Annotated in this window: 50 protein-coding genes and 1 pseudogene (1 of these 51 only partly in view); 12 read left to right on the top strand and 39 right to left on the bottom strand. The window is 63.5% G+C overall.

The genetic code is table 11. The annotated features are described in order from the left end of the window. Nucleotides 1-512, bottom strand: partial view of an RraA family protein gene (locus P353_RS00245; protein ID WP_034364119.1) — the 5' portion only. The gene continues 184 nt to the left of window position 1, outside the view; 512 of the gene's 696 nt are visible here — the first part of the coding sequence; its start codon is at nucleotides 510-512; its stop codon lies off the left edge, out of view. Continuing rightward, the gene (locus P353_RS00240) at nucleotides 509-1,516 is read right to left on the bottom strand and encodes a hydroxyacid dehydrogenase (RefSeq protein WP_034364117.1); all 1,008 of its coding nucleotides are present in this window, start codon (nucleotides 1,514-1,516) and stop codon (nucleotides 509-511) included. The genes P353_RS00245 and P353_RS00240 overlap by 4 nt, the downstream gene beginning before the upstream one ends. Before the next feature lie 87 nt (nucleotides 1,517-1,603). On the opposite strand from P353_RS00240, the gene P353_RS00235 reads away from it, so the two are divergent. Both P353_RS00235 and P353_RS30225 read left to right on the top strand, forming a co-directional pair. Then, nucleotides 1,604-2,533, top strand: a complete 930-nt coding sequence (locus P353_RS00235; protein WP_034364115.1) for a LysR substrate-binding domain-containing protein — start codon at nucleotides 1,604-1,606, stop codon at nucleotides 2,531-2,533. A gap of 22 nt (nucleotides 2,534-2,555) precedes the next feature. Further along, nucleotides 2,556-2,790, top strand: a pseudogene (locus tag P353_RS30225) (TRAP transporter large permease subunit); the annotation flags it as partial. 198 nt (nucleotides 2,791-2,988) lie between these two features. Here P353_RS30225 and P353_RS00230 read toward each other — a convergent pair. The 5 genes from P353_RS00230 to P353_RS00215 all read right to left on the bottom strand — a co-directional run bounded on the left by P353_RS00230 (nucleotide 2,989) and on the right by P353_RS00215 (nucleotide 13,167). Further along, nucleotides 2,989-3,750 (bottom strand): hypothetical protein, encoded by a 762-nt coding sequence (locus P353_RS00230; protein WP_034364113.1) that lies wholly within the window; start codon nucleotides 3,748-3,750, stop codon nucleotides 2,989-2,991. A 15-nt stretch (nucleotides 3,751-3,765) separates the two neighbouring features. Further along, nucleotides 3,766-9,702 carry an excinuclease ABC subunit UvrA gene (gene uvrA / locus P353_RS00225; RefSeq protein ID WP_034364111.1) on the bottom strand — a complete coding sequence of 1,979 codons (5,937 nt, stop codon included), beginning with the start codon at nucleotides 9,700-9,702 and terminating at the stop codon, nucleotides 3,766-3,768. Between the two features lie 150 nt (nucleotides 9,703-9,852). Continuing rightward, nucleotides 9,853-9,990 (bottom strand): hypothetical protein, encoded by a 138-nt coding sequence (locus P353_RS29420; RefSeq protein ID WP_196354110.1) that lies wholly within the window; start codon nucleotides 9,988-9,990, stop codon nucleotides 9,853-9,855. A 220-nt stretch (nucleotides 9,991-10,210) separates the two neighbouring features. Further along, nucleotides 10,211-11,224: a porin gene (locus tag P353_RS00220; RefSeq protein WP_034364109.1), complete on the bottom strand. Its 1,014-nt coding sequence runs from the start codon at nucleotides 11,222-11,224 to the stop codon at nucleotides 10,211-10,213. A gap of 260 nt (nucleotides 11,225-11,484) precedes the next feature. After that, nucleotides 11,485-13,167: an MFS transporter gene (locus tag P353_RS00215; RefSeq protein WP_034364107.1), complete on the bottom strand. Its 1,683-nt coding sequence runs from the start codon at nucleotides 13,165-13,167 to the stop codon at nucleotides 11,485-11,487. A gap of 292 nt (nucleotides 13,168-13,459) precedes the next feature. Between P353_RS00215 and P353_RS00210 the strand changes: the two genes are divergently transcribed. Then, the gene (locus P353_RS00210; protein WP_003059047.1) at nucleotides 13,460-13,768 is read left to right on the top strand and encodes a DUF485 domain-containing protein; all 309 of its coding nucleotides are present in this window, start codon (nucleotides 13,460-13,462) and stop codon (nucleotides 13,766-13,768) included. Continuing rightward, complete coding sequence (locus P353_RS00205; RefSeq protein WP_034364105.1) at nucleotides 13,765-15,498, top strand: cation acetate symporter; 1,734 nt, start codon at nucleotides 13,765-13,767, stop codon at nucleotides 15,496-15,498. Before P353_RS00210 ends, P353_RS00205 begins: the two co-directional genes overlap by 4 nt. Before the next feature lie 92 nt (nucleotides 15,499-15,590). Here the strand turns inward: P353_RS00205 and P353_RS00200 are convergent, their stop codons facing one another. Beyond that, a complete protein-coding gene (locus P353_RS00200; protein WP_034364103.1) occupies nucleotides 15,591-16,511 on the bottom strand; it encodes a LysR family transcriptional regulator in 921 nt (306 codons plus the stop codon). Between the two features lie 355 nt (nucleotides 16,512-16,866). Here P353_RS00200 and P353_RS00195 point away from each other — a divergent pair, with 355 nt between their 5' ends. Further along, nucleotides 16,867-17,985: an NADH:flavin oxidoreductase/NADH oxidase gene (locus P353_RS00195; RefSeq protein ID WP_034364100.1), complete on the top strand. Its 1,119-nt coding sequence runs from the start codon at nucleotides 16,867-16,869 to the stop codon at nucleotides 17,983-17,985. Nucleotides 17,986-18,249: 264 nt separating this feature from the next. Here P353_RS00195 and P353_RS00190 read toward each other — a convergent pair whose 3' ends face one another. The 3 genes from P353_RS00190 to P353_RS00180 form a co-directional block, all read right to left on the bottom strand. Then, complete coding sequence (locus P353_RS00190; protein ID WP_034364098.1) at nucleotides 18,250-19,173, bottom strand: NAD(P)-dependent oxidoreductase; 924 nt, start codon at nucleotides 19,171-19,173, stop codon at nucleotides 18,250-18,252. Beyond that, nucleotides 19,170-19,856, bottom strand: a complete 687-nt coding sequence (locus tag P353_RS00185) for a diguanylate cyclase (protein WP_034364095.1) — start codon at nucleotides 19,854-19,856, stop codon at nucleotides 19,170-19,172. The genes P353_RS00190 and P353_RS00185 overlap by 4 nt, the downstream gene beginning before the upstream one ends. Before the next feature lie 206 nt (nucleotides 19,857-20,062). Next, nucleotides 20,063-21,055 (bottom strand): Bug family tripartite tricarboxylate transporter substrate binding protein, encoded by a 993-nt coding sequence (locus P353_RS00180; protein WP_034364093.1) that lies wholly within the window; start codon nucleotides 21,053-21,055, stop codon nucleotides 20,063-20,065. Between the two features lie 132 nt (nucleotides 21,056-21,187). On the opposite strand from P353_RS00180, the gene P353_RS00175 reads away from it, so the two are divergent. Next, nucleotides 21,188-21,946 (top strand): IclR family transcriptional regulator, encoded by a 759-nt coding sequence (locus P353_RS00175; RefSeq protein WP_034364090.1) that lies wholly within the window; start codon nucleotides 21,188-21,190, stop codon nucleotides 21,944-21,946. A 168-nt stretch (nucleotides 21,947-22,114) separates the two neighbouring features. On the opposite strand, the gene P353_RS00170 is transcribed toward P353_RS00175, so the two are convergent. The 12 genes from P353_RS00170 to P353_RS00115 all read right to left on the bottom strand — a co-directional run bounded on the left by P353_RS00170 (nucleotide 22,115) and on the right by P353_RS00115 (nucleotide 33,509). Then, the gene (locus tag P353_RS00170) at nucleotides 22,115-22,888 is read right to left on the bottom strand and encodes a glucose 1-dehydrogenase (RefSeq protein ID WP_034364088.1); all 774 of its coding nucleotides are present in this window, start codon (nucleotides 22,886-22,888) and stop codon (nucleotides 22,115-22,117) included. A 146-nt stretch (nucleotides 22,889-23,034) separates the two neighbouring features. After that, nucleotides 23,035-23,670 (bottom strand): 2-hydroxychromene-2-carboxylate isomerase, encoded by a 636-nt coding sequence (locus P353_RS00165; RefSeq protein WP_034364086.1) that lies wholly within the window; start codon nucleotides 23,668-23,670, stop codon nucleotides 23,035-23,037. A gap of 22 nt (nucleotides 23,671-23,692) precedes the next feature. After that, on the bottom strand, nucleotides 23,693-23,974 hold the full coding sequence (locus P353_RS00160) for a DUF1289 domain-containing protein (protein WP_034364085.1): 282 nt from the start codon (nucleotides 23,972-23,974) through the stop codon (nucleotides 23,693-23,695). Beyond that, nucleotides 23,971-24,468, bottom strand: a complete 498-nt coding sequence (locus P353_RS00155) for a YbaK/EbsC family protein (protein WP_034364083.1) — start codon at nucleotides 24,466-24,468, stop codon at nucleotides 23,971-23,973. The genes P353_RS00160 and P353_RS00155 overlap by 4 nt, the downstream gene beginning before the upstream one ends. 46 nt (nucleotides 24,469-24,514) lie before the next feature. After that, a complete protein-coding gene (locus tag P353_RS00150) occupies nucleotides 24,515-25,057 on the bottom strand; it encodes a DUF2799 domain-containing protein (protein WP_232776185.1) in 543 nt (180 codons plus the stop codon). Between the two features lie 47 nt (nucleotides 25,058-25,104). Beyond that, on the bottom strand, nucleotides 25,105-26,013 hold the full coding sequence (locus tag P353_RS00145; RefSeq protein WP_034364080.1) for a hydroxymethylglutaryl-CoA lyase: 909 nt from the start codon (nucleotides 26,011-26,013) through the stop codon (nucleotides 25,105-25,107). A gap of 139 nt (nucleotides 26,014-26,152) precedes the next feature. Then, nucleotides 26,153-27,076 (bottom strand): 2-hydroxyacid dehydrogenase, encoded by a 924-nt coding sequence (locus P353_RS00140; protein WP_034364078.1) that lies wholly within the window; start codon nucleotides 27,074-27,076, stop codon nucleotides 26,153-26,155. Nucleotides 27,077-27,254: 178 nt separating this feature from the next. Continuing rightward, nucleotides 27,255-29,291 carry an acetyl/propionyl/methylcrotonyl-CoA carboxylase subunit alpha gene (locus tag P353_RS00135; protein ID WP_034364075.1) on the bottom strand — a complete coding sequence of 679 codons (2,037 nt, stop codon included), beginning with the start codon at nucleotides 29,289-29,291 and terminating at the stop codon, nucleotides 27,255-27,257. Nucleotides 29,292-29,349: 58 nt separating this feature from the next. Then, the gene (locus P353_RS00130) at nucleotides 29,350-30,102 is read right to left on the bottom strand and encodes a DUF4126 domain-containing protein (protein ID WP_034364073.1); all 753 of its coding nucleotides are present in this window, start codon (nucleotides 30,100-30,102) and stop codon (nucleotides 29,350-29,352) included. Nucleotides 30,103-30,163: 61 nt separating this feature from the next. Further along, nucleotides 30,164-30,946 (bottom strand): enoyl-CoA hydratase/isomerase family protein, encoded by a 783-nt coding sequence (locus P353_RS00125; protein WP_034364070.1) that lies wholly within the window; start codon nucleotides 30,944-30,946, stop codon nucleotides 30,164-30,166. Beyond that, entirely contained in the window at nucleotides 30,943-31,881 is a 939-nt protein-coding gene (locus P353_RS00120; RefSeq protein ID WP_034364068.1) for an alpha/beta hydrolase family protein, read from the bottom strand. Before P353_RS00120 ends, P353_RS00125 begins: the two co-directional genes overlap by 4 nt. A gap of 20 nt (nucleotides 31,882-31,901) precedes the next feature. Next, nucleotides 31,902-33,509 (bottom strand): carboxyl transferase domain-containing protein, encoded by a 1,608-nt coding sequence (locus P353_RS00115; RefSeq protein ID WP_034364065.1) that lies wholly within the window; start codon nucleotides 33,507-33,509, stop codon nucleotides 31,902-31,904. Between the two features lie 221 nt (nucleotides 33,510-33,730). Between P353_RS00115 and P353_RS00110 the strand changes: the two genes are divergently transcribed. Then, complete coding sequence (locus P353_RS00110) at nucleotides 33,731-35,461, top strand: Na+/H+ antiporter (protein ID WP_034364063.1); 1,731 nt, start codon at nucleotides 33,731-33,733, stop codon at nucleotides 35,459-35,461. A 104-nt stretch (nucleotides 35,462-35,565) separates the two neighbouring features. Here P353_RS00110 and P353_RS00105 read toward each other — a convergent pair whose 3' ends face one another. After that, nucleotides 35,566-37,329, bottom strand: a complete 1,764-nt coding sequence (locus tag P353_RS00105; protein WP_034364060.1) for an AMP-binding protein — start codon at nucleotides 37,327-37,329, stop codon at nucleotides 35,566-35,568. Nucleotides 37,330-37,464: 135 nt separating this feature from the next. On the opposite strand from P353_RS00105, the gene P353_RS00100 reads away from it, so the two are divergent. After that, entirely contained in the window at nucleotides 37,465-38,541 is a 1,077-nt protein-coding gene (locus P353_RS00100) for an AraC family transcriptional regulator (RefSeq protein WP_034364058.1), read from the top strand. A 15-nt stretch (nucleotides 38,542-38,556) separates the two neighbouring features. Beyond that, nucleotides 38,557-39,252, top strand: a complete 696-nt coding sequence (locus P353_RS00095; protein WP_034364055.1) for a DUF4336 domain-containing protein — start codon at nucleotides 38,557-38,559, stop codon at nucleotides 39,250-39,252. Nucleotides 39,253-39,255: 3 nt separating this feature from the next. Here the strand turns inward: P353_RS00095 and P353_RS00090 are convergent, their stop codons facing one another. Beyond that, a complete protein-coding gene (locus tag P353_RS00090; RefSeq protein ID WP_034364053.1) occupies nucleotides 39,256-39,981 on the bottom strand; it encodes an HAD family hydrolase in 726 nt (241 codons plus the stop codon). Between the two features lie 101 nt (nucleotides 39,982-40,082). Continuing rightward, nucleotides 40,083-41,147 carry a hypothetical protein gene (locus P353_RS00085; protein ID WP_232776184.1) on the bottom strand — a complete coding sequence of 355 codons (1,065 nt, stop codon included), beginning with the start codon at nucleotides 41,145-41,147 and terminating at the stop codon, nucleotides 40,083-40,085. A 166-nt stretch (nucleotides 41,148-41,313) separates the two neighbouring features. Between P353_RS00085 and P353_RS00080 the strand changes: the two genes are divergently transcribed. Then, entirely contained in the window at nucleotides 41,314-42,009 is a 696-nt protein-coding gene (locus P353_RS00080; protein ID WP_034364047.1) for a response regulator transcription factor, read from the top strand. On the opposite strand, the gene P353_RS00075 is transcribed toward P353_RS00080, so the two are convergent. Then, nucleotides 42,006-43,835, bottom strand: a complete 1,830-nt coding sequence (locus P353_RS00075) for a hybrid sensor histidine kinase/response regulator (protein ID WP_034364045.1) — start codon at nucleotides 43,833-43,835, stop codon at nucleotides 42,006-42,008. The genes P353_RS00080 and P353_RS00075 overlap by 4 nt on opposite strands. After that, nucleotides 43,819-44,232: a YchJ family protein gene (locus P353_RS00070; protein WP_034365329.1), complete on the bottom strand. Its 414-nt coding sequence runs from the start codon at nucleotides 44,230-44,232 to the stop codon at nucleotides 43,819-43,821. Before P353_RS00070 ends, P353_RS00075 begins: the two co-directional genes overlap by 17 nt. 130 nt (nucleotides 44,233-44,362) lie before the next feature. On the opposite strand from P353_RS00070, the gene P353_RS00065 reads away from it, so the two are divergent. Beyond that, a complete protein-coding gene (locus P353_RS00065; RefSeq protein ID WP_003073147.1) occupies nucleotides 44,363-44,854 on the top strand; it encodes a DUF421 domain-containing protein in 492 nt (163 codons plus the stop codon). A gap of 24 nt (nucleotides 44,855-44,878) precedes the next feature. Here the strand turns inward: P353_RS00065 and P353_RS00060 are convergent, their stop codons facing one another. The 11 genes from P353_RS00060 to P353_RS00010 form a co-directional block, all read right to left on the bottom strand. Beyond that, entirely contained in the window at nucleotides 44,879-45,670 is a 792-nt protein-coding gene (locus P353_RS00060; protein WP_034364042.1) for an alpha/beta fold hydrolase, read from the bottom strand. A 164-nt stretch (nucleotides 45,671-45,834) separates the two neighbouring features. Beyond that, the gene (locus P353_RS00055) at nucleotides 45,835-46,965 is read right to left on the bottom strand and encodes an acyl-CoA dehydrogenase family protein (protein WP_034364040.1); all 1,131 of its coding nucleotides are present in this window, start codon (nucleotides 46,963-46,965) and stop codon (nucleotides 45,835-45,837) included. A gap of 44 nt (nucleotides 46,966-47,009) precedes the next feature. Next, a complete protein-coding gene (locus P353_RS00050) occupies nucleotides 47,010-47,681 on the bottom strand; it encodes an SDR family oxidoreductase (protein ID WP_034364038.1) in 672 nt (223 codons plus the stop codon). A gap of 77 nt (nucleotides 47,682-47,758) precedes the next feature. Further along, nucleotides 47,759-48,388 (bottom strand): MSMEG_1061 family FMN-dependent PPOX-type flavoprotein, encoded by a 630-nt coding sequence (locus tag P353_RS00045; protein WP_034364036.1) that lies wholly within the window; start codon nucleotides 48,386-48,388, stop codon nucleotides 47,759-47,761. Beyond that, nucleotides 48,385-49,497, bottom strand: a complete 1,113-nt coding sequence (locus P353_RS00040; RefSeq protein WP_034364034.1) for a hypothetical protein — start codon at nucleotides 49,495-49,497, stop codon at nucleotides 48,385-48,387. Before P353_RS00040 ends, P353_RS00045 begins: the two co-directional genes overlap by 4 nt. Before the next feature lie 107 nt (nucleotides 49,498-49,604). Beyond that, a complete protein-coding gene (locus P353_RS00035; protein ID WP_034364033.1) occupies nucleotides 49,605-50,789 on the bottom strand; it encodes an acetyl-CoA C-acyltransferase in 1,185 nt (394 codons plus the stop codon). A 41-nt stretch (nucleotides 50,790-50,830) separates the two neighbouring features. Then, nucleotides 50,831-52,678 carry a bifunctional isocitrate dehydrogenase kinase/phosphatase gene (aceK, locus tag P353_RS00030; protein WP_034364032.1) on the bottom strand — a complete coding sequence of 616 codons (1,848 nt, stop codon included), beginning with the start codon at nucleotides 52,676-52,678 and terminating at the stop codon, nucleotides 50,831-50,833. Nucleotides 52,679-52,781: 103 nt separating this feature from the next. Beyond that, on the bottom strand, nucleotides 52,782-53,444 hold the full coding sequence (can, locus tag P353_RS00025) for a carbonate dehydratase (RefSeq protein WP_034364029.1): 663 nt from the start codon (nucleotides 53,442-53,444) through the stop codon (nucleotides 52,782-52,784). Nucleotides 53,445-53,494: 50 nt separating this feature from the next. Further along, nucleotides 53,495-54,682: an isovaleryl-CoA dehydrogenase gene (locus P353_RS00020; RefSeq protein WP_034364028.1), complete on the bottom strand. Its 1,188-nt coding sequence runs from the start codon at nucleotides 54,680-54,682 to the stop codon at nucleotides 53,495-53,497. A 39-nt stretch (nucleotides 54,683-54,721) separates the two neighbouring features. Next, nucleotides 54,722-55,183: a PaaI family thioesterase gene (locus tag P353_RS00015; protein WP_034364024.1), complete on the bottom strand. Its 462-nt coding sequence runs from the start codon at nucleotides 55,181-55,183 to the stop codon at nucleotides 54,722-54,724. A 48-nt stretch (nucleotides 55,184-55,231) separates the two neighbouring features. Beyond that, nucleotides 55,232-55,633: a MerR family transcriptional regulator gene (locus P353_RS00010; protein WP_003061601.1), complete on the bottom strand. Its 402-nt coding sequence runs from the start codon at nucleotides 55,631-55,633 to the stop codon at nucleotides 55,232-55,234. 121 nt (nucleotides 55,634-55,754) lie between these two features. On the opposite strand from P353_RS00010, the gene P353_RS00005 reads away from it, so the two are divergent. Then, a complete protein-coding gene (locus tag P353_RS00005; protein WP_034364022.1) occupies nucleotides 55,755-56,834 on the top strand; it encodes an MBL fold metallo-hydrolase in 1,080 nt (359 codons plus the stop codon). The last annotated feature ends 49 nt before the right edge of the window (nucleotides 56,835-56,883 follow it).

The following is a 56,883-nucleotide window of genomic DNA, read 5'->3' as shown; positions in this document are numbered from 1 at the left end:
CCGGGCAGCACCGCCATGCCGGCGCAGGAAACCGGCACATTGATCTCGCCCGGACCATCCTTGCTGGGGCCTCTATGGGTGTGGCCGCGCGCAAAGATCGGCATGCCCTCCTCGGCCCATTCGCAGAGGTCGCGGATGGCTCCGTCTATCACCAGGCCGGCGAGCTTGCGCGCCACGCAGGTGGTGCGCATCAGGCCGCCGACCAGGGCCTGGGAGACATCGCCCCCGCCGTCGATGACCAGCACATCGCCGGGCTGCACCATCATCAGCGCCTTGTGAATCATGAGGTTGTCGCCGGGACGCACACGCACGGTGACGGCCGGCCCGCAGAGCACGGTGTCAAGCCTGGCGTGGTATTGGCGCAGGCCCATGGTGCCCACGTTGCGGCTCATGGAGTCGCCGATGGCCGCCACGGGAATGGACTTGAATGCCTCGACGACCTGGGCCTCGGGGCCAGGGACGCGCGGATTGATGCAATAGCCCGCTGGCCATTGTTTTGCACTATTGCTCATGCAGCTTCTCCGGATAAAAAGGAATGGGATTCAAGGACCTCGGGGTTCACGCAGCGGCTGGCGGCCATGGGCCGGCCTTGCAGCCAGCCCAGCACATTCGCGGCAGCGCCGGCGGCCATGGCGGCCAGCGCTGCGGGCGTGGAGCCGCCCACATGCGGCGTCAGAACCACGTTGGGCAGGCCCGCCAGCGCGGAGTCCACGGGCAGGGGCTCCACGGCCATGGTGTCCAGGCCGGCCGCATGCAGAAGGCCGCTGCGCAGGGCCTCGACGAGTGCGGGCTCGTCCACCACTTCGCCGCGTGCCGTATTGATCAGGATGGCGCCCTGCGGCAGGCGGGCCAGTTGCGCTGCGCCCAGCATGCCGCGGGTGTGCCGGTTGAGCGGCACATGCAGGCTGAGCACATCGGCCAGCGGCAGCAGCTCGTCCAGCGAGGCCAGCAGCTTCACGCCCGCCACGGGACTGGAGCGCAATGCCGGATCGAAGGCCGCCACCTGCATGCCCAGGGCCTGGCAAACCTGTGCCACACGCTGCCCGACCTGACCGAAGCCGACCAGACCCAGCGTCTTGCCGGACAGCTCGATGCCGTCCTGCGCGCGCGACCAGCGGCCGCCGCGCAGTTCCGCATCCATCCAGGCGATGCGGCGTGCCGCGGCAAACAGCAGGCCCAGGGTCATCTCGGCCACGGACTGCGCATTCGCCCCGGGCGTCACATAGACGGGGATGCCGCGCGCGCCGGCTGCGGCCACATCGATATTGCTCACGCCCACGCCATGCTTGGAGATGACCTTGAGCGTGGGGCACGAGGCGATGGCGCGAGCCGAGAGCTCCAGGGTGCGCGAGATCACGGCATCGACGGGCTCGGTGGCCATGATGCGCTCCACCGCCTGGGCATCATCGCCGCTCGCCAGATAGATCACCCGCGCGCCGGCCCTGGCAAGAAGATCCGCTCCGCTGGAAGCCAGCTCGGTAGCGGTAACGAAAACGGTAAAGGCTTGTGTTGACATAAGGACTCCGATGAGCCCGGATTCTTGTCAGCATCAATCATTCCGTCTATTCGATAATATTCATTCAATCATCACTTTTATTCATTGATGGATCTGCATCTGCGCGATCTGCGCTTCTTCGAGATCGTGGCCGAGCTGGGCCACCTTGGACGAGCTGCCGAACAACTGGGCCGCACCCAGCCGGCGCTGACCAAATGCATGCAGCGACTGGAGCAGGCCGTGGGCGGGGCATTGTTCGAGCGCGCCGGGCGCGGCATACAGCTCACGCCTGCGGGGCAGGTGCTGCTGGCCCGCGCGCGCATGCTGCGCAACGCCAGCCAGGAGGCGCTGCGCGAGGTGCGCGACTTCAACGAGGGGATTTCGGGCCATGTGCGCATAGGCAGCGGCCCGGTTGCCGCCGACCACCTGCTGCCCGAGCTGTGCAGCAAGGCGCTTGCCGGCGGGCGCAAGATCACCATCAGCATCGTGATCGGCCCGAGCTGGGAGCTGCGTGACCGCCTGCGCGAAGGCCAGCTCGACCTGCTGATCGGTCTGACGGCCGAGGGCGATGCGGAACTGGTCTCCTACCCCATCGTCGAGGATGTGGTCGTGGTGGCTGCCAGCCGCACGCATCCCATCTTCGAAAAAACCCGCATCACGCCGGCTGCGCTGCTGCAGCACTCCTGGGCCCTGCCCAGCGCCAACATTCCGAGTCGCCAATGGCTGGATCAGGCCTTCACGTCGCGCGGCATGTCACCGCCCACGGTGCAGGTCGAAGCGGGCTCCATCCCGCTGTTGCCGCGCATGGTGGCGAAGACCGATCTGCTGACCTTTGTCTCGCGCCACACGCTGCGGCTGGAGCGCAGCCGCACGCTCAAGGAGGTGCGCCTTGCCGCCACCACGCTGCGCCGTCACCTGGGCGTGACCTGCCGCAGGGACGGCTACCTGTCGCCCGCTGCCCAGCAGATTCTCAAGCTGCTGCGCGACGACGGGCCCATGCTGTTCGGCAGCGACGAGGCGTCCTTTGACGATATGTGAGCATGGCTGAAACCGCCCAGGCCTAGGCATCAATCCCACGCTCTTGGTCATGGCGGTGATCGTCAACCTCACGCCGGGCATGATCACGCCGCCCGGTCGGCGGCCTGCTGTGCGTGACCGCCGTGTCCACGCGCGTGTCCATCACCGAGCTGACGCGCGAGATGCCGCTTCTCCTGCCGGCCCACTTCGTCGTGCTGTGTCTGCTGACCTTCATCCCGGCGCTGTCCACCTGGCTGCATACGCCGGGCTTCCAGTAAAGCGGGCTGTGCTGGATCACCAGGCCTGCGTGCATCACGCGGGCCTTTTTTCGATCAAGAATCGGTGCCGCTGACCCAGGAACACCATGAACCTGCCTTTGCAGAAATGGCGCGTGTGATGCGTGATGCGTGATGATGGTGAGGTGTGTTGTGGAAGGACGCGCTGCATGCGCCGTATCGGCCGCCCTTTCGTGCGTGCTACAAGCTACGTTCACTCACTTCCACGCGAGCGCCCAGACCCTCGAAATGCTGCACCAGGCGGTCCTTTTGCAAGGCGCTGACGCTATCGTCGAGCAGCGTCAGCGGCAGCCGGCTCTTGAGTTTCAGCAGCTCCTGCACGGACATCGTCGTGAAGATCTTCCTGAGCGCCAGCATGACCCTGGCCGGATCGGGCCCCAGCTCCAGCAGGTGCACGGTGTAGAAGATGATGGAAGAACGCGTTTCAAGCGGCACCAGTGGCGCTTTGGCTGCCGTGGGCTGCACGTGCGCCATCAACTCCTCGAGCGAGGCAAACAATGGCCTGGCCGCGCGGTGCGGCTCGTCATGCCACTTCCACAGCACAGGCACTTCGGGCCGGCTCATGTCACCGATCAGCGGGTCGCCATCCAGGCCATGGGTCAGCACCAGCCAGTGCGGGCTCCAGCCATCCGCCACCGCACCATCGATCCAGCGCAGATCACCGGGCGTGCTGGCCTTGAGGTCCAGGCCGAGGCGGTACTCACCAGTCTGAGACCACAGCCCGGCCGTATCGATGGCACGCTGCATCGCGAGCCAGTTGCCCGCGCCTTCACGCCATGCAGGAAGCTGCAACCACGGCAGCGCATCCTTCCAGCCACGCGCCCAGGTCATCCAGGCCTGCACCGCCGGCGGCTGCGGTGGGCGCGCGATCTGCGCCATCCACGCGACACGCGAGGCTGCCAGCTCCACCGGTGCAGGAAAGCTGCTGCGCGAGAAGGACATGGTGCGCGCCGCCTCTTACCGCGCCAGCACAGGCGCCAGTGCCTTGCCGGTGTGGGTGCCGATTCTGACCTGCTCCTCGGGAGTTCCCGTGGCCACGATGCGCCCGCCCTCCTTGCCGCCTTCGGGGCCCAGATCGATGATCCAGTCCGCCTCGGCAATCACGTCGAGGTCATGCTCGATGACCACCACGCTGTGGCCGCCATCGACAAGGCGGTGCAGCACATGGATGAGCTTGTCCACATCGGCCATGTGCAGGCCCACGGTGGGCTCGTCCAGCACGTACAGCGTGTGCGGGGCCTTCTGTCCGCGCCGGCCGATATCATCGCGCACCTTGGTCAGCTCGGTCACCAGCTTGATGCGCTGGGCCTCGCCGCCCGACAGCGTGGGCGATGGCTGGCCCAGGGTGAGATAGCCCAGGCCCACGTCTTTGAGCAACTGCAGCGGATGGGCAATCGAGGGCATGGAGGCGAAGAACTCCACGGCCTCGTCGACCTCCATCTTCAGCACATCGCCAATGCTCTTGCCGCGCCAGCTCACGGCCAGCGTCTCGGGGTTGAAGCGCGCACCGTGGCAGACCTCGCAAGGCACTTTCACATCAGGCAGAAAGCTCATCTCGATGGTGCGCACGCCCTGGCCTTCGCAGGCCGGGCAGCGGCCTTCGCCGGTGTTGAACGAGAAGCGACCCGCCGCATAGCCGCGGGCCTTGGCCTCCAGCGTCTCGGCAAACAGCTTGCGAATCGTGTCCCAGAAGCCGATATAGGTCGCGGGGCAGGAGCGCGGCGTCTTGCCGATCGGCGTCTGGTCGACTTCGAGCACGCGATCGATGGTCTCGAAACCCTTGATCCCCTTGCAGCCCACAAGCGCCGGCGACTTGCCAGCATCCATGGCATCGCGCCCGGCCTTGGTCGAGCGCTGCTGCACCCAGGCCGCCACATTGCTCAGCAGCACATCGCGCGCCAGCGTGGACTTGCCCGAGCCGGAAACCCCGGTCACGGCCACCAGCCGCTTGAGCGGAACCCGGGCCTCCACATTCTGCAGATTGTGCAGATTCGCACCCAGCACCGTCAGCCAGTGCAATGCGTCGCTGTCTTGCTGCACCACATTTTCAGTAGCAGCTATCGCTTTCTTTTTCTTGGTTTTGGATGGTTTCTTATCTGAAACCTCCATATCACCAGCGCTGGAAGCTTCTGCATTGATAGCAGCCGGCTGCACCGGTGGCTCGCCCTCCCCCACCCACAGACGTGGCTTGAAGGGGTGGCGCATGGCGTGCAGCAGATAGCGCCCGGTGACCGAGTCCTTGGCCGCCATGATGTCATCCACCGTGCCCTCGGCCACCAGACGGCCGCCGCGAATGCCGGCGCTGGGGCCGATGTCGATCACATGGTCGGCGCGGCGAATCGTGTCTTCGTCGTGCTCCACCACCACCAGCGTGTTGCCCTTGTCGCCGAGCTTGTGCAGGGCATTGAGCAGGATCTGGTTGTCGCGCGCATGCAGGCCGATGGTGGGCTCGTCCAGCACATAGCAGACGCCTTGCAGATTGCTGCCCAGCTGCGCGGCCAGACGGATGCGCTGGGCTTCGCCCCCGCTCAGCGTGGGCGCGCCCCGGTCCAGCGTCAGATAGTTGAGACCGACTTCCTCCAGGAATTCGAGACGGCTCTGGATCTCGGGAATCAGATCGCGTGCAATATCGGCTTCGCGGCCCGTGAGCTTCAGGCTCTGTATCCAGTGGCGCACATCGCTGACTGACAGCTGGGCAATATCGGTAATCGCCTCGTCGTGAAACTTCACGGCTCGCGCCACAGGATTCAGACGTGTGCCATGGCATTTGGGACAAACGACTTCAGCCAGGTCTTCCACTTCCTGGCCTTCGAACTTCACCTCACGGCCCCGGTTGTCGTCGGCCAGCAAGGTGTCGTCGTAGACCTTGCGCTGGTCCTTGGTCAGCTTCACGCCCGTGCCCACGCAATCGGGGCACCAGCCATGCTTGCTGTTGTAGGAGAACAGACGCGGGTCCAGCTCCGCATAGCTGGTGGCGCAGACCGGGCAGGCACGCTGGGTGGAGAACACCTGCAGCGCTCCGATGCCGGCCGTGCTCTGCCCGCCCTGCATGGCGTCGGCCAGATTCTCGATGCCCGAGAGCACATGCAGCACGCCCTTGCCGATTTCCAGCGCCTGGCGCAGATGGCCGCGCAACTCCTTCTCGTTGGCCGCGGTCACCGTCACGCTGGCCACGGGCAGCTCGATGGTGTGTTCCTTGAAGCGGTCAATGCGCGGAAAGCCCGTGGTCGGCAGAAACTCGCCGTCCACGCGCAGATGCGTGTAGCCCTTGGGTCTGGCCCAGTCGGCCAGCTCGGTATAGACGCCCTTGCGGTTGACGACCAGCGGACTCAAGAGACCGATGGTCTGGCCACGGAAATTCGTCATCAGCTGCGCGGCAATGCTTTCCTCGGTCTGCGGCTGCACGACGGCATCGTCGTGGATGCAATGCTGCACGCCCAGCTTCACATAGAGCAGGCGCAGAAAGTGCCAGACCTCGGTGGTCGTGCCCACCGTGGACTTGCGACCGCCGCGCGACAGGCGCTGCTCGATCGCCACCGTGGGCGGTATGCCGTAGACCGCATCGACCTCGGGACGGCCCGCAGGCTGCACGATGGAGCGTGCATAGGCATTGAGCGATTCGAGATAGCGGCGCTGGCCTTCGTTGAACAGAATGTCGAAAGCCAGCGTGGACTTGCCCGAACCCGACACCCCGGTCACCACATTGAACTTGCCGCGAGGAACTTGAACGCTCAGGGACTTGAGGTTGTGCTCCCTGGCATTGACGATCTCGATAGCGTTCTTGGCCTGAGGCGCCTTTTCGGCCTGGGCCTTGCGCTGGGGCTTGTAGAGCATGGGAGCGACTTCGCGCACCGCCTCGCCGCCCACGCCCATGGCCAGGTCGTATTCGCGCAAGGCCTGGGCCGTGTGCGACTCCTTCACATGGCGCACCTCCTCGGGCGTGCCCTGGGCCACGATCAGACCGCCGCCATCACCGCCTTCGGGGCCCAGGTCGATCAGCCAGTCGCTGGCGCGAATCACGTCCAGATTGTGTTCGATGACGATCAGCGAGTGGCCAGCCTCCAGCAGCTTGCGCAGTGCGCGCATGAGCTTGGCAATGTCTTCGAAATGCAGGCCTGTCGTGGGCTCATCGAACAGGAACAACGTGCCTTTCTTGGCCAGCGACTGCTTGGACTTGCTTTGCGCGCGAGCCGCTTCCGCGAGGAAGCCTGCCAGTTTCAAGCGCTGGGCCTCGCCGCCCGACAGCGTGGGCACGGGCTGGCCCAGCTTCACGTATTCCAGGCCCACATCGACGATGGGCTGCAGCGCGCGGATCACATCGCGGTCCTGCGCAAACAGCAGCGCGGCCTCGGCCACCGTGAGCCCCAGCACATCGGCCACATTCAGCGGCTGGCCGTTGCGCTCGATCTTCACTTCCAGGATCTCGGGGCGATAGCGCGTGCCGTTGCAGTCCGGGCAGCGCAGATAGACGTCCGAGAGGAACTGCATCTCCACATGCTCGAAGCCCGAGCCGCCGCAGGTCGGGCAGCGGCCGTCGCCGCTGTTGAAGCTGAACTTGGCGGCCGTGTAGCCGCGCTGGCGCGACAGAGGCGCGATGGCGAACAGCTCGCGGATCGCATCCCAGGCACCCACATAACTGACCGGGTTGGAACGTGCCGTCTTGCCAATCGGCGACTGGTCCACGAACATCACATCGGCCAGATGGTCTGCGCCCAGCAGGCGCTCGAACGCGCCCGCCGCATCGGTGGGCTTGCCGAAGTGACGCATCAGCGCAGGCACCAGCACATCCTGGATCAGCGTGGATTTGCCGGAGCCCGAAACACCGGTGATGGTGACCAGGCGCTGCAGCGGAAAGTCCACGCTGATGTCCTGCAGATTGTGCTCGCGCGCGCCTTCGAGAATCAGGCGCGGCGTGCTCTCGGTCACCATGCGCTTGAGCCCGAACCCCACCTGCTTGCGCCCGCCCAGATAGGCGCCGGTCAGGGTATCGGCCTTGCGCAGATCCTCGGGCGTGCCGTCGAACACGATCTGGCCGCCACGCTCGCCGGGGCCGGGGCCCATGTCGATCATGCGGTCGGCGGCGAACATCACGGCGGGGTCATGCTCCACCACCACCAGCGTATTGCCCGCATCGCGCAGGCGCTGCATGGCTTCGGTGATGCGCTCCATATCGCGCGGGTGCAGACCGATCGATGGCTCGTCGAGCACAAACAAGGTGTTGACCAGCGAAGTGCCCAAAGCGGTGGTCAGATTGATGCGCTGCACCTCGCCGCCGCTCAGCGTGCGGCTCTGGCGGTCCAGCGTGAGGTAGCCTATGCCCACATCGCACAGGTACTGCAGCCGCGTCATGACTTCTGCATGCAGCATCTTCAATGCCTGGGCTTCGCCATCATTTTTAACGGCAGCGTTGTCTGGCGCCAGCTGCACAAAGAAGTCGCGCAGGCGCGTGATCGGCAGACGCATCAGGTCATGCAGGCACAGACCCGGCAGGCTGTCGAGCTGCTCGCGGCTCCAGCCCACCGCCTGCGGCATGAAGCGCTGGTATCGGCCGCCTTCATCGCCGGGCGGCAGCACGGCATCCGCTGCCTGCTTGCCGCCAATGCGCCAGAGCAGGCTTTCGGTCTTGAGGCGCGCGCCGCCACATGTCGGGCATTCGGTATAGCTGCGGTACTTGGACAGCAGCACCCGGATATGCATCTTGTAGGCCTTGCTTTCGAGGTACTCGAAAAAGCGGCGAATGCCATACCAGGTCTGGCTCCACTTGCCGTTCCAGTTGGGCGAGCCTTCGATCACCCAGTCCTTCTGCTCCCGGGTCAGCTTGGACCAGGCCGTATCGCGTGGAATGCCCTCGGCCTCGGAATGGCGCATCAGGTCGTCCTGAATCTCCTTCCAGGCCGGCGTCTGGATCGGCTTGATGACACCGGTGCGCAAGGTGAGCTTTTCATTGGGAATCACCAGGCCCCAGTCGACCCCGATGACGCGACCGAAACCACGGCAGGCATCGCAGGCGCCCACCGCGGAGTTGAAGGAGAACAGCGAGGGAATCGGCTCCTGATAAGTCAGATTGCTCTCGGGGCAATGCAGACCTAGCGAGAACTTCCACAGCTCGGGCTCGGCCGCCTCGGCAGCGCTCTCTGGCAACACATAGACCGTGAGCCTGCCGCTGCCGCGCTTGAGGCCCACTTCAATCGCCTCCATGACGCGCGACCGCTCGGCCTTGCCGAGGCGAAAGCGGTCGGCAATCACATCCAGCACCTTGATCTTCTCGGGGGCTGGCCTGGATTTTTTCTTGCCCTTGGCGACCTCATCGGCGGCGGCGTGAGCGCGCTCCACTTCGCGCTCGGCCTGCACCTTGGTGAAACCGCTGGCAGACAGCCATTGTTCCACCTCTTCGGCCGAGGTATTGGCCGGCAGCTCCACCGGGAAGGTGATGGCAATACGCGGGTCGCCCGCGGCCTCGCAGCGCTGGGCCAGTTCGGCATAAATGCTGTCCGCCGTGTCGTGGCGCACCGGCAGGGCCGTCCTGCTGTCGAACAACTGGGCCGCGCGCGCAAACAGCAGCTTGAGGTGATCGTTGATCTCCGTCATCGTGCCCACGGTGGAGCGCGAGTTGCGCACCGGGTTGGTCTGATCGATGGCAATCGCGGGTGGCACACCCTCGACCTTGTCCACGGCCGGCTTGTCCATGCGATCGAGGAACTGGCGCGCATAGGCGGAGAAGGTCTCGACATAGCGGCGCTGACCTTCGGCGTACAGCGTGTCGAACACCAGACTGGACTTTCCCGAGCCGCTGGGGCCGGTGACCACGGTCAGCTCACCGGTACGGATATCGATGTCCAGATTGCGAAGATTGTGCTGGCGAGCACCACGGATACGGATCAGGCCCTGCGTCATGTTCTGCGGTCTTTTCTATGGAGGCCAAACATTCTAGGCAGTCCTGGCAAGAGCCTGGGTTGCGCATGTGCATTCAGGCTGTGCAGCAGCATTGAAAAGTGCAATAAAAAAAGCCCCGACCGACGGGGCTTTGATCGCTTGCTGCAGTCTTTATTTGGATTCCGCCGGTGCATGGATCGCTTCGGCACCATGCTTTTCTCCACTCATATCCACCTTGTCACCGGCCTTCATGATGACAAACAGCGCCACAGCGGCAAACACCACAAAACCAATCGCCAGCTTCCACATATCAGTCTCCAGAGTGTTATGAACAAGCAGCTGGTGCAGCCGCTCGTGCCACACCAGTCAGCACGACCATTGAGCCTGAGCGAGTTTGCGCGTGGCTTACTGCCAGACAGGCTGCACATAAGAAAAAACCCCATGCCTTGCGACATGGGGTGTGAACTTGGAGTAATGGTCTGCATTATCAGCTGCAGCTGCTGGAGACACCGCTTGCGCGGTGCACAAATTAGAAGTTGTGACGCACGCCCAGAGCGAAGGAGCTGAAGTCCGCGCCGGCAGCACCGGTCACATAGTTCGCACCCTTGCTGTTGTTCACCTTGGTGTAGTAGCCATACACCTTGGTGCGCTTGCTCAGGTTGTAGTTGTAGCCCAGAGTCCACTGAGTGGCGGCGGAGTCAGCAATATGGCTCCACTTGTTGGCGTGACCCACGTTGGCATGGAATTCCGAAGCGCCCATGGTGTACATGGCCGACAGACGGAAGTTGTTGCGCGAACCAGCGCCAGTGCCGGTGATCTGGTTGTCGTCCTTGTTACGCTGGTAGTAGGCACCCAGAGTCACTTGACCGAATGAGTACAGGCCGCGCAGAGCAGCTTGCCAGTTGTCGCCCACCTTGCTGAAGCCGGCGCCCAGGTGCAGAGGACCGGTGGCGTAGTTGGCGGCCAGATCGTAGCCGTTCTTGCGAGGACCGACTGTGGGATCCTTCTCGTGCAGCGACACGGAGGCATCCACCGTCAGGCCGCCCATGTTGGGGGTGCGATAGCCGATCTTGTTCTTGGTGCTCAGACCGCCGAACCAGACGGGATCGTAGTACAGCGCATCGGAAGAAGAACCGGTGTCGTGGTTGTGCATGCTGATGTAGTCAGCAGTTGCGTAGTAGGACTCGGGAACGAAGTTGCCCAGACGGATCATGCCGAAGCCGCCAGACAGGTTCACTTCGCTCTGACGCGCAAAGGACATGCCGGTGGTGGGGTGGGTCCAGGCGGAGCCGGTACCGGTGTCGGAGTTGAAGCCGGACTCCAGGGTGAAGCCTGCCTTCAGGCCGCCACCCAGATCTTCGGTGCCGCGAATGCCCCAGCGGGAAGCATTGTTGTAGAGGCCGGACACCGATTCACCGCCCGCCTTCTGGCGTTCGACGGTGGTGTTGATACGGCCGTACAGCGTCACGCTGCTCTGTGCCATTGCGGTGGTTGCGCCCATCACAGCCAGTGCGGCCAGTGCGATGCGAGTCATCTTGGTCATTCAGTGCTCCTATGTCCTGGGATAGTGTTTTTTGCACCGCATTGGCTTGTAGGTTATTGGCCCTCTCGCGGCTAGGTGTGATTCTAGGTTGGCCCCTCTCAAAAGCATGATTTCCATCGCAAAAAAGTAACGCAATGATGCTTTGTTGCCACACTGCTGAAACCCATTAGTGCTGAGACAAACAAAAAAAGATCTGCAAAGCAAAAGCCTTGCAGATCTTTGATGCGATGCTGCATAAATTGCAGCACCAGCGCTTGGCATCAGTCTTCGGCGTAGATGTCGCGATCCTTGGTTTCGGGCACGAACAGCGTACCGATCACGGCCGTCACACCAGCGATGATGATGGGGTACCAGAGGCCGTTGTACATATTGCCGGTCTGCGCCACGATGGCGAAGGACATGGTGGGCAGCAGACCGCCAAACCAGCCATTGCCGATGTGATAAGGCAGGCTCATCGAGGTGTAGCGGATGCGTGTCGGGAACAGCTCCACCAGCATGGCCGCGATGGGGCCGTAGACCATGGTCACCAGCAGCACCAGATAGGTCAGGATCACGACCATCATGACCTTGTTCATCTTGGCGGGGTCAGCCTTGGTGGGATAGCCATCCTTGGCCAGTTCTGCCGCCACTGCCTTCTTGAATGCACCGTCCTTGGCCTTGGCATCTTCAGGGCTCAGACCCTTGAGCGAGAACGAAGGAATCTCGGTCGCGCCGATACGGATCATGGCCTGCGTGCCTGCAGGCGCAACTTCGTTTTCATAGCTCACGGAACCCGCAGCCAGCACCTGCTTGGCCACGTCGCAGGAGCTGGTGAACTTGCTCGTACCTGTGGGGTTGAACTGGAAGGAGCACTCCGCAGGATCGGCCACGATGACCACCTTGTTCTTGGCTTGAGCCGCAGCCAGATCGGGGTTGGCAGCTTCGGTCAGCGCCTTGAAGGCGGGGAAGTAGGTCAATACGGCCAGAATGCAGCCCAGCATGATGATGGGCTTGCGGCCGATCTTGTCGGACAGCGTGCCGAAGATCACAAAGAAAGGCGTGCCGATCAGCAGTGCGGCGGCAATCATCAGATTGGCCGTCACGGCATCGACCTTGAGCTGCTGCGTCAGAAAGAACAGCGCATAGAACTGGCCGGTATACCAGACCACCGCCTGGCCGGCGGTCAGGCCGACCAGCGCCAGAATCACGATCTTGAGGTTCTTCCACTGACCGAACGACTCAGTCAGAGGCGCCTTGGACACCTTGCCTTCGGCCTTCATCTTCTGGAAGGCAGGAGACTCGGACAGCGTCATGCGAATCCAGACCGAGATGGCCAGCAGCAAAATGGAGACCAGGAATGGAATGCGCCAGCCCCAGTCGGCGAACTTCTCTTCGCCCATCGAGGTACGCACGCCCAGAATCACCAGCAGCGACAGGAACAGGCCCAGCGTGGCCGTGGTCTGGATCCACGAGGTGTAAGCACCGCGCTTGCCGTGCGGCGCGTGCTCGGCCACATAGGTGGCAGCGCCGCCGTACTCACCGCCCAGGGCCAGACCTTGCAGCATGCGCAGCGCGATCAGGATGACGGGGGCGGCCACGCCAATGCTGGCGTAGTTGGGCAAGATGCCGACGATGAAGGTGGACAGGCCCATGATCAGAATCGTCACCAGGAAGGTGTACTTGCGCCCGATCATGTCGCCCAGACGGCCGAACACCAGCGCGCCGAAAGGGCGCACGATGAAGCCTGCCGCAAAGGCCAGCAACGCGAAGATGAAGGCCGATCCTGCATCCAGACCGCTGAAGAACTGCTTGGCGATGATGGCTGCCAGAGATCCGTACAGATAGAAGTCATACCACTCGAAAACGGTTCCGAGTGAAGACGCAAAGATGACTTTGCGCTCTTCCGGGCTCATCGGCCTTGGGGCCGATTTACCTCCCATATTTGCTGTCGCATTGATGGCCATGTTTGTCTCCTAGGTTTTGGAATGTCAGGCGCTGCCAACTCACCTGTTTGCCCAATATCAAAGCGACAACTGACCGCTAACTTACAAAAAAAAGCTTCTCCAAAATTCAAGACTGGGCATTACCCGACCCTCTCCGCACTTACCCGGATTCGTTTTTTTTTGATGTGAAAAACCGGGGGCAAACACCGATATCGTAAGTAAGGAGGCGGTCAGACGGGCTTCTCAGAATGCGTTGCAAGCAAGCCACCGTGTACCGGATGGCAGGCTGGAAAACTTCAAAGGAGACAACGCTGTGCGAGACCCGGTGATAGAGACAATCCAAAGCAACCCCGCCTACCAGCAGCTGCGCCGCAAGCGCAATCGCCTGGGCCTGGCGCTGACCGTTCTGATGCTGATCGTGTATTACGGCTATGTCGCGCTGATCGCGTTCGACAAGGAGTTCCTGGCGCAGCCCATCGGCGCGGGAGTGACCACGCTGGGCATTCCCATCGGCATGGGCGTCATCATTTTTTCCGTGATCATTACCGGCCTCTATGTGCGCCGCGCCAACAACGAGTTTGATCAGCTCACCCGCGACATTCTCAAAGGCATCAAGCAATGAAGCAGCGCATCTCTTCCCAATGGCTGGCGGGCGCTGCGGCGCTGGTCGCGACAGCTCCCGTGCTGGCCGCCGGCGGTGACGTCGGCAACGCCGCCAAGCAGGCCACCAACTGGACGGCCATCATCATGTTCACCGCCTTTGTGGTGGCAACCCTGTGGATCACCAAATGGGCTGCCGGCCGCACCAAGTCGGCGTCCGACTTCTATACCGCAGGCGGCGGCATCACCGGCTTTCAGAACGGTCTGGCGATTGCGGGCGACTATATGTCCGCCGCCTCCTTCCTCGGCATCTCGGCCTCCGTCATGGCCAGCGGCTATGACGGCCTGATCTACTCCATCGGTTTTCTGGTGGGCTGGCCGATTCTGACTTTTCTGCTGGCGGAACGCCTGCGCAATCTGGGCCGCTTCACCTTTGCCGACGTGGCCGGCTACCGTTTCGAGCAAAAGCCCTTCCGGATTTTTGCCTCCTGCGGCACGCTGGTGGTGGTGGCCTTCTACCTGATTGCCCAGATGGTGGGCGCAGGCCAGCTGATCAAGCTGCTGTTTGGCCTGGACTACTGGATTGCCGTGGTGCTGGTCGGCGGTCTGATGATGATCTATGTGCTGTTTGGCGGCATGACGGCCACTACCTGGGTGCAGATCATCAAGGCCTGCCTGCTGCTGGCCGGCGTCACCTTCATGGGCTTCATGGTGTTGTCCAAATACGGCTTCAGCCCCGAAGCATTGTTTGCCGAAGGCGTGAAGGTACGCACCCAGATCGCCGCCAATGGCGGTGCCGAGCCATCCGTCGCAGAGAAACTGGGCCTGGCCATCATGGGCCCGGGCGGCTTCATCAAGGACCCGATCTCCGCCATCAGCTTCGGCATGGCGCTGATGTTCGGCACGCTGGGCCTGCCCCACATCCTGATGCGCTTCTTCACCGTGCCTGATGCCAAGGAAGCACGCAAAAGCGTGTTCTGGGCCACGACCTGGATTGGCTACTTCTACGTGCTGATCTTCATCATCGGTTTTGGTGCCATCACCCTGGTACTGACCAATCCTGAAATGGCCGATACCGCCAAGGGCGTGATCCATGGCGGCGCGGGCACGGCCAATATGGCGGCCGTTCTGGTGGCCAAGAGCGTGGGCGGCGATGTGTTCTACGGCTTCATCTCGGCCGTGGCCTTTGCCACCATTCTGGCTGTGGTCGCTGGTTTGACGCTGTCTGGCGCCTCGGCCGTCTCGCACGATCTGTACGCCACCGTCATCAAGAAGGGCAAGGCCGACAGCGCCTCGGAACTGCGGGTTTCGCGCATCACCACGCTGTGCCTGGGCTTTGTCGCCGTGCTGCTGGGCATTGTGTTCGAGAAGCAGAACATTGCCTTCATGGTCTCGCTGGCCTTTGCCGTGGCGGCTTCGGCCAACTTCCCGCCCCTGCTGCTGTCCGTGCTGTGGAAAGACTGCACCACCAAGGGCGCCGTGATCGGCGGCTTCCTGGGTCTGGTCTCCTCCGTGGGCCTGACCATTGTGTCGCCCTCGGTCTGGGAAGGCACCTTGGGCAACCCGGCCGGCTCGGCATGGTTCCCATACGCCTCGCCTGCACTGTTCTCCATGGCGATCGGCTTCTTTGGCGTGTGGCTGTTCTCCGTGCTCGACAAGAGCGCTCAGGCTGCCAAGGAGCGCGCCGTGTTCCCTGCGCAGCAAGTGCGTTCGGAAACCGGTCTGGGTGCCGCAGGCGCATCCGGCCACTGATGATGTGAATGGCCTGGCACCATGCCGGGCCCCGGCAGGAATCTGCCCTCACCCCGGCCCGCAGAGACCGCCACGGTTTCTGCGGGCCGCGCTCATTCCACGTCCAGCCCGCCGGACTGCGCCAGCTCGAACAGCAGCTCCCGTGCCCATTGGTGCCCAGGAGAGCGATGGGTGCGCGCATGCCAGGCGGCCGTCTTGGTGAAGCCTGGAATCTCCAGCGGCGGCTCCAGCACCACCAGGCCCGGGTCGGGCTTGACCAGACGCCGCGGCACGACGGCAATCAGATCGCTGCTGCGCAGGATTTCGGGCAGCACCAGAAAGCTGGTCACGGACAGCGCCACACGCCGCCTCCGTCCCAGGCGCTCCAGCGCCTCGTCCGTCACACCATGAAAACTGCCTCCGTCATAGGACACCAGCGCATGGTCCAGAGCGCAGAAGCGCTCTAGCGACAGGCCGCGCCGGCGCGCATCGGGATGGCCGCGACGCATCACGCAGACATAGCGTTCGTCGAACAGTCGGCGCGCATGCAGATCGGGGGCCGTGCGCTCCGGCGTAACCAGCGCCAGATCGATGTCGCCGCGCTCCAGCCGCTCGTGCAGCGGCAGATGCTGGGCCGGCACCACGGCCACGCACAGACCGGGCGCGCGCTGGCGCAACACGGCCAGAAACGGCAGCACCACCGCCTGCAGCGCGTAATCCGTGGCGGCAATGCGCAGCGTCATATGTGCCGTAGCCGGATCAAAGGCCTGGGGGCGCAGCAGCGCTTCGGCATTGCACAGCAACTCCTTGAGCGGCCCTGCCAGTGCCAGCGCGCGCAGCGTGGGGGCGATGCCGCGCTGCGTGCGCACGAACAAGGGGTCGTCGAAGCTCTCGCGCAGCCGCGTCAGCATGCCGCTGACCGCCGGCTGGGTCAGCGCCAGACGCTCGGCAGCGCGCGTCACGCTGCGCTCGTCCAGCAGCGCATCCAGGGCCTTGAGCAGATTCAGGTCCAGACTCTTGATATCAGTCGGCATGATTTCACAAATCAGAAATATCGATTGGATTTATTTCACCACAGACCCCATCATTTCCACATTCCCTTCGACAGAAGCCCTGCATGCACAGCATTCACTGGCCCGCCAACCTCATGCCGGGCAACACCAAAAACTTCGTCTCCAGGCAGATCATTGCCCGGGGCCTTTATCCGCAGTTTTCCGAATCTCGCTGTCCTTGATTTTTTGATAGCTGTCAGAACCTTCATTCATTGAATTTCAGATTAATTTCATTCTGAAAACAAGCAATGAAAGGCGATAGGCGCTATCAAACCTTTTGCATCCTGCTTTGCCGCGGGACTGCCGGCTCACTCCGTTCGCACCACCAATACTCCGCATGTCTGCACTCTTTACCCCCTTCACTCTCAAAAGCCTGACCCTGCGCAACCGCATCGCCGTTCCGCCGATGTGCCAGTACAGCGCCGTGGACGGCCTCACCAATGACTGGCACCAGGTCCACTACGCCTCCATGGCGCGCGGCGGCGCGGGGCTGGTGATCGTCGAAGCCACGGGCGTGTCGCCCGAGGGCCGCATCTCGCCCGACTGCACCGGTCTGTGGAACGACGGCCAGATCGAAGGCATGTCGCGCATTGCCGCCGGCATCAAGGCCGCAGGCGCCGTGCCCGGCATCCAGATCGGCCATGCCGGACGCAAGGCCAGCGCCAACAATCCCTGGGAAGGCGACGACCATATTGCCGAAGGCGATGCCCGCGGCTGGCAGCCGATTGCGCCATCGGCCATCGCCTTTGGCGGCGGTCTGCCGCGTGTTCCCCGCGCCATGACGCTTGCGGACATCGCCCGCGTGCAGGACGACTTTGTCGCGGCAGCCCGCCGCGCCCTTGCAGCCGGCTTCGAATGGCTGGAGCTGCACTTTGCCCACGGCTATCTGGCCCAGAGCTTTTTCTCGCCCCACAGCAACCAGCGCGACGACGCCTATGGCGGCAGCTTCAGCAACCGTGCCCGCTTTCTGCTGGAGACCGTGGCCAAGGTGCGCGAGGTCTGGCCCGAGCATCTGCCGCTGACAGCGCGTTTCGGCGTCATCGAGTACGACGGCCGCGACGAAGAAACCCTGGAGGAATCCATCGCCGTCACGCGCCAGATGCGCGAGCGCGGCCTGGACCTGCTCAATGTCAGCGTCAACTTCGTGATTCCCGATGTGAAGATCCCCTGGGGCACGCCTGCCTTCCTGGCGCCTATCGCCCAGCGTGTGGGCCGCAGCGCCGGCCTGCCCGTGGCATCGAGCTGGGGCATGGATGATCCACAGGTTGCCGAGCGCATCGTGGCCGACGGTCAGGTCGATCTGGTGATGATCGGCCGCGCCCATCTGGCCAATCCGCACTACGCCTACCAGCTGGCACAAAGCCTGGGCGTTGCCCGTCCCGACTGGACCCTGCCCGCTCCCTATGCGCACTGGCTGGAGCGCTATCGCGGCGCCGCCAAGCAGGCCGCTGCCTGAGTGGGCCGTCGCCCCTCAACGCACCAAAGATCCCGACCGCAAGGAGGCCCGGCTGCCTGCGCTCCTGCGTCATGCAGTCGGCCAAGGTTGCCACGGCCTGTACGGCCCAAATGGTGTTGACCCCGGGCCCCACTTGTCGACGATGAAGAACTGGCCCGGCAGCCAGCAGGCATGGCCGGCAAAGGCACAAGCCGCCAAGTCGGTGGGCCCGCCTGCGGCAAAGCCCACCACCAGTCTTATCTACCTTGCGAGATAGGCGCCGGCTCAGGAGACGCTGACGCGCTCCAGCGCCACCAGCACGTTGCGCGCCGCTCCCACGCCCATGTTCACATAGGCATCCGAGGTCACGCCGCCGATGTGCGGGCTGAGGATGAAACCCGGCTGGTGCAGGAACGGGTGGCCAGCCGCCATGGGCTCGACGGCAAAGCTGTCCAGGCCCGCGGCGCTGACCTGGCCTTGCTGCACGGCGGCCAGCAGCGCGGCCTCGTCGATGAGACCGCCGCGCGCGGTGTTGACCACAATCACGCCGCGCCTGCAGCACGCCAGGGTTGTGGCGTTGAGCAGGTTGCGGTTGTCGTCGGTCAGCGGGCAGTGCAGCGAGATCGCATCGCTTTCGCGCCACAGCGTATCCAGGTCCACGGCCTGCACGTAGCCGGGCAGCTGGCCCGCAAAGGGATCGAAGCCGATCACGCGCATGCCCAGTGCATCGGCCATCTTCGCAAAACGCAGGCCTATGGCGCCCAGGCCGACCAGGCCCACGGTGCGCCCGGCCAGCTCCAGGCTTTTGTGCGTGGCCTTGTCCCAATGGCCGCAGTGCATGCGCGAGTCCAGCTGCACCACCGACTTGGCGCAGGCCAGCAGCAGAGCCAGGGCCTGTTCGGCCACGGCCGCCGCGTTGGCGCCGACCGCCGCCACGACCTCGATGCCGCGCTGCGCGGCCGCGTCCTTGTCAATGGTGTCCGTGCCACTGCCGTGCTTGGAAATCACCTTCAGCGAAGGTCCGGCGTCCATGACCGCGGCCCCCACCTTGCCGTAGCGCACGATGATGGCGACGGGATCATGCCGACGGCACAGGGCCACCAGGTCTTGCTCGGTGGGCGTCTTGCCCGCGTAGACTATGTCGTGGCCTTGCAGCAGATCCAGTGCCTGCTGCGCCAGGTCAGCGCCCGTGACGATGATGGTGCTCACAGCGTCTCTCCTTCCTTGAGCACGCCGGCCGCGCGCAGCGCCGCGGGCAGCCACTTCGAGGCCGTGTCGCCGCGGGCGATGGCCTCGATGCGCGCGGCCTCGTCGGCCACTTTCCTGTCGGCCAGCGCCAGCATGGCGGGCGCCTTGGCGCGCTCGATCACGACCACGCCGTCGGCGTCGCCCACCACCAAGTCACCCGGGTTCACCATCGCACCGCCGCAGGAGATGGGGTGATTGATGCGACCGGGCACGAACTTGGTCGGACCTGCAGGATTGAAGCCAGCGCTGAACACCGCAAAGCCCAGCTCCAGCAGCTCAAGCTTGTCGCGGATCGCGCCATCGACGATCACGCCGCCAAGGCCTGTCTTCTTGCAGGCGCTGAGCATCAGCGTCCCCATCAGGGCCGCAGTCTGGTCTCCCTTGCCGTCGATGACCAGGATATCGCCGGGCTTGGCCAGGGCGATGGCGGCGTGGATCATCAGGTTGTCTCCGGGGCGCACCTCGACGGTGAAGGCCGGGCCGGCGAGCTTCATGTCCTGGTGCACGGGCGCCACACGTGCGTTCATGGTGCCGCGGCGGCCTGCCACGTCGGCAAGGATGGCGGCCTGAAAGCCCGAGGCCTTCTGGACGACCTCGGCGCTGACGCGCTCGAAGTCACGGATGATTTCTGGAAGTTGGCTCATGATGGTTAGGTCCGCGGTTCGGGACGGTTGCAGAGGTGAAAGTGAAGAAGGAGCAGGAGCGGCCGGGCGCACCGCGCCCTGCCCGCGAGGGCATGTGCACCAGGCATGTGCGCCAGGCATGGCGCGGCAGGTGTGCTGGGTGGGTGGTTTGTTGGCGCGACAGCGCGGTGGCGCGGTGGCGTGGTGGCGTGGTGGCGCGATCGGCCTCAGTCCAGGCTGGCGCCCGAGTCCTTGACGATGCGGCCCCAGCGCGGCACCTCGGTGCGCAGCAGCTGGGCAAAGGCCTGGGGCGTGCCGCCCAGCACGTCGCCGCCCTCGGAGCGCAGCTTCTCGGCCACATCGGGCTGCTTCAGAGCCAGGTTGATGGCCTTGTTGAGCTGCTGCACGATGGCCTCGGGCGTGCCTGCGGGCGCCAGCACGCCGTACCAGGAGCTGGCCTCGAAGTCCTTGTAGCCGAGCTCGGCCAGCGTGGGCGTGTCGGGCAGCTGGCTGGAGCGCGCCAGCGAGGTCACGACAATGGGCCGCAGCTTGCCGTTGCGCACCTGGCCCAGCAACGTGGGAATGGCGGACATGTACAGGTCGATCTGTCCGCCCACCAGATCCGTCATGGCCTGGCCTGCTCCCTTGTAGGGCACATGGCGCAGGCTCATGCCCGAGATCTTCTGGGCCTGCTCGCCCGCCAGATGGGCCACGGTGCCGTTGCCCGAATAGCCCAGAGTGATGCCATCGGGCCTGGCCTTGGCCGCCGTCACCAGCTCGGCAAAGGTCTTGTAGGGCGTGTTGGCGGGAGCGGCCATGACGATGGGCGCCGAGGACACCAGGGCCACGGGCGCCAGGCTCTTGATCGGGTCGTAGGGCAGCTTGGCGTAGAGCCAGGGGTTGATGGCGAGATTGCTGGTCTGGCCCATGACCAGGGTGTAGCCATCGGGCGCGGCCTTGGCCGCAGCGTCCACGCCCAGGTTGCCGCCCGCGCCGGGGCGGTTGTCCACCACCACGCTCCACTTGTTCTGCTCGGCCATCTTCTGAGCCACGGTGCGCGCAATCATGTCCGTGCCGCCGCCGGGCGGGAACGGCACGATCAGGCGGATCGGCTTGGCCGGATAGGCGGGCTGCGCCAGCGCGCCGTCGAAGGGAGTGACTACAGCCACGAAGCCGAGCACAGCGGCATGCAGGGCGCGCGAAAGCGGGCGAAAGTTCATCTGTTGTCTCCTGTTGGTCGCTTTGAAGCGTGTTCTGATGCGTGCGGCCGGCATCCCCGACCGCTGGAGGCGACTGTAGGCAAACGTTTCAACCCATACAATGCTGTTTCGTAGAATGAAACGCATTGCATCATGAGCAACCCCACCCAATCCGCACAGAAGTCCGGCGACGGCGTCATCGCCGTCACCCGAGCACTGCAGCTGCTAGAGGCCTTTGCGCTGGGAGAATCGCATCTTTCGCTGGCCGAGCTCAGCCGGCGCTGCGGCCTGCACAAGACCACGGTGCTGCGGCTGGCGCGCACGCTGGCCCGCTCGGGCTACATGGTGCAGCGCGAGGACGGGGAATGGCGGCTGGGCCCTTCCTCGGGCTGGCTGGGCGCGCGCTACCAGGCGGGCTTCGATGTGCAGAACGTGCTGGAGCCCGCGCTGCGCGAGCTCACCCAACTCAGCGGCGAGAGCGCCGCCTTCTACGTGCGCGAAGGCCATGTGCGTACCTGCCTGGTACGCGTGGAGGGGCCGCAGGCCCTGCGCCACCATGCGCGCATGGGCGAGGGGTTGCCACTGGACAAAGGCTCGCCGGGCCGCGTCATCCTGGCGTTCTCGGGCGAGCCCGGCGAGATCTACGAGCAGATCCGCCAAAAGGGCTACCACTGCTCCATCGGCGAGCGCGAGCAAGGTGTGGCAACGGTCTCGGCGCCAGTGTTCGGCATGCACTGGCGGCTCATGGGATCGGTCTGCATCTCGGGCCCCTCATCGCGCCTGCCCGAGGCCAGGCTCGAAGCCCTGGCCCGGACCGTGATCGCCGCGGCCAACAAGCTGTCCTATGCGCTGGCCGGCAATTCCGCCACGCCGGCCGCCAGCCCTGTGCGCGCCACGCAGTGGCATCCCTGAGGGCAGGAAGCCGCCCCCGAAAGGATTCATTTCTGTCGAAATGAAGATTCAAAAACAATAGCTTGTCTCGCTTATTGGAATTGGAATTCAGATACTTTCGTATCTGAGTTACTTATCCATCAAGCGGTAAAAGCTATCTTTTTATGCAATGGATGCACTCGGGCGAGCTCAGCGTGCCCAGGCACAGCCGCCGTCCACGACCAGGGTGGAGCCCACCACATAGTCGCCGGCGCGCGAGGCCAGGAAGATGGCGGCGCCGGCCATATCCTCGGGCTCGCCGATACGGCCCAGGGGCACGCGCCCTGCGGCCTCGTCCGCATGGTCGCGCGCGTCCTTGTTCATCTCCGAGGCGAACGGGCCGGGCGCGATGGCGCTGACCACGATGCGCTCGGGCGCCAGGCGCAGGGCCATGCGCTTGGTCAGGTGGATCAGGCCGGCCTTGCTGGCCGCGTAGGAGTAGGTCTCCCAGGGGTTGACCGAGACGCCGTCGATGGAGGCAATGTTGATGACCTTGGCCAGCTGCGCGCCCGCGGCCGACTTGCGCAGCATGGGCGTGAGCGCCTGGGTCAGGAAGAAGGGCGACTTCATGTTCAGGTCCACGACCTTGTCCCAGCCGCTTTCGGGAAATTCGTCATAGGGCGCGCCCCAGGCCGCGCCCGCGTTGTTGACGAGGATGCCCAGCTGGTCTTCGTGCGCCGCATAGGCATCGACCAGCTGCTTCACGCCGTCCATGGTGGACACGTCGGCGGGCAGCGAAACGCAGTGGCCCAGCTCCGACAGCTCGCGCGCCGTCTGGTCGCAGGCCTCGGCCTTGCGCGCCGAGATGTACACGCGCGCGCCCTGGCGCACAAAACCTTCGGCGATCATGCGGCCGATACCGCGCGAACCACCGGTGACAAGAGCCGTGCGGCCCTTGAGCGAAAACATCTGCTGGGTATCCATGGTGCGGTCTCCTTGATGGCCATAAAAAACCGCACCAGCTTATGCAAGGCCCGCCACGCCCGGCGTCGCCTAGGCGCCATGGCCGATGCCAAAGAGAGGGCACCGTCCTGCGCCTCGATCCCGGCTCAGGCCCCACACCTGCCGCCCTACTCCAGTCCCCAGGACACGCCGGCCGCGGCCTCCCACTGCTGCGCAAACCACTCATCGCCACGCAGATAGGCCTGCAGCATGGGCAGGCCGTCCAGGCCCCAAAATACATGGCCGTCCACTACCCAGGCCGGCACGCCGAATACGCCGGCCTGCTGCGCCTGCTCCGTATTGCTGCGCAGCCATTGCTTGACCTCGGCACCGTCCTCCTCATGGCGCAGCTGCTCCTTCAGCTGCTCGCGCAGCTCCTGCAGGCGCTGCGCATCATTGGCCTCATGGCCGCCCTGCCAGACATGCTGCATCACCGCCTGCGCCACAAAGCGGTTGATGCTGCCGTCGCGCCCATGGGCCAGCGCCAGCCGCAGCAGCGGCAACGGCTTGAACGGGTGCCGGGCCGGCATCTGCAGCGGTATGCCCAGCGACCGGCCAAGCCATGTGACATGGCGGTAGGTCCAGGCGCGCTTGGCAGGAATACCGGCCGGTCCGGGGTTGGCATTGCCTTGCAGCAAGGCACCCAGCAGCACCGGGCGGTAGTCCACGTGATAGCTGAGCCCCTGCAGCGCCTGGGGCATCTGCTCCAGCGCCAGCCATGCATAAGGCGACACAAAGTCCAGATAACAGGTGATGTGCTTCATGTCGGCTCTCCTCAAAGGGTGATCAGATCTCGGCTTTGCGCGGGTCCTCGAGACCTGCGCGCTGCAGCAGCTGGCTCCAGATCTGCAGACGCAGCTCGGCATCGCCCTTGGACCAGGCACGAATCTCGTCAATGGTTCTGAAGCAGCCCTGGCAATGGCTGCGGTCCTGCGTCATGCGGCAGACGTTGATGCAGGGCGAAGCCACGGGCTGGTCGGCCTCGGCCCAGACCAGGGCCACCTCGGCCTTGGCGGCCAGTTGCGCCAGCTGCTGAGCCTGCTGTTCCTGAAGAAGTTCGGTACTCATGCCTGCTCCACCACATCCGACCAGGGGGCGGCGGTCAGCGCCTGCAGCTGCGCAGGCGATGCGGGAAACACGCCGTGCGGATGGCCTGCCGCAGCCCACACGGTCTCGAAGCGCTGCAGCTCGGCATCCATCAAGGTCACCAGCTTGGTGGCATGGGCCACGGGGCTGACGCCGCCGATCGAGAAGCCGGTGCTGGACTTGACGAAATCCGCGTCGGCGCGGCCGACCTTGCCCACCAGCTGCGTCACTTTCTTTTCATCGACACGCTTGTCGCCCGAGGTCACGACCAGAACGGCCGCGCCATCGCTCCTGCGCTTGAAGATGACGCTCTTGGCCACCTGCCCGACCAGAATGCTGAGCTGATCGGCTGCCTCCTGGGCGGTACGCGCCGCGCCGTCCAGCATCTGCGGCGCATGCGGATGACCGGCATCCTGCAAAAAGCGGCTGACGCGCTGCACGCCTTCCGGCAGCGCATGAAGTTCTGACCCACACATGATGTTTTCCTGAAAATCGCGCTGCCATCAGGCAGCGTCACGGCCCCTACTGTGCCAGCTTGAGCCTGAGCTGCACCAGCTCCAGCTGCAAATCACGCAGGTCTTTCTGGACATAGGCGATATGTCCGGCACTGTTCTTGGCGTCACGCGCCTCGCGCAGCTCTTTTTTCTTGGCATCGATGCGGCGCTCCAGCTCAAGCACCGACTGCCTGTCCTGATAGCGCTCGCGCGCCGGCGCATAGCCTTGCAAAAACGCGGCCTCCAGCGGCGCCGGGCAATAGCCCGGCTGGAACTTGCGGCCGGCTTCCGCATAGGTCTTGCCGCTGTCGGGAGTGCAGAAATCCTGCAGGCCGCGCAGCCAGCCCTGCTGATAGGCCCGCGCATCCATCTGTACGCCCTGGTCCTTGCAGGCCTTGAAGTGGCGTCTGGCGCGGGTGGACAGGTCCAGCCGGCCGTCCATGGCATCGAGCTGCCCCAGATAGGCCCAGTCCGTGTCCCTGCACTCCTGGGCATCCATGCCGGCGCAGCCGCCCAGCAGGGCAGCTGCCGCCAGACAAAGGGTCAGCGAAAAACGTGATCTTGCTTGCATGGCGGCGATGGTAACAACGCCCATGCCTGCCCGGGCCGGACTTGGCCTCAACCCGCGCGCTTGGTCAGCAAGGCCTTGGCCACGCGCGACTGCGTGGGGCGGCCCAGATGCTCGCTGATGAACTGGCCCGCATCGATCAGCTTGTCGAGGTCGATGCCGGTCTCTATGCCCATGCCCTGCAGCAGATAGACCACGTCTTCGGTGGCCACATTGCCCGTGGCGCCCTTGGCATAGGGACAGCCGCCAAGGCCAGCGACCGAGGACTGGAAGTTCCAGACCCCCAGATCCAGCGCCGCCAGCGTGTTGCTCAGGGCCTGGCCATAGGTATCGTGGAAATGGCCGGACACCCGGTCGAGATCGAAGTGCGCCAGCGTGGCCTCCAGCGCCTTTTGCACCTTGACGGGCGTGCCCACGCCGATGGTGTCGGCCACGTCCACGCGCTGCACGCCGATGCTCTTCATGAGCCCGGCCAGATAGCCCACCTTCTCGGGCGCGATCTCGCCCTCGTAGGGGCAGCCCACGGTGCAGCTCATGGCGCCGCGCACGGCAATGCCGGCCTGAAGGGCCGCCTGCACCACGGGCGCAAAGCGCTCGATGCTCTCGGCAATCGAGCAGTTGATGTTGCGCTGGCTGAAGGCCTCGCTGGCCGCACCGAACACCACGATCTCGTCGGGCTTGCCGGCCAGCGCGGCCTCGAAGCCCTTGAGATTTGGTGTGAGCACCGAATACAGCACCCCGGCTCTGCGCGCTATGCCTGCCATGACTTCGGCGTTGTCCGCCATCTGCGGCACCCATTTGGGCGACACATAGCTGGTGACCTCGATCTCCTTGAGGCCTGCGTCCTGCAGGCGCTGCACCAGCTCGATCTTGATGGCGGCAGGCACAGGCTGCTTTTCGTTCTGCAGGCCGTCGCGCGGGCCCACATCGATGATCTTGACGCGTGCGGGGTATTTCATTTCGTTCTCCTATCGCTTCATTACCTGAACCACTGAACAATCCCCCGTCGCAAGGGCCGCCCCGCAGCGTTGGCGTCGTCCCCCTTCCGCAGAGAAAGGGGGAAGCCGCGCAGCCGCCTAGGCGCAACGGCTCAGGGGGTTAATACCCTTTTCTCAGATCGACTCGACCTGTGACGGGCTCGCCCCGGCTCATGGCGGCGACCTTGCCCACGATCTGGGCAATGCTGTCCGCTGCCAGCGTGCGGGCCGAGGTATGGGGGGTGAGGATGATTCTGGATTGCTTCCAGAACGGATGATTCTCGGGCAGCGGCTCCTCGCGGAACACGTCCAGCATGGCACCGCTGACATGGCCGGACTCGATCTGCGCAATCAGGTCGGCATCGACCACATGGCCGCCGCGCCCCACATTGATCACATAGGCCCCGGGCTGCAGCAGCGCCAGCGTGCGGGCGTTGATGATGTCGCGGGTCTCGTCGTGCAGGGGCAGCAGGTTGACCAGAATGCGTGTCTCGGACAGAAAGCGGTCCAGGCTGTCCATGCCGCTGAAGCACTGGACGCCCTGCAGCTCGCGCGGCGAGCGGCTCCAGCCATTGACCTTGAAATCGAACACCGTCAGCGCCCTGGCCACGCGCTCGCCCATCTTGCCAAGGCCCATCACGCCCACGGGATAGTCCACACGCCTGGGGTTGCGCTGGTGCTGCCACAGGCCCCGCTCCATATCGGCCTCGTACTGATCGAGGCCGCGGAAGAAGCGGATCACGGCCTGGGCCACATACTCGGCCATCTGCACGGCCATGCCCGCATCTTCGAGGCGGTAGACGGGCAGCGCGGCGGGAATGCGCAGCGGCAGCAGCGCATCCACGCCCGCGCCGATGTTGAACATGGCCTTCAGGCCGGCCGCCTGCTCGTCGAGGAACTGCTGGGGCGGTGCCCAGACCAGTGCATAGTCGGCCTGGGGCGCGCCCGGCTCCCAGATGGCAATCTCCGCGCCCGGCAGCGCGTCATGCAAACCTTTGAGCCAGGGCTCCGGCCGCGTATCGTCACAGCAAAATAAGACTTTCATGGATGCCAAGCCTAACGCTTTGCCATACCTGCTGCAGACGCGGATGGCCAATGGACTGCTATCAAAAAAGAAGCTTCTTGCGCTGTACCTGTCTTGATTTCATCATTGAAAGTGACTGAATTCATGGATGCTCCAGCGCAAGCCGCTCTTTTTGTTAAACAGTTCAACCCTGGCCGGATCAGGCGGCCACCTCGATGCGCAGCAGCTCCGCGCCTTCGCTGACCTGGTCGCCGGGCACATACAGCAGCTCCAGCACCACGCCATCGCCGGGGGCGGCAATCGTGTGCTCCATCTTCATGGCTTCCATCACCGCCAGCGGCTGGCCCTTGCTGACCTTGTCGCCGGCCTTGACGGTGAAAGACACCACCTTGCCGGGCATGGGCGCCGTCAGGCGGCCGCCTTCATGGCCGGTATCGCCCGCATGGGTCAGTTGGTCGACCACAGTGATCTGGGTGCTGCCCGCCTCCGTGAAGATGGACAGCTGGTCGCCCTGGGCATGGACCACGACCACCGTGCGCTTGCCGTCCAGGCCCAGCTCCAGCCGGCCGTCGGCCAGTGCGCGCCACTGCAGCGCAGCATCGCTGCGACTCTCGCCCTCGCCAATGCCGAGCTGATAGGTCTGGGGCGCCTGCGTGCCGCGACCATAGGCCAGGCCGGCCGTGAAGTCCTCGCCGCGGTAGGCAAAGCCGAAGGAGCGCACGTAGCGGCCCGACATGCGCCAGCCGTCGCGGCGGCTGAAGGGGTCGGCGCCCTGGCCTGCCTGCTCGCCCTGCAACTGCCAGGCCATGGCAGCGGCGACGGCCAGGTCGCGGCCCACGAAATCCTTGCCGAACAAGGCCTCGCGCTCGCGCTCGATCAGCGCGGTATCGAGCAGGGCGTTGGAGAAAGCCTGGCTCTTCACCACCTGGCGCAGAAACTGCACATTGGTCGTCAGGCCCACGATATGGGTCTGGGCCAGCGCCGCGTCCAGACGCGCCAGCGCCTGGGCACGGTCCTCGCCATGGACGATGAGCTTGGCGATCATGGAGTCGTAGAAGGGGCTGATCGCATCGCCCTCGCGTACGCCGTCGTCCACGCGCACATCGCTGATCTCGAAGCTGCTGCATTCGGGCTTGCGATAGACGGCCAGATGACCGGTGGCGGGCAGGAAGTTGTTCTCGGGGTTCTCTGCGCAGATGCGCGCTTCGATCGCATGACCCTGGATACGAAGCTCCGACTGTGCCTTGGGCAAAGGCTGCCCCGAAGCCACCAGCAGTTGCCACCGCACCAGATCCTCGCCGGTGATGGCTTCGGTCACGGGGTGCTCCACCTGCAGCCGGGTGTTCATTTCCATGAAGTAGAACTTCATGGCTTCGGGCTGGTCGTAGCCGCCGGGCTGCTCGACGATGAACTCCACCGTGCCCGCGCCCACATAGTTCACGGCCTTGGCGGCGGCCACGGCGGCCTCGCCCATCTTCTGGCGCAGCGCGGCAGTCATGCCCGGCGCCGGCGCTTCCTCGAGCACCTTCTGGTGGCGGCGCTGCACCGAGCAGTCGCGCTCGAACAGATAGACGCAGTTGCCCTGTGTATCGCCAAACACCTGAATCTCGATATGGCGCGGACGCAGCACGTATTTCTCGATCAGCACGGCATCGTTGCCGAAGCTGTTGATGGCCTCGCGCTTGCAGGACTCCAGCGAGGCCGCAAAGTCCTCGCTCTTTTCCACCAGACGCATGCCCTTGCCACCACCGCCCGCACTGGCCTTGATGAGCACGGGATAGCCGATGCGGTCGGCCTCGCGTTGCAGCAGCTCGGGGTTCTGGTCGTGACCGTGATAGCCGGGCACCAGCGGCACGCCGGCCTTTTCCATCAGTTGCTTGGACTCGGCCTTGAGACCCATGGCGCGAATCGCGCTGGCGGGCGGGCCGATGAAGACCAGGCCGGCCGCCGCGCAGGCATTGGCAAAGTCCTCGTTCTCGGAGAGAAAACCGTAGCCGGGGTGGATGGCCTCGGCACCCGTGGCTTGTGCGGCTTCGAGAATGCGCTCCCAGCGCAGATAGCTGTCCTTGGGCGCACTGCCGCCGATGTGCACGGCTTCGTCGCAGGCCGCGACATGCTTGGCCCGGGCATCGGCATCGGAATACACAGCCACGGTCTTCACACCCATGCGACGGGCGGTGGCGGCTACGCGGCAGGCGATTTCACCTCGATTCGCAATCAGAATTTTCTTGAACATATCGTCTCCGGTTATCGGTCAAATCACCGCTCAGCGCATATCCATAAAACGCAAGCAGCTATGTTTTTTGCAATGGCTCCTGCGCTTCACCACTGCCGCGCAGGCGTCGAAAAATCGCCTTGAGAAAGCGCCAAAGCGCCCAGATCACCAGCCACATCGCAATCACCACGACCAGCAGCACGGCGGCAAACACCAGCGGGTTGGTCAACGCCAGCCAGATGGCGCCCAGCGACACCGTGTCTTCCGCCAGACTGGCTCCCACGTTGGAGAACGGTTCGGGCGAGGTGTTGATGAGGGCACGCGTCGTGGTCTTGGCCGCCTGGCTGGTCGCGGCCAGCGTTCCGCCCATCAAGGCGGCAGCCATGGCCATGGTGGTGCTGTCGGCAGCAAAGACCGAGGCCGCCAGCGCCGCCCCGGCGGGAATGCGCAGCACGCTCTGGAACAGGTCCCAGACCGAATCGACCACGGGAATCTTGTCGGCAAAGAACTCCACGAACAGCAGACCGCCGCTGATGACCAGCACCATGGGATGCTGCAGCACATGCAGACCGCCGGGCAGCGGCATCAGACCACTTGCACCCAGCAGGCCCACGACAAACACCACGGCATAGAGGCGAAAGCCGCTGGCCCAGCCCAGAGCCGCGGCCAGCGCAAGCATCGAGGCCATGTCCATCTGCCCCACGGCTTGCCCGGCCCTGGCGGCCACATCTGTGACCTGGCCAGCAGCATCGCCCACGGCCCTGGCCGTTTCGGGGTCGATATGCAGGCCGATGCGGTGCAGCCAGTCGATGATGGTTTGCCAGATATCCATGGTGTTCATTCCCTATGTCTCGCCCGAACTCTAAAGCGCCCCGGACACAAGGTTTGTCATCTCATCCGGGCAGCCAGTTGGGTTTGCGCTTGTTGAGAAAAGCCTGCACGCCTTCCTTGCCTTCGCTGCTGGCGCGGATGGTGGCAATCGACTCCACGGTCGCCGCAATCAGCTGCTCGCTGATTTCGCGCTCGGCCATGTCCAGGACCAGGCGCTTGCAGGCCCGCACAGCGGCGGGACCGGCGCTCAGCAAATGCTTGAGCCAGCCGTCGACAACGGCATCCAGCCCGTCGGCCTCGACCACCTCATGCACATAGCCGATGCGATGCGCCTCCTGCGCCGAAAAGCGCTCGCCCGTGAGAAAGTAGCGGTGCGCGGCTCTGGCACCCATGGCGCGGATCACATAGGGGCTGATGGTGGCGGGAATCAGGCCGATCTTGACCTCGCTGAGGCAAAAGCCCGCCGTGTCGGCCGCCACCGCCATATCGCAGCAGGCCACCAGGCCCATGCCGCCCGCATAGACATCGCCCTGTACACGCGCAATCGTGGGTTTGGGGCATTCGTAGATGACGCGCAGCATCTCAGCCAGCAAACCCGCATCGACACGGTTTTCGTCGCGCGAGTAATCGGCCATGCGGCGCATCCAGTTCAGGTCCGCGCCCGCACAGAATGCGGGTCCTTCGGCGGCCAGCACCACGGCGCGCACATCGGCACGCTCGCCGACCTGAAGGAAGGCGGCGGTGATCTCGGCAATCGCCGCATCGCTGAAGGCGTTGCGAATGGCGGGCTGAGCCAGCGTGACGCGGGCGATGCCGCCATCCACGGTCAAAGTCAAAGCAGTCATTGCTTGTCTCCCAGTGAGTTAGGGCTTTGCAGTTGCGCAGCCGCCGTACCCGGCAGCTGCTGCATGAGGAATTCACGGACCTGCGGCAACCATTGCCCGATATTGGCGGCACGGTCAAAGAACTGGTGTCCCTCCGCGCCGCTGGATGGAGCAAACACCAGTTTCAGGTTCTGGCCTGTGGCCAGATAGCTTTCAGCCATCTTGCGCACCAGCGGCGGGCGAAAGTAGCTATCGTTCTCGGCATAAATCCACAGCTGGGGCACACGACTGGTGGCGGCAAAGCCGGCCACGGTCTTGAGCAGTTGGGCCTCGCCGCAAACCGCGGCTTTCTCACGCATCTGCTGCTGTGAGCCCCGGCCGCCGGCAAAGTTGACGACGCCGCGCAAGCCCGCGGGCTGCTGCGCCGCCAGAGCCAGCGATGCAAAGCCGCCGGCGGACTTGCCCAGCAGCAGCACTTGCGAGCCATCGACATAGGGCAGCTTTTGCCCGTAAGTCATGATGGCAGCCACATCGCGCGCTGCCTCCTGGGCCGCATGGGCGTAGTCGGGGGCATCACAGCTGCCGTAGCGGTCTGCGAGGGGACCGTCCGATGCCCCATAGCCGCGGCGCAAACCCGTCACCACCACATAGCCCAGCTCGGCCAGAGCGCGCGCCTGAGGACCGTAGCGATCGGTCATGGCTTCGCGCGCCTCTTTGCCGCTGGGTGTGCCATGGCTGAGCACGATCAATGCCCAAGGACCCTGCCCATGAGGACGATAGACATGACCTGCCAACTCGGCGCTGTGCGCGGGCGAATCGCCGCTTGCTGGCACCCAGACCGGAATGCGCGCATCCATGCGCTGCACCGCTGGCTCGGCAGCGCCAACCATGGGCATGGCCAGCGCAGCCGACAGCAGGACTGGCGGCAAGCAGGTGAGGAAATGGCGACGCGACATGATTGACAGCCTCTGCCCGCTTACATGCGGAATACGCCGAAGCGCGTGTCCTCAATCGGCGCATTGCGTGCCGCAGCCAGGCCCAGCGCCAGCACGCGGCGCGTGTCGGCGGGATCGATCACACCGTCGTCCCAGAGACGCGCCGTCGCGTAATAGGGATGGCCCTGATCTTCATACTGCTGGCGGATAGGTGCCTTGAAGCGCTCCTCTTCATCGGCACTCCAGCTGCCGCCCTTGGCTTCTATGCCGTCGCGCTTGACGGTGGCCAGCACACTGGCCGCCTGCTCGCCGCCCATGACGCTGATGCGCGCGTTGGGCCACATCCAGAGGAAACGGGGCGAATAGGCGCGGCCGCACATGCCGTAATTGCCCGCGCCAAAGCTGCCGCCGATGATGATGGTGAACTTGGGCACCGCGGCCGTGGCCACGGCCGTGACCAGCTTGGCACCGTGGCGGGCAATGCCTTCGTTCTCGTATTTGCGCCCGACCATAAAGCCCGTGATGTTCTGCAGGAACACCAACGGAATCTTGCGCTGGCAGCACAGCTCGATGAAGTGTGCGCCCTTGACGGCCGACTCGGAGAACAAGATGCCGTTGTTGGCGATGATGCCGACCTGCATGCCCTCGATGCGCGCAAAGCCGCAGACCAGGGTGTTGCCGAAGCGGGCCTTGAACTCGTCGAACTGGCTGCCGTCCACGATGCGGGCAATGATCTCGCGCACATCGAAGGGCTTGCGCGTATCGACGGGAATCACGCCATACAGCTCTTCGCTCTCGAAGAGGGGCGCCGCTGGCGCATGATCGGTCTGAGACGCGGGCTTGCCCTTGTTCAGGTTCGCCACCGCCTGGCGCGCCAGCGCCAGCGCATGCAGGTCGTTCTCGGCCAGATGGTCGGCCACGCCCGACAGACGCGTGTGCACATCGCCGCCGCCCAGGTCCTCGGCACTGACCACCTCGCCGGTGGCCGCCTTGACCAGGGGAGGGCCGCCCAGAAAGATGGTGCCCTGGTTCTTGACGATGATGGACTCGTCGCTCATGGCCGGCACATAGGCGCCGCCTGCCGTGCACGAGCCCATGACCACGGCGATCTGGGCGATGCCCTGCGCGCTCATGTTGGCCTGGTTGTAGAAGATGCGGCCGAAGTGCTCGCGGTCGGGGAAGACCTCGTCCTGATTGGGCAGATTGGCACCGCCCGAGTCCACCAGATAGATGCAGGGCAGACGGTTCTGCGCGGCCACCTCCTGCGCGCGCAGATGCTTTTTCACCGTCATCGGGTAGTAGGTTCCGCCCTTCACGGTGGCGTCGTTGCAGACGATCATGCAGTCCACGCCGCTGACGCGGCCCACGCCCACGATCACGCCGGCGCCCGGCGCATCGTTGTTGTACATATTGAGCGCGGCCAGCGGCGACAGTTCCAGAAACGGCGTGCCGGGGTCCAGCAGCCGCTGCACGCGCTCGCGCGGCAGCAGCTTGCCGCGCGCCACATGCTTGGCGCGTGCTGCTTCGTTGCCGCCCAGTGCGTTCTGATCGCAGCGTGCGTGCAGCTCATTGACCAGCGCCTGCATGGCGGCAGCGTTGGCCAGGAAATCTGCCGAACGCGGATTCAGTTGTGTACCCAGAATGCTCATCGCTTGCCCTTAAAAAATGATTGCCCCTGAGCGGCTGCGCCGCTTCCCCCTAGGGGGACGACGGCCTTGCGGCGGGGTGGCCCTTGCCGGCCGTCCCGTGCTTGGCACACGCTTGCTTCATGGGTTACGGCTCGTCCTTTGCCGCTTGATAACTGATGTGAGAACTTGGTTTTTTTCTTGCTCGGACACAGCACTGCCACGGCAGTTGAAGAAAATGCCTCATGCACGCTGTTGAAACCGTTTTGCTTGTCTTGCTGCTGGGAGCACTGACAGGCATTGTGGCCCGCTATATCCGGGCCATCCCCCTGCCTCTGATTCAAATCGCACTGGGTGCGCTGATTGCCTGGCCGCAAGCCGGCCTGCACATCGCGTTCGACCCGGAGCTGTTCCTGCTGCTGTTCATTCCGCCGCTGCTGTTTGCCGACGGCTGGCGCATCCCCAAGCGTGAATTTTTCGCACTGGCCAAACCCATCTTGCTGCTGGCCCTGGGCCTGGTTCTGTTCACCGTACTGGGCCTGGGCTATCTCATCCACTGGATGATTCCCGAGATTCCGCTGACCGTGGCCTTTGCCCTGGCCGCCGTGATCTCGCCCACCGATGCCGTGGCCGTTTCGGCCATCACGCGCAATCTGGGGATGCCAGAGAAGACCATGCATGTGCTGGAGGGCGAGTCGCTGCTCAATGACGCATCGGGCCTTGTGGCGCTGAAATTTGCGATTGCAGCCACACTGACCGGCATGTTCTCCTGGGGCGAAGTCGCCAAGGAGTTCACCTGGATGGCCGTCGGCGGCCTGGGAGTGGGGGCGCTGATAGGCTGGGGCTTCAGCCATGCGCGCGGCACCATCACACGCCGCCTGGGTGACGTAGCCGCCACGCAGATGGTGTTGCTGCTGGTGCTGCTGCCTTTTGCCGCCTATATCGTGGGCGAAAAAATCGGTGTCTCCGGCATTCTGGCTGCCGTGGCCGCAGGCATCGCCACCAATTTCGCCGATCTGGAGCGCAGCAGCTATATCAGCGAACGCCTGCAGACCGAAGGCACCTGGAGCATGGTGGAAGCTGCCTTCAACGGCGCCATCTTCCTGCTGCTGGGCCTGCAGTTGCCATCCATCATCGGCGTGCCGCTGCATCAGGCCGGCCATGACTGGTGGATTTTGGTCGGCTATGTGGCCGCGATTTCGTTTGCGCTGCTGCTGATGCGCTGGATCTGGCTGGTGCTGGGTGTGCATGGCTCGCTGCTGCGCGCCCACCGGCAGGGCAAGATGACCGAACGTCCCTCCAAGCTGCTGAACCTGGCCACCACGCTGGCCGGCATTCGCGGCGCGGTCACGCTGGCCGGTGCGCTGTCCGTGCCCATGCTGCTGAACAACGGCCAGCCCTTCCCGGGCCGCGACATGCTGGTCTTTCTCGCCACCGGCACCATTTTGTTCACGCTGGTGATCGGTGCCGTGGGCCTGCCCATCGTGCTGCGCCATCTGCCCCCGCACGAAGAGTCGCCCACCGTGCGCGAGGAGCGCCTGGCCCGCGAACAGGCCTGCATGGCAGCCATGGCCAAGCTCACGCTGAGCGAGGAAGAAATGCAGCGCCGCGACCCCGAATGGGTGGCGATGCGCCAGGAGGTCAACGGCCATCTGACCCAGGAATACCGCAACCGCATCCAGTTGCTCGACGACGGCAGCGGCGCCGCGCAAAGCATAGAGCTGCTGCGCGAAGCGCCCGAAGTCGTGCGCCAGCGCAAGCTGCGCTATGTGATGGAGATCGAAACCCGCATCGAGTGCATTCATGCCGAGCGGGACTTTTACTACGCCGAAAGACAGGCCCACCGCATCAACGACGAATCGCTGCGCAGCCTGGTCAGCGAGCTGGACATGCAGGAAATCGCCATGCGCAAGCGCCTTGCGGTCGCGCGCCGTGCCGCCGGTCTGCCCATGACCAGCAATCACTCCAACCACTAAGTCGGAGACGCCCAGCAAGAGCCGCCTCGCGGCAAGGGCTTCGTCCCCCTTGGGGGGCACCCGGCGCAGGGAAGTCGCGAAGCGGCACAGGGGGTAGTCCATTTTCAGGCCGTCTTGATGACGCGCAGATCCAGCAACTCGATCATCTCGTCGCGAATCCTGAACTTCTGTATCTTGCCCGTCACCGTCATCGGGAAGGCCTGGACAAAGCGGATATAGCGCGGCACCTTGTAGTGCGCGATCTGCCCCTTGCAGAAGTCGCGGATCTCGTCCTCGCCGAGTTCCTGGCCGGGCTTGACGATGATCCACGCACACAGCTCCTCGCCATAGCGCACATCGGGCACTCCCACCACCTGCACATCCTGCACCTTGGGGTGGCGATAGAGGAATTCCTCGATCTCACGCGGGTAGATGTTCTCGCCGCCACGGATCACCATGTCCTTGATGCGGCCCACGATATTCACATAGCCTTCGGCGTCCATGGTCGCCAGATCGCCGGTATGCATCCACTGCTCGGCGTCGATGGCCTCGCGGGTCCTGGCCTCGTCTTCCCAGTAGCCGTGCATGACGGAATAGCCACGCGTGCACAGCTCGCCCGACTGACCCGGCGGCATGGTCTCGCCCGTGGACGGATCCACAATCTTCACCTCCAGATGCGGCTGCACCTTGCCCACGGTGGCCACGCGTTTTTCCAGCGGCGTGTCGGCATCGCTCTGGCAGCTCACGGGACTGGTTTCCGTCATGCCGTAGGCGATGGTGATCTCGCTCAGATGCATGTCGCGCACCACGCGCTTCATCACCTCGATGGGACAGGGCGAGCCGGCCATGATGCCGGTGCGCAGCGTGGACAGATCGAACTCGGCAAAGCGCGGATGATCGAGCTCGGCAATGAACATGGTGGGCACGCCGTGCAGACCCGTGCATTTCTCGGCCTGCACCGCTTCCAGCACGGTGAGGGGGTCAAAGCCGTCATTGGGATAGACGATGGTCGAGCCATGGGTGAAGCAGGCCAGATTGCCCAGCACCATGCCAAAGCAGTGATACAGCGGCACGGGGATGCAAAGCCTGTCCTCGGGCGTGAGGCGCATGCATTCGCCAATGAAAAAGCCGTTGTTGAGGATGTTGCGGTGCGTCAGCGTCGCGCCCTTGGGAAAGCCCGTGGTGCCGCTGGTGAACTGGATATTGATGGGGTCGTGGTTGCTGAGCGTGGCGGCAATGGCATCGATGCGCTCATCCGCACTGGTTCCTTGTGCCATCAGCTGCGAAAAGCGCAGCATGCCGGGCTGCTCGGCGTCCTGATCCACTGCACCTGAGCCGGCCGAACCTGAGCCGGCAGCACCTGAGCCGGTCGCATCAATCCACACCACGGTGCGCAAGGCCGGCAGGCGTTTGGATTGCAGCTGGCCTGGCGCGCAGCTCGCCAGCTCGGGCGCCAGCTCGCGCAGCATGCCCAGATAGTCGCTGGTCTTGAACCGCGGCATGGACACCAGCGCCTTGCAGCCCACCTTGTTGAGTGCATATTCGACTTCGGCGGTGCGATAGGCAGGGTTGATATTGACCAGCACCAGACCCACCTGAGCCGTGGCCAGCTGCATCAGCACCCACTCTGCGTTGTTATGGCTCCAGATACCCACCCGGTCGCCTTTGAGCAGCCCTTGCGACAGCAGCGCGCTGGCCAGCTGGCGCGCGGCCACATGCAGCTGGGCATAGCTGTAGCGCAGACCCTGATGACGGCTGACCAGCGCATCACGCGAGCCCTGGCGCTGTGCCATTGCAGCAAAAAAATCGCCAATGGTCTGCTCGATCAGCGGCACATCCGTGCGCCCCTTGGCATAGCTGGCAGTCAGCGCGTTCACTTGCGATGGCATGGTCTTGTGTCTCCTTGCGTGCCGGCAGCCACCTGCGAACTGGCTGCGCAGCGTCCATTCAGCACCGTTTTCTGCGCCTCAGAATAAGGGCAAGCCCTGTCCATAAGAGGTCACAAAGGTTGCAATAATTGCCAAATGCTCACCCCCTCTCTGGTCAAGACTCCACTGCCACACCATGCCAGCTCCGTGCTCAAATCGCACCCGGCAATTACCCCCATGGCGTTTGTTCAAGCCATTGTCCGCGCCTATGAAGCAAGGCAGATGTCAGCGCTAGGCGCTCTGGAAAAGGCACAAATCCCGCCAGATCTGATTGACGATGCCGACGAGCGCATCACGGCCCTGCAGATGGAGGCACTATCCGACGCAGCCATGCGCGAGCTGGACGATGAAGCCCTGGGATGGTTCGAGCGCCGCCTGCCCTGGGGCAGCTACGGCATGCTGGCCCGCGCCAGCATCAGCGCGCCGCAGCTGGGTCTGGCATTGGCGCGCTGGTGCCGGCATCACGGACTGATTGCGCAGGACCTGCAGCTGCAGCTCAGCGAGCAAGCCGGCATTGCCACCCTCACCCTGCATGAAAGCCGCCCGCTGGGAGGCATGCGCGAGTTCTGCATGGTGTCGGTGCTGCGCAATATCCACGGCTTTGCCAGCTGGCTGATCAACGAGCCGATCAGCCTGCTGCATGCCAGCTTTCCGTTTTCCGAGCCCGCGCATGCCAGCGTCTACAAGGTGCTGTTCGCACCAGGCAGCATCGCTTTTGATGCCCCCGTCGCCAGTCTGCAGTTTGAAGCACGCTGGCTGCAGGCGCCGCTGGCGCGCGACGAGGCGGCCCTCAACCGCATGCTGCAGCGCGCCTTGCCGATCCAGGTGCGCCCCTACCAGCGCGAGAAGACTCTGGTGCAGCGCGTGCGCCATCTGCTGGCCGCCAGCGGGGAAGAGCAGCAGACGGCTGAAACGCTGTCCCGCCAGCTGCATCTGTCGCAGCGCAGCCTGCACCGCCAGCTCAAGGAAGAAGGTATTTCGCTGCAGGCCCTCAAGGACGATATCCGGCGTGAACGTGCGATTGCGCTGCTGCTGCGCACCAGTCGCCCCATCAAGCGCGTGGCCCAGGCCTGCGGCTTTCTCAACGACAAGAGCTTTATCCGCGCCTTTCGCCTCTGGACAGGGCTGTCCCCTTCGGAATTTCGCAAAACCGCCGGCCAGCGTGCCGTCTGACGCAAGGAGCTCTCCATGCAGGAATCCTCAGAAAACTGGCAGGCAATCGCTGATGGGGTATGGGCGCTCAGCTATCACTTCAGCAATGCAGGGTTGAAGGTCAGCACACGCATGACGGTGATCCGGCTGGCCGACGGCAGCCTGTTCTCGCACTCTGCAGTGCCGCTGACGCAAGTACAGAAAGCGGCGCTCGACGCCCTGGGACCGCTGCAGCACATCGTCGCCCCCAGCGCCATGCACCACTTGTTCGTGGGCAAACTGGCCAGGCTTTATCCACAGGCCCGGATCTATGGCACACAGGGCGTGCTGAGCAAGCGCCCGGACCTGCCGCTGCTGGAGCCCTTGCCGCCGGATGCCGAAGCGCCCTGGGCCGGCGAACTGCAATGCCTGCCGCTGGACGGCCTTCCCATGCTCGACGAGACGCTGTGGTTCCATCCGGCCAGCGGCAGCCTCATCGCCACCGACGTGCTGCAATGCTGGCAAGGACCGCTGAGCCTGCCGGTACGCATGTATCTGGGCCTGACGGGCGGGCATGAGCGCCTGACCGTGCCGCGCACCGTGCGCCTGCTGGTCAGGGACAGGGCCGCCGTGCGCAGCTGGGTGAAGCGGGTCGAAAACTGGCCCGTACAGCGCGTAATCCTGCTGCACAACAGCGTGATCGACGATCAGCCCATGAAGCAGCTGCGCGAGGCGCTGTCGATCTGGGACTGAGCTTTAGCGCAGGTCGTGATCGTCGACATCGCCGGCAGAGGCGCTGGCGGCACTCCTGCGCACGGCCTCGAACATGGCGGGCAGATCGCCCATGTCGCCGAACACGCAGGCGGCACCAGCCTCGAGCAACTGCTCTGCCGAGGCATGGCCCTGATCGGCAGGGAAATAGCCCCAGACGGTGGCACCGGCGGCCACGCCGGCCTGTACGCCGGTCATGGTGTCCTCGATCACCAGGCATTTGGCAGGATCAGCGTTCAGCGCCTTTGCCGCTGCCAGATAGACATCGGGGAAGGGCTTGCTGCGCGGCATTTCATGGCCGCTGTAGACATGACCTTCGAAATAGGGGGCCATGCCCACTTTGTCGAGCTGCATCTCCACCTTGGCACGGTCCGCACCAGAGGCGCAGGCAATGCGACCGTTACACAGCGCATGCAGCTGGCTGACGGCCTGCACCGCACCATCGATGGCCACCAGCTCGGCACGCAGCGCGGCATTGCGGCGCTCGTAGAACTCTGCCATCCAGGCATCGGTCAGCGGCTTGCCGGTATGTGCCTCGATCACGGCCGCCTGGCTGCGCACCGTCTTGCCGATGAAGTCGCGTGTGCACTGCTCCTGGCTGATGGCCCAGCCGGATTCGTTGAGCATGGTGCACAGCACGCGATTGGTGATGGATTCGCTGTCCACCAGCACACCATCACAGTCGAAAAGCACAGCGTCAAAAGCAGTCATGGAAACATTACCAGCGCATCAGGGGATGCAAAAAAGGCGCCCAACGGCGCCTAGTATCAAGAAACAGAGGGAGTAATTATGCGCTCACGCCCTTTTCGAGTTCAGGGGAAGGTCACTCCTGCCAGCGGATTGATCAACCACGCGCTGTTCTTGACGTAGATGGTGCTGGTCTTGCCGTCTGCGGTCATGATGCCGCTGAAATAGAAGAAGCCCTTGGCCGCATTGGCATTCATATTGTTCAGCTGGGTCGTGAGCGAGTCACTGCCTGCCGAGGCCTCGACCAGATACTCGATGGCGCCATTCTGTGCGGAGCTTTTCTCGAAGACATCCACATAGTTCATGTTCATCGGGTCGCTGCCCAGCCCCTGCGTGCCGCGGATGAACCAGCCATCCGCGCCCTTTGGTGCCAGACGGGTTCTCATCGCTGCGGCATCGGCGGCAGAGGATGCGCTGCCGAGCTTGTCGACCTGATAGGTATAGGTGACGCTGTCGTTGCGCTTGGCATACAGGCTGAACAGCTCGTTGTTGACGATCTGGGGACCCAGATAGCGATAGCCTTCAGCCCCTTGTCCGTTGAGCTCCGTGGCAAAGGCTTCGGCGGTCGTGGCTACGGGCGTCACCGTTCTGTAGCTGAACTGGTCGCTACGGCTGTTGTCCTTGACATAGACGCTGCGGATGTCGCTGACATCGCTGAACACGGCGTCGGACTTGTACATATAGCCGCTGCTGCCCTGTTGGTTCAGCTGAGCCAGAAAGGCCGTGCGCGAAGGCTGCGCCGCGGGATTGACATAGCTGAACTTGCGCCCGGCATGCGCGGTATCCGTGAGATAGAAGTCGCCGATCTCCGAACCGGTCGGACCGACCGAGCCCGCCAGGGAGCTGAACAGCGCATAGCCGTCGGCCCCCATGCTGTTGGCGGCATCCTGCATCTGCGCATGGCTGGTGGCGGTCTGGCCGCCCATCTTGTAGGTTCCTGTGACGGCCTGATTGCCGGTGCCGCCACCGTTGCCACCTCCGGTATTGCCTCCTCCCGTATTGCCTCCGCCGCCTTCGGAGCCACCTCCTCCGCCATTGCTGCCGCCGCTGCCGCCATCTCCACCACCGCCGCCGCAGGCGGCCAGGGTGGAAATCAGCAGCAAGGCTGCAGTTCTACGGGTGATTTGCATAAGAGATGGCACGGGCTGCTCCTCAGTCTTGATGTTGGTTGAAAATGTCCATATCCCGACACTGAGATAAAAAGCAGCGTCGTCTTACAGACATTGTCAGAAGACTTGCGAGCAGACCACTCCCTACCGAGGAGGGGTCTTTGTTACCAAGCCCAAAGGAAGGCTCATGCCCGATCTACTGCAAATCCTGAGCACCCCTGAACAGGGCGCACAGCCCTATGCGCTGGTGGTGGATGATCACCCGCTGGTCGCGGAAGGTGCAGCCCATGTACTGATGACCAGCGCCGGCGTGCAGCGGGTGCGCTGTGCGGCACACGGCAATGAGGCACTGACCATGATTGCTGCGCTGGGCGAACCCGTCATCACTGTGATGGACTTCTGGCTGGAAGACGGTGCATCTCTGGAGTTTGTGCACAGCATCCTGGCCTTGGCTCCTGGCACACGCATTCTGGTGACCAGCGGCGACAAGCACCCGGCCATCGCCAGCAAGGCTGCAGCCGCAGGTGTGCATGGCTTTGTGCACAAAAGCAGCCCGTCTCACGAGTTTCAGGCGGCAGTGCAAGCCCTGCTGAGCGGCCGCACCTGGTTTGAGGCCCAGCCCCCCATCCCCACCGCCCCTCCGGCGCCAACCGCGGGCAGCATCTTGCATATGAGCGCCAGAGAGCTCGGCATCACTGCCCGCCAGGCACAGGTGCTGAGCCTGTTGCTGCAGGGCAAGCCCAATCGCGCCATTGCACAGACACTGAACCTGTCCGAATACACGGTCAAGGAACATGTCACCGCCTTGCTTCAGCGCCTGGGCGCCAACAACCGCGTGGCGCTGATCACGCGCATGCGAGGCATAGAGGTCGACTTGGACTAAGGCTGGCGGATCGCCATGCAGCGCGCCAGCACCGCATGCAGCTGGTCGGGCTGCAGCGGGGTCGCCAGGGCCAGATAGCCCTGATCCTGCACCTGCTCCAGCATCTCCTCGTCGCCACTCATCAAAGCACCGCTGGCTTGCGGGCGCTGATCCAGAAGCAGCATCAAACACTCAAGCCCGCTTGCGCCATCCTTCAATCGCTGGTCGCACAACACAAAGTCTGGCCACAATCCATCGGCCAGCAGTTGCTGCGCCTCACCCAGGCTGCGCGCTCTTTGCACCTGCACACCCCAGCTCTGCAAGATCTGCACCAGCACCGGGGCCAGCTGCGCATCGTTTTCCACGACCAGGCAGTGCCCCTGCAAGGGGGCGAACCACTGCGGCCCAGTCAATATCGGCGGATCCGGCAGCACAGACGATGCCTGCCACTGCTCGGCATCCTGCGGCCAGCGCAGCCAGAAACATGACCCCTTTCCCGGCAGCGACTGAACCCCGCATTCCACACCCAGCCGCTGCGCCGCCAGTGCCACCACGGACAAGCCCAGGCCGCGCCCGCGCAATGGTGCCGGCACGCCATCCCTGGCATCGCGCTGCTGGCGCGCAGGGCTGCGATAGTGACGCATGAAGACCTGTGCACATTCCTGCTCGCTCATGCCGCAGCCGCTGTCCCACACCTGTAAAAGCCAGCGCCCCTGCCTGTGCCGCAGCGCCAGCAGCACCCCGCCCTGGTCGGTGTAGCGCAGCGCGTTTTGCAGCAGATTGAAAACCATCTGCCGCAGAAGCACCGCATCCGTGCACAGTGCCGGCATATGAGCTGGCTGCCTCACGCGCAGACGCAGGCCGCGCTGCGCTGCCTCGCGCGCGAACAGTCGCCGGGCTTCGTCGAGCACCGCACTCATGGATACCGCCTGCCATTGCGGTGCGAAGCTGTCACCCTCAAGCCGCGACAGATCCATCAGGTCGTTGAACATGGAGCCCAGATCGCGCGTGCAGGCCTGCATTTCCTGCAGCAGCTGCGCCAGCTCGTCATCCTGATTGCGCTGATGAGCGGCTTGCAGCATCAGGCCCATGGCATGCAAAGGTTGCCGCAGATCATGACTGGCGGCGGAGATAAACCAGTTCTTTTCGGCCAGCGCGTTCTCTGCCTGCTCCTTGGCTTCGCGGTAGCGCTCCGCCAGTGCCTGACGCTCCAGCTCGTGCGCCATCTGCTGCTGCACAAAACGCCGCGCGCCCCAGGCGTGGCGGGCAAGTATGGCGCCGTACAGCAGCAGCAACGGCAACAGATAAGGGCCTTTGTGCGGAAAGTAATGCAGCGTGCACAGCAGCATCGGCAAGTAGATGCCCGCCATGAAGGCCGCGAACACCTGCGGCACCGGCGCCAGAAAAGTGGCGGCCGATGCCATCACGCCCAGCAGCACCAGATAGATCAGCAGACGCAGCTCACTGTGGCTGCCGCTCCAGGTGAAGGCCAGCACGCTGACCCAGAGCAAGCCGTTGATCAACGCGGCCAGCGCCAGTTGTCGCTGCCAGGCTGTCAATGCCGCCTGCAGTCGCGATGGCTCCCAGTCGCGCGCCGACCGCCACTGGCGATGCAGCCTGCGGCGGAACAGCAAAAAGCCAAGCGCCATGACGATCATCAGCCCCCACCACCAGGCCAGCCCAGCACTGACGGCCGGGCTGTTGCGGGTACTGACCCACAGCAGCAGGGCCGGAATCAGCAATGCGGCGATTTCAGAGGAGCCGCGCGAAGCCAGTGACTGCAACAGGCGCAGACCGGCCTGCAGCCGGGTCGACTGCGCCGAATCGACTTCAGAACTGATCGCCATCGACGTAGAACCAGCGTCCACCCTCGAGCACAAAGCGGCTGCGCTCATGCAGGCGTACGGCACGACCCGCCAGACGATAGCGGGCGACGAATTCGACCTCTGCACAGGCATCGCCGGTCGGCTGAAACTGCTTCACATCCAGCCCCAGCCATTTGGTGGCAGCATCGAAATCGAGCTGCGGCGGACGCTGGCTGGCATGCCAGGTGGCTTGCAAATATTCCTGGTTCTCAGACACGAAGGCCGTATAGCGCGAGCGCATCAGAGCCTCGGCATCGGGTGCGGGCCGGGCATCCCAGTGGTCGATATAGCGGCCGCAGCAATCGGCATAGGCCAGCAGCCGCCCTTTGTCATTCTTGCGTCCACAGGGACAGTCCCGCTTTTTCTCGGCTTCTTTCACAACTTTGGCAGTCTTGATTGGCAATGCTGCATTGTCGGCCAAGTCGAACAATGAGCAAGCCGGCTTGCGCAGTCGGTTGCCTCAGAGCACAGTAGCTGCAGTTCAAAGCTCGCTGTTCAAAGGTTTGCCTATGTTCTCCATGGCTGCTCCCTGGTGGGAGTTCGTGATTCGCGGTGTTAGCGTCTACCTGTTTTTGCTGGTGTTTCTGCGCCTGACCGGCAGGCGCCAGACCGGCCAGTACGCACCTTTCGACCTGGTGCTGCTGCTGATTCTCTCCAACGCAGTACAGAACTCCATGAATGCGGGCGACAACTCGCTGATTGGCGGCCTGATCAGTGCCACCACCTTGCTGGCCTGCCATGCACTGCTCTCCCACCTGAGCTACCGCTTTGCCGGGCTGCGCAAACTGGTCAATGGCAAACCCAAGGTCCTGATTCACCAGGGCATTGTGCAACCCAGTCTGATGACGCAGGAGCAGATCACAGCCGAAGACCTGGCTGCGGCCCTGCGCTCCAATGGCTGCCTCAACGCGCATGAGGTGGAGCGCGCCACGATCGAGACCAACGGCCAAATCACCGTGGTGCTGCGCAAGCGCAGCATGGCTGAGCTGGGGGAGGCCTGAGAGCCTCAGAACGTGTTTACGTTTTCAGTGCAGGCCGTCCAGAAACTGCCTGATGGCCGCATTCACGGGTTCCGGATGGGTGAGGTTGGCCGCATGGCCTGCGCCGGCCACATCCACCCACTGGGCCTGGGGCAAGCCCTTGAACATGGCCCGCGCACGCTCCACACCGATGGCCGCATCCTTGTCGCCATGAATCACCAGCGCAGGCACCTTGATTTCGGCCAGACGCGGGCTGATGTCATCGCGCAGCGCCAGCGTCGCAAAGCTCTGCCCCAGGTTGATCGGCGAGGCCTGTTTCCATTTGGCACGCCACTGCTCAGCACCCGGCCAACCCTGGCCCAAAATCGTGTGCTCCACGGTGGTGGCCATGTCATCCGACAGCCCATGCTCCATCCAGGCCTTGAGCAGCGCCTCATGGTGCGGCATCTGCTCTGGATCCTCCAGCATGGCCTGGGTGTCTATCAGCACCAGCGCGCCCACGACATCTGGATGAATCAGCGCGCAGCGCAGCGACAGATAGCCGCCTTGCGACATGCCCACCAGCACCGCTTTTTCCACACCCAGATATTTGAGCAAGGCCGCCAGATCGTCGGCCGAGTCATAGTAGCTGAACGCTTCGCAATGCTCGGGATCTGCGGTCTGCCCGTGACCACGCTCGTCCCAGCTGATGCAGCGATACAGCCCCTGCAAAGCCTGTACCTGTGGCTCGAACATGGTGTGATCCATGAGCAGGCCGTGCGAGAACACAATGGCCGGGCCACGCCCTCCCGTGTCCTCGTAGTAGATATTCTGACCATTGACCTGGGCAAAAGGCATGCGGTGGACTCCTGCTGCAAATGGTTGAAACCCCTGGGGAAACTCCCCCCAACTGAGCACATCCTAAGCAGGCCGTATGACATCGGCAACCGGCCCGTCCCCTGATGTGCCACAGCCTCGTGCACAGCAGTTGACAACGGCGGGCTTTTGCCGCCAGACGCAGATCAGGCCAGCGCCCGCTGGATCAGGATCTTTTGCACATCGCTGGTGCCTTCGTAGATCTGGCACACGCGCACATCGCGATAGATTCGCTCCACGGGGAAGTCACTCACCACGCCATAGCCGCCCAGGGTCTGGATGGCGGCGCTGCATACGCGCTCGGCCATTTCGCTGGCAAAGAGCTTGGCCATGGCGGCTTCCTTCAGGCAGGGCAGACCCGCATCACGCAGGCTGGCGGCATGCCAGATCAGTTGCCGGGCCGCTTCAATTTGCGTGGCGCATTCGGCAAGCCTGAAACCCACGGCCTGATGGTTGAAGATGGGCTGGCCAAAGCTCTCGCGCTCCTTGCTGTATTGCAGCGCGCATTCAAAGGCCGCACGCGCCATGCCCACGCTTTGCGCGGCAATGCCGATACGCCCGCCCTCCAGCGCGGAAAGTGCAATCTTGTAGCCCTCGCCCTCGGCCCCGATCAGGTTCGATGCGGGAATGCGGCAGTTCTCGAAATTGATCTGCGCCGTATCGCTGCTGTGCTGGCCCAGCTTGTCCTCCAGGCGTGCCACCTGGTAGCCGGGATTGCCGGTAGGCACGATGAAGGCACTCATGCCTTTTTTACCCGCAGCCTTGTCGGTGACGGCAATGACGATGGCTACATCGCCATTCTTGCCGCTGGTGATGAACTGCTTGACGCCGTTGATGACGTAGTCGCCACCATCGCGCACGGCCGTGGTGCGCAGCGCCGAGGCATCGCTGCCCACATGGGGCTCGGTCAGGCAGAAGGCACCCAGCATCTGGCCCTGCGCCAGCGGGCGCAGCCATTGCTCCTGCTGGCCGGCATTGCCGTACTTCATGAGAATGGCGTTGACCGGGCAGTTGGTCACGCTGATGACGGTGCTGGTGCCGCCATCGCCGGCGGCAATTTCCTCGAGCACCAGCGCCAGGCTCACATAGTCCAGGCCCGCACCGCCGAGCTCCTCGGGCACGCAGATGCCATAGGCACCGAGAGCGGCCAGCCCCTGGTGCACCTCCTTGGGGAACTCATGTTCCTTGTCCCAGCGCGCGGCATGGGGCGTGATCTGCTCGCGCACAAAATCGCGCAAAGCCTCGCGGATCATTTCCTGGTCCTGATTCAGCAGCATGTTGTCTCCGATATTTATAGCTATATGCCCGTTTTCAGCCCGGGCTAGGCATCCAAAAGCTTGATGTATCTGCCGTCATGGCGCAGCAGCTGACCGCGGTCTTCGGGCTTGACCTGGGCCAGGGCCTGCATCAGCCCCTGCACGCTTTGAGCCACCGACAGCGGGGCCGCAGCACCGCCCATCTCGGTCTGCACCCAGCCCGGGTCCAGCGCCAGCAGCGTCAGGCCCGGCCATTGGCGGCAGGCCGAGACCACGGCCATATTGAGCGCAGCCTTGCTGACGCGGTACAGCCAGGCGCTCTCGTCCGCATCGGCCAGCAGGGACATGCCGCTGGAGAAGGCGCCGATCACGCCGCCAGCCTCCTGCACCATGGGTGCGATCTGCGGCAGGGCCTGCATAAAGCCCAGCACATTGCTGTGCATCACCAGATCGAACTGCTGCTGGGTGGGTGGCACGCCTGCGTCATGACCGTCCCAGACACCGGCCACGTAAAGCGCGATATCGATGCTGGCCCCGTCGAGCTGCCAGGCCAGGCCGCTGACGCTGGCAGGATCTGCCAGATCGACCTGCAGCACCCGGGCGCCCCGTGCCTGCAGCTCGACCATGTCTTCAGCCTTGCGCACGGTGGCAATCACCTGGTGGCCTTGCGCCAGATAGGACTCGGCCAGGGCTCGGCCCAGGCCGCGCGATGCGCCCATGATGAGTATCAAAGCCATAGCTGTTTGCGCCTATGAATGTTGGGTTTCAAAGTGTTTTTCATCCAGAATCCTTTCATGACAAGCGCTGTCAGCTATCAATTTTTCTTGATCTGCTCGGCCGCAATCATGGCCCCATAGCGGGCCACCATGCTTTCCTGCGACTCGGGCTGGGCGGTCAATCCCATTTGGGCATGGATGATCTGATTGAGCGTGGGCATGACGTTGCGCGCCACCCTGGCCTCCTCGCTCCACAGGCGCGAGCGCATCAGCGCCTTGGCACAGTGCAGATAGGCTTCCTGCACATGGACTTCGATCACCAGCTTGGGGCGGAAATGATCGCTGGCAAACAAGGCCGTGTAATGCGCCTCATCGCGCAGCTGGGCCGTGCCGTTGACGCGCAGGGTTTCATCGAAGCCCGGCACAAGGAACAGAAGGCCCAGGCGCGGGTCGTCGAGCAGATTGCTCAGGCTGTCGAGCCGGTTGTTGCCGCCCGCGTCGGGAATGAGCAAGGTATTGGCATCCGGCGCCTTGACGAAGCCAGGCTTGCCGCCTCGTGGCGAGGCATCGAGCAAGGCCCCGCCCGCACCGCCTGTGGACATGACCAGAAACGGCGACAGCGCGATAAAGCGCAGGCAGTGCCGATCCAGCTCCCACTGCTGCTTGAGCAGCGCCCGCTCGGCAGGAGGGTCGTACAACTGCAGCAGTTGTTCGCGCGAAGTGATCATGAAGCCAGGACCTCCTCGGGACGGTCGTTGCGGTGAATCGCGGCGTACAGCGACAGGAATTCGTTCCAGGACGGATCGAAGCTCACGCTCAGCTCGCCTTCCAGCTCGGGCACATGCTGGCGGCCCAGCTGTCCGGCCAGTTGCACCGCATGGACAGGGTCTTCCACATAGTAGGTGGCCACGCGGGCACTCATGTTTTCCACGCGCGAGAAGGCCAGAATGCCGCGCTGCTCGCGGCTGAGTTGTTCATCAAGCGCATCCTGGGCGTCACGCACGCCGTCCAGCTCCTGCTGGCTCGAGAAGCTGAAGCGCCACTCCATGAAGTGCGACAGATCGGCACGCGTGGCCACGGCATTGGCGCCGTCGTGAAAGGTCAGGATATCGGGCGGCGCATCCTCGTCGGCATCCTGCGCGCGCACTTCCAGCGACAGCCAGCGGTCGCTGTCCTCCTTGGGGAATTCATAGCTGCGGCCCAGCTGCTGGCGGATAAAGCCATCGAACAGCGGCGGGAACTCCGACAGCAGCGCGGAGCCGTAGACATCGGCCGCTGCCTCGGAGGCAAACTCGACCGGGCCCACGCGTACGGAAAAATCCCACTCGCCCAGCACATGGTCCAGCATGATGAATGCCATGTGCTGCGCATGCTCGGCCATGTCCCTGGCAATGGGCTTTTCGAACGAGAGCTTGAGGCCGATGATTCCGCCCGCATCGTAATAGCCCACGCGGATATCGGAGCAGGCCAGCTCGAAGCCGTCCATGCGCATGCCGAAGTTGCTGCCCAGTGCGCGGCTGCGAAACGCCTGCACGCTGTAATGCTCGAAACGCGGCGCCTGGCGCACCAGTGCCTGGGCATTCTCGAACTGCGCCGTGTTGCCATGGGCCGAGATCACCAGACGGGAGCCGGCTTCGCCGAGCTTGCCTTCCAGCTCCAGACTCAGGCCCGGCGCATATTGGTGCAGCAACTCATTGGAGCTTTCCACAAACTCATGGCGATCGAGCTCCTCCAGCTGGCTCAGCTGGTTGGAAAAATCGCCCCAGAAAGCATCAATCTGCTGCGGCTCCAGCGGCTTGATGGTCTCGCTCTCGTCGTGGTGAATGTCTGCGCTCATGAATGATTTCCGCAATGTGAGCTGCACACATTCAGCGCGAATGCGTGCAATCCGTTGAACATGCGTTCACTGTAGAGCAAACTGGTGACGATTCTGAGCAAATAGCGTCAGATCAGCTCAACGGCCATGGCCGTGGCCTCGCCGCCGCCGATACACAGCGTGGCCAGGCCCTTCTTCTTGCCGCGTGTCTTCAGTGCGTGCAGCAGGGTGACCAGAATGCGCGCACCGCTGGCGCCAATCGGGTGTCCGAGCGCGCAGGCGCCGCCATTCACGTTGACCTTGTCATGCGAGACCTTGAGATCGGCCATCAGCGCCATGGGCACCACGGCAAAGGCTTCGTTGATTTCCCACAGATCCACATCCTCCACCGCCCAGCCGGCCTTCTTGAGCGCCTTTTCGGTGGCGCCCACGGGTGCGGTGGTAAACCACTCGGGGGCCTGTGCAAAGGTCGCGTGCGAGACGATGCGCGCCAGCGGCTTGCAGCCCAGCTGCTTGGCCGTAGACTCGCGCATCAGCACCATGGCGGCAGCGCCATCGTTGATGCTGGAGCTCGACGCGGCCGTGATGGTGCCGTCCTTCTTGAACGCAGGCTTGAGGCTGGAGATCTTGTCCAGCTTGGCCTTGGCCGGGCCTTCGTCAACGCTGACGGTCACGTCGCCCTTGCGGGTCTTGACGGTGACGGGCGTGATTTCGGCGTCAAAAGCACCGCTTTGCGCAGCAGCCTGGGCGCGCTGCACGCTGGCAATGGCAAAGGCGTCCTGTGCTTCACGCGTGAACTGGTATTTGGCGGCGCAGTCCTCACCGAAGGTGCCCATGGAGCGGCCGGCCTCATAGGCGTCCTCCAGACCGTCGAGCATCATGTGATCGAAGATCTTGTCGTGTCCCATGCGATAGCCGCCACGACCCTTCTTGAGCAGGTAGGGCGCATTGGTCATGCTCTCCATGCCGCCGGCGACCATCACATCGCGGCTGCCGGCGATGAGCTGGTCGTGCGCCAGGATGGTGGCCTCCATGCCTGCGCCGCACATCTTGGACAGGGTCACGGCACCTGTGCTTTGCGGCAGGCCGCCCTTGAAACCGGCCTGACGAGCCGGAGCCTGGCCCTGGCCGGCCATCAGGCAGTTGCCGAACAGCACTTCCTCCACCAGCTCGGGCTGGATGCCGGCGCGCTCGACCGCGGCCTTGATGGCTGCGCCACCCAGGTCATGGGCGGCCAGATCGGAAAAATCGCCCTGGAACGCGCCCATGGGGGTGCGGGCAGCGCTGACGATGACTACGGGATCCTGATGCATGGTTTGTCTCCTTCAGAAATGGATGGATGTGATCTGCCTCTTCAAGCAAGGCTATGGGTGGGAATCTCGAAACGCTGCGTGTCCAGTCCTGCGTCGCCGGCATGCAGAAAGCGGCTGCGCTCGTACGGGAACACGTCCAGGAAATGACCGTCACGGATACGACTTTGGTGACCGCGCCAGAACTCGGCCTCCAGCAGATCGGCGTGATGGCGCATGAAGATGTCGCGCACGGCCGGATGGCCCAGCAAAAAAGGCCCAAAGGTCTCGGGAAAGACATCCCTGGGGCCGACCGAATACCAGATGTCGCCCGACATCTCCTCCTCCTCGGTGCGCGGCTCGGGCACCTCGCGGAAGTTGCAATCGGTCAGGTATTCGATCTCGTCATAGTCGTAGAACACCACCTTGCCGCCACGCGTGACGCCAAAGTTCTTCCACAGCATGTCGCCGGGAAAGATATTGGTGGCGACCAGGTCCTTGATGGCATTGCCGTACTCGAGAATCGCGCGCTCCATGGCAGCGCGGCGCTCCGGCTTGGTGTCTGCCTCGGCCAGGCACTCCATCAGGAACAGGTTCAGCGGCACCAGACGGCGCTCGATGTAGAGATGGCTGATGATGACTTCCATCTGCCCGTCGCCGTCGCGGTCGCTGATCTCGATCTGCTCGGGAGCCTGAGCCTGGAGCTCGGCCAGCAGCTCATTGCTGAAGCGCTCCTTGGGAAAGGCCACCAAGCTGTACTCCATGGTGTCGGCCATGCGGCCGCCGCGGTCATGCTTTTTGACCAGCTGGTACTTGGCCTTGACCTGGGGACGCGAGATATCCTTGCTGCTGGCGATACGGTCCTTGATGAGCTTGAACACATAGGGGAAGCTGGGCAGGTCGAACACCAGCATGACCAGGCCCTTGATGCCGGGCGCAATGCGCAGCTGATCGCTGGAATGGCGCAGATGATGCAGAAAGTCGCGGTAGAACAGCGTCTTGCCCTGCTTGGCCAGACCCAGGGCGTTATAGATTTCCGCCTTGGGCTTGCGCGGCATGAGGCTGCGCAGAAAGCTCACATAGGCGCTGGGCACTTCCATGTCCACCATGAAGTAGGCGCGCGCAAAGCTGAACAGCGCATGCAGGTCGTCCTCGCCGAACAGGGCCGCATGCAGTATGAGCTGCTCCTGCTCTCCATGCAGGATGGGAATCGCCAGCGGCAGCTCGGTATAGCCGGTGATGATCTTGCCGACCAGGTACGCCCCCTTGTTGCGATAGAACAGGCTGGACAGCACCTGAAGCTGGAAGTTGGCCCTGAGCGTCAGGCCCGCCAGCCTCTCGCGTATGCGCTCGGCCAGCAGGTGCACGTCGCGCTGCAGGTCTTCGAAGCGGCATTGCAGCTGCAGCTGCTCGAACAGGGTCTGCAGCGTGCCTTCGAGCTGGGCGAGGTTGCCGGGGTAGTAGGCCCGGTAGATGGGTACGGCACCCGGCGCGGTGTTTTCCAGATACTCGGTGCTGACGGCAGCACGCACGAAGATGAAGTCGTTCTGGAAATGCGTGCGGTGCAAAATCTTGGTGGTGACCGAGTTGAAGAAGGTCTCGGCCAGCTCGGGCTGCAGATGGTCGACCATCAGGCCGATGTAATGGAGCTTGACCTGCTGCCAGACAGCCATGCTCTGCAGGCTGGCGGCAAACTCCTCTTCCAGCCTCTGGATGCAGGCACGCACCTGCCGGTCGTAGAACTCTATGCGTTCACGCTGAGCCTGCTGCTGGCCCGGCCAGTCCATGGTCTCGAAGCGCTGCTTGGCCCGGGCAGCTTCCGCACTGAACATGCGGTAATGCTGGTTGTAGCCATGCATCAGGGCCTGCGCAATGGCATAGGCCTCGGGGGCGTCCAGTCGTTGCGGAAACATGGCGGGCCAGTCGCTCCAGATAAGTGAGCAGCACTCTCAAGCGGAACAAGCGGCACAGGCCTTGGGTCCGCTTGAAGGCACTGCAGCTGCGCAGCGGCAGCGATCAGTCGCGCTTGCGCGAAGCGACCTTCTCGACAGCCTTGTTGTAGACATCCTCCAGGCCGCCCACACCAGGCACGGTCATTTCGAGGTTGGTGATGTGGCCGTTGTTGAGGCTGTAGCACCAGCCGTGCAGAGTCACCTTCTGGCCGCGGGCCCAGGCATCCTGCATCACTGTGGACTGGGCCACGTTGACCACCTGCTCGATGGCGTTGAGCTCGCACAGCACATCGTGGCGGAACTGAGTGGAGATGCCTTCCAGCAGCTTGATGTGCTTGTCGCGCACGTCGCGCACATGGCGGGTCCAGTTGTCCACCAGGCCCAGGCGCAGATTGTTCAGCGCCGCATACACGCCGCCGCAGCCATAGTGGCCCACAACCATCAGGTGCTCGATCTTCAGATGATCGACCGAGTACTGGATGGTGGACAGGCAGTTCAGATCGCTGGGCACCACCACGTTGGCCACGTTGCGGTGCACGAACACCTCGCCAGGCTCCAGACCCGTGATCTGGTTGGCTGGCACGCGGCTGTCCGAGCAGCCGATCCACATGTATTTGGGTTTTTGCTGCGCCATCAGTCCGGTAAAGAAACCAGGACGATCACGCTCCATCTGGTCTGCCCATTCGCGGTTGTGGACAAACAGTTCTTCGATGGAGGTCGTTGTCATGAAGCTATCCTTCTTTTTTTGGTTGAAAGAACGGCGCAGCTCCTGCTTTTTCAGCAGGTTTCAGCAAACAGCTCGCGGCCTATGAGCATGCGGCGAATTTCGCTGGTGCCAGCGCCAATCTCATAGAGTTTCGCATCCCGCCACAGACGACCGAGCGGATACTCGTTGATATACCCATTGCCGCCATAGATTTGCACGCCCTCGCCGGCCATCCAGGTGGCCTTCTCGGCGCACCACAAGATCACGCTGGCGCAGTCCTTGCGAACCTGACGCACATGATCGGTTCCCAGAAGATCCAGGTTTTTAGCGACCGTATAGGCAAAAGAGCGGCCTGCTTGCAGCACGGTGTACATGTCTGCCACCTTGCCCTGGATCAGCTGGAACTCGCCGATGCTCTGGCCAAACTGCTTGCGGTCGTGGATATAGGGGACGACATTATCCATGACGGACTGCATGATGCCCAGCGGGCCGCCAGTCAGGACGGCGCGCTCATAGTCCAGGCCGCTCATCAATACCTTGGCGCCCATGTTCAGGCCGCCAAGAATGTTTTCAGCCGGCACCTCCACGTTCTGGAACACCAGCTCGCCCGTATGGCTGCCGCGCATGCCCAGCTTGTCTAGCTTTTGCGCGATCGAAAAGCCCTTCATGCCCTTCTCGATCAGAAAGGCCGTCACGCCACGAGCGCCCATCTCCGGCTCGGTCTTGGCATAGACCACCAAGGTATCGGCATCAGGCCCGTTGGTGATCCACATCTTGCTGCCATTGAGCAGATAGCAGCCGCCCTTGTCCTCGGCCTTGAGCTTCATGCTGATGACGTCAGAGCCGGCGCCGGGCTCGCTCATGGCCAACGCCCCCACATGCTCGCCGCTGATAAGCTTGGGCAGGTACTTGGCCTTCTGCGCCTCGCTTCCGTTGCGATTGATCTGATTCACGCACAGATTGCTGTGAGCGCCATAGGACAGGCCCACCGAGGCACTGGCGCGCGAGATTTCCTCCATCGCCACCATATGCGCCAGATAGCCCATGTCGGCACCGCCATACTGCTCGGATACGGTGATGCCGAGCACACCCAGCTCGCCGAACTTGCGCCACAGATCCATGGGGAACTGGTCGCTGCGGTCGATCTCGGCCGCGCGCGGAGCAATCTCGCTCTGGGCAAATTCACGCACCGCGTCGCGCAGCGCATCGATGTCTTCACCGAGCTGGAAGTTCAGTCCGGGCAGATTGGCAAGGCTCATGGTTGTCTCCTGTAGATATGGGTCTGACGAATCGTCTTGTCAGTGCTGTATGCCTTCACGGTTCTGCACACACATCAGAGTGCAGCCCATTGTGGCAATCAGTTTCTCTTTTCCCTGGTCAATGGCAAATGCCTTGCCTTCGGATACGGTGATGGTGCGCCCGGGCTTGATGACCCGGCCCTCCATGCGAAAGCGCTGGCCCTTGGCCGGGGCGAGCAGGTTGATCTTGAATTCGATGGTCAGTACGGCGGCATCCGGCGGCATCAGCGTCAGCCCCGCATAGCCGCAGGCCGAATCGAGTGCAGTGGAGACCATGCCGGCGTGCAAAAAACCATGCTGCTGTGTCAGGCCCGGAGCCCAGTCCAGACAGATATCGACAACGCCCGGCTCCACCAGGGTCAGCTGCGCGCCAATCGTAGCCATGGCGCCTTGCTTCGCGAAGCTGTGCTTCACCCGATGAACAAAATCCAGAGACTCGGTGGCAGCAGCAGCAACAGACATGGCAACTCTCCAGCAAAGCTTTGCAATTGACGTTTACGTAAACGTCAATTATGCGCCATTTTTGCTCTCGCTCCTTTTCAATAGCGTGCGAGCCTCTTTTTCCTGCTCTCGCACCTCATCCAGGGTCACCTGCAGATCGGCCATCTGCGCTTCGAGCTGCTTGCGGTGGATAGCCAGCACATCGAGAAACTTGCGCAACTGCACGCCCGTATCACGCGGGCTGTCATACATGTCGATGATTTCCTTGGCCTCCGACAGCGACAGTCCCAGGCGCTTGGCCCGCAGCGTCAGGCGCAGACGTGCGCGGTCTCTCGATGAATACACGCGATTGCGACCGCCTGCGCCGGAGCGCTCCGGCTGCAGCAAGCCCATGTCCTCATAAAAACGGATGGCCCGGGTCGTGAGATCAAACTCTTTGGCAAGGTCACTGATGGTGTAGATGGTCGACATGATTCTGTGGGGTTGTAAGTCTTGCATCTCACAGGTGACTGCACGAGGCAGGCCGGTCTCTAAAATGCTTTGACAAAACTGACGTTTACGTTAACGTCAATGCTAAACGAAATACCGCCTCATGACCTCAAGCCAAGAATCCGCACTTCATTACCCCCTCGGCGATACCTTGCCCGGTCCGGCCCAGACTCTGGACGTGGCACCCGGTGTCAAGTGGATCCGCATGACCTTGCCGTTTGCCCTCGATCACATCAACCTCTGGCTGCTGCGTGATCGTCAGACCGATCTGCATGGTCAGGTACGCGAGGGCTGGACCGTCATTGACTGCTGCGTCAATCGCAGCGAGGCCCGCGAGCAATGGGAGCAGATTTTTGCCTCTGCGCTTGAAGGCCTGCCTATTTTGCGTGTCATCGTCACCCATATGCACCCCGACCATATCGGTTTGGCCGGCTGGCTCTGCCATCAATGGAATGCGCCCTTGTGGATCAGTGGCACCGATTACAACGTCGCCCGCGTCGCCATGAAAGACAGAGACGGCTTCGGCGGCGAATCCGGTGCGGACTTCTACAGCCTGCACGGACAAAGAGATGAGGAATTTCTGCTCCATGTGCGCGGCCGTGGCAGCTACTACTCTTCCCTGGTAGCCCCCATCCCCGACATCTATCACCGCATCATGGATGGCGACGAGATAGACATCAACGGCCGCACATGGCAGTGCATTGCCGGCTATGGTCATGCGCCGGAGCACATGGCGCTTTACTGCGCCGAGCTCGAGACACTGATCAGCGGCGACATGGTGCTGCCCCGTATTTCCGCCAATGTCAGCGTGCATTCTTCCGAGCCCGAAGCCAACCCGCTGCAGCTGTTTCTCACATCGCTGAAGCGCTACTTCGCGCTCCCCCAGGACACCTATGTTCTGCCCTCGCATGGCAAGCCATTCACCGGATTGCATACCCGTGTCCAGCAGTTGCTCGACCACCACCAGGAGCGCCTGGACGACATCATGCAGGCCTCCCGGCAACAGGGGCTGAGCGCTGCCGACATCCTTCCCATCCTCTTCAAACGCCAGCTGGATACTCACCAGATGACGTTCGCCATGGGCGAGGCTCTGGCCCATCTGCACTACCTCTGGTTCAGCCGGCAACTGACGCGGCGGCTGGATGAAAACGGCATCCTGCGCTTCTACGCCCCCAATATGTAGAAATAAAAAGAGAGCGCTTAGCGCTCTCTTTTTATGGGTTTCCGGTATT

This window comes from Comamonas testosteroni, assembly GCF_000761245.1.
In the GTDB taxonomy this organism is placed as follows: domain Bacteria; phylum Pseudomonadota; class Gammaproteobacteria; order Burkholderiales; family Burkholderiaceae_C; genus Comamonas; species Comamonas testosteroni_C.
Note: the sequence above shows the minus strand (reverse complement) of the source record. Positions and strands in the feature narration are given on the sequence as shown.

Excerpts from the sequence above, each read along its gene's own strand:
- P353_RS00240 (WP_034364117.1), bottom strand. The coding sequence starts at position 1,516 with ATGTCAACACAAGCCTTTACCGTTTTCGTTACCGCTACCGAGCTGGCT.
- P353_RS00235 (WP_034364115.1), top strand. The coding sequence starts at position 1,604 with ATGGATCTGCATCTGCGCGATCTGCGCTTCTTCGAGATCGTGGCCGAG.
- P353_RS00230 (WP_034364113.1), bottom strand. The coding sequence starts at position 3,750 with ATGTCCTTCTCGCGCAGCAGCTTTCCTGCACCGGTGGAGCTGGCAGCC.
- uvrA (WP_034364111.1), bottom strand. The coding sequence starts at position 9,702 with ATGACGCAGGGCCTGATCCGTATCCGTGGTGCTCGCCAGCACAATCTT.
- P353_RS29420 (WP_196354110.1), bottom strand. The coding sequence starts at position 9,990 with ATGTGGAAGCTGGCGATTGGTTTTGTGGTGTTTGCCGCTGTGGCGCTG.
- P353_RS00220 (WP_034364109.1), bottom strand. The coding sequence starts at position 11,224 with ATGACCAAGATGACTCGCATCGCACTGGCCGCACTGGCTGTGATGGGC.
- P353_RS00215 (WP_034364107.1), bottom strand. The coding sequence starts at position 13,167 with ATGGCCATCAATGCGACAGCAAATATGGGAGGTAAATCGGCCCCAAGG.
- P353_RS00205 (WP_034364105.1), top strand. The coding sequence starts at position 13,765 with ATGAAGCAGCGCATCTCTTCCCAATGGCTGGCGGGCGCTGCGGCGCTG.
- P353_RS00200 (WP_034364103.1), bottom strand. The coding sequence starts at position 16,511 with ATGCCGACTGATATCAAGAGTCTGGACCTGAATCTGCTCAAGGCCCTG.
- P353_RS00195 (WP_034364100.1), top strand. The coding sequence starts at position 16,867 with ATGTCTGCACTCTTTACCCCCTTCACTCTCAAAAGCCTGACCCTGCGC.
- P353_RS00185 (WP_034364095.1), bottom strand. The coding sequence starts at position 19,856 with ATGAGCCAACTTCCAGAAATCATCCGTGACTTCGAGCGCGTCAGCGCC.
- P353_RS00180 (WP_034364093.1), bottom strand. The coding sequence starts at position 21,055 with ATGAACTTTCGCCCGCTTTCGCGCGCCCTGCATGCCGCTGTGCTCGGC.
- P353_RS00175 (WP_034364090.1), top strand. The coding sequence starts at position 21,188 with ATGAGCAACCCCACCCAATCCGCACAGAAGTCCGGCGACGGCGTCATC.
- P353_RS00170 (WP_034364088.1), bottom strand. The coding sequence starts at position 22,888 with ATGGATACCCAGCAGATGTTTTCGCTCAAGGGCCGCACGGCTCTTGTC.
- P353_RS00165 (WP_034364086.1), bottom strand. The coding sequence starts at position 23,670 with ATGAAGCACATCACCTGTTATCTGGACTTTGTGTCGCCTTATGCATGG.
- P353_RS00160 (WP_034364085.1), bottom strand. The coding sequence starts at position 23,974 with ATGAGTACCGAACTTCTTCAGGAACAGCAGGCTCAGCAGCTGGCGCAA.
- P353_RS00155 (WP_034364083.1), bottom strand. The coding sequence starts at position 24,468 with ATGTGTGGGTCAGAACTTCATGCGCTGCCGGAAGGCGTGCAGCGCGTC.
- P353_RS00150 (WP_232776185.1), bottom strand. The coding sequence starts at position 25,057 with ATGCAAGCAAGATCACGTTTTTCGCTGACCCTTTGTCTGGCGGCAGCT.
- P353_RS00145 (WP_034364080.1), bottom strand. The coding sequence starts at position 26,013 with ATGAAATACCCCGCACGCGTCAAGATCATCGATGTGGGCCCGCGCGAC.
- P353_RS00140 (WP_034364078.1), bottom strand. The coding sequence starts at position 27,076 with ATGAAAGTCTTATTTTGCTGTGACGATACGCGGCCGGAGCCCTGGCTC.
- P353_RS00135 (WP_034364075.1), bottom strand. The coding sequence starts at position 29,291 with ATGTTCAAGAAAATTCTGATTGCGAATCGAGGTGAAATCGCCTGCCGC.
- P353_RS00130 (WP_034364073.1), bottom strand. The coding sequence starts at position 30,102 with ATGGATATCTGGCAAACCATCATCGACTGGCTGCACCGCATCGGCCTG.
- P353_RS00125 (WP_034364070.1), bottom strand. The coding sequence starts at position 30,946 with ATGACTGCTTTGACTTTGACCGTGGATGGCGGCATCGCCCGCGTCACG.
- P353_RS00120 (WP_034364068.1), bottom strand. The coding sequence starts at position 31,881 with ATGTCGCGTCGCCATTTCCTCACCTGCTTGCCGCCAGTCCTGCTGTCG.
- P353_RS00115 (WP_034364065.1), bottom strand. The coding sequence starts at position 33,509 with ATGAGCATTCTGGGTACACAACTGAATCCGCGTTCGGCAGATTTCCTG.
- P353_RS00110 (WP_034364063.1), top strand. The coding sequence starts at position 33,731 with ATGCACGCTGTTGAAACCGTTTTGCTTGTCTTGCTGCTGGGAGCACTG.
- P353_RS00105 (WP_034364060.1), bottom strand. The coding sequence starts at position 37,329 with ATGCCATCGCAAGTGAACGCGCTGACTGCCAGCTATGCCAAGGGGCGC.
- P353_RS00100 (WP_034364058.1), top strand. The coding sequence starts at position 37,465 with ATGCTCACCCCCTCTCTGGTCAAGACTCCACTGCCACACCATGCCAGC.
- P353_RS00095 (WP_034364055.1), top strand. The coding sequence starts at position 38,557 with ATGCAGGAATCCTCAGAAAACTGGCAGGCAATCGCTGATGGGGTATGG.
- P353_RS00090 (WP_034364053.1), bottom strand. The coding sequence starts at position 39,981 with ATGACTGCTTTTGACGCTGTGCTTTTCGACTGTGATGGTGTGCTGGTG.
- P353_RS00085 (WP_232776184.1), bottom strand. The coding sequence starts at position 41,147 with ATGCAAATCACCCGTAGAACTGCAGCCTTGCTGCTGATTTCCACCCTG.
- P353_RS00080 (WP_034364047.1), top strand. The coding sequence starts at position 41,314 with ATGCCCGATCTACTGCAAATCCTGAGCACCCCTGAACAGGGCGCACAG.
- P353_RS00075 (WP_034364045.1), bottom strand. The coding sequence starts at position 43,835 with ATGGCGATCAGTTCTGAAGTCGATTCGGCGCAGTCGACCCGGCTGCAG.
- P353_RS00065 (WP_003073147.1), top strand. The coding sequence starts at position 44,363 with ATGTTCTCCATGGCTGCTCCCTGGTGGGAGTTCGTGATTCGCGGTGTT.
- P353_RS00060 (WP_034364042.1), bottom strand. The coding sequence starts at position 45,670 with ATGCCTTTTGCCCAGGTCAATGGTCAGAATATCTACTACGAGGACACG.
- P353_RS00055 (WP_034364040.1), bottom strand. The coding sequence starts at position 46,965 with ATGCTGCTGAATCAGGACCAGGAAATGATCCGCGAGGCTTTGCGCGAT.
- P353_RS00050 (WP_034364038.1), bottom strand. The coding sequence starts at position 47,681 with ATGGCTTTGATACTCATCATGGGCGCATCGCGCGGCCTGGGCCGAGCC.
- P353_RS00045 (WP_034364036.1), bottom strand. The coding sequence starts at position 48,388 with ATGATCACTTCGCGCGAACAACTGCTGCAGTTGTACGACCCTCCTGCC.
- P353_RS00040 (WP_034364034.1), bottom strand. The coding sequence starts at position 49,497 with ATGAGCGCAGACATTCACCACGACGAGAGCGAGACCATCAAGCCGCTG.
- P353_RS00035 (WP_034364033.1), bottom strand. The coding sequence starts at position 50,789 with ATGCATCAGGATCCCGTAGTCATCGTCAGCGCTGCCCGCACCCCCATG.
- aceK (WP_034364032.1), bottom strand. The coding sequence starts at position 52,678 with ATGTTTCCGCAACGACTGGACGCCCCCGAGGCCTATGCCATTGCGCAG.
- can (WP_034364029.1), bottom strand. The coding sequence starts at position 53,444 with ATGACAACGACCTCCATCGAAGAACTGTTTGTCCACAACCGCGAATGG.
- P353_RS00020 (WP_034364028.1), bottom strand. The coding sequence starts at position 54,682 with ATGAGCCTTGCCAATCTGCCCGGACTGAACTTCCAGCTCGGTGAAGAC.
- P353_RS00015 (WP_034364024.1), bottom strand. The coding sequence starts at position 55,183 with ATGTCTGTTGCTGCTGCTGCCACCGAGTCTCTGGATTTTGTTCATCGG.
- P353_RS00010 (WP_003061601.1), bottom strand. The coding sequence starts at position 55,633 with ATGTCGACCATCTACACCATCAGTGACCTTGCCAAAGAGTTTGATCTC.
- P353_RS00005 (WP_034364022.1), top strand. The coding sequence starts at position 55,755 with ATGACCTCAAGCCAAGAATCCGCACTTCATTACCCCCTCGGCGATACC.